56 protein-coding genes (2 of these 56 running past the window's edge) are annotated in these 55,374 nt (G+C 72.6%); 28 read left to right on the top strand and 28 right to left on the bottom strand.

Annotated elements, in window-relative coordinates; translation table 11 throughout:
- The 4 genes from AB0B01_RS02720 to AB0B01_RS02705 all read left to right on the top strand — a co-directional run.
- Nucleotides 1–1,042, top strand: partial view of an ABC transporter permease gene (locus AB0B01_RS02720; protein WP_361712161.1) — the 3' portion only. Its footprint begins 224 nt before the window's first position; the window shows 1,042 of its 1,266 coding nt (coding positions 225–1,266); the start codon falls outside the window, past its left edge; its stop codon occupies nt 1,040–1,042.
- Complete coding sequence (locus AB0B01_RS02715) at nt 1,039–1,428, top strand: cytidine deaminase (RefSeq protein WP_361712160.1); 390 nt, start codon at nt 1,039–1,041, stop codon at nt 1,426–1,428. Before AB0B01_RS02720 ends, AB0B01_RS02715 begins: the two co-directional genes overlap by 4 nt.
- Before the next feature lie 89 nt (nt 1,429–1,517).
- Nucleotides 1,518–2,795, top strand: a complete 1,278-nt coding sequence (locus tag AB0B01_RS02710) for a thymidine phosphorylase (RefSeq protein ID WP_361712159.1) — start codon at nt 1,518–1,520, stop codon at nt 2,793–2,795.
- A gap of 179 nt (nt 2,796–2,974) precedes the next feature.
- Nucleotides 2,975–3,316, top strand: a complete 342-nt coding sequence (locus AB0B01_RS02705; protein WP_361712158.1) for an STAS domain-containing protein — start codon at nt 2,975–2,977, stop codon at nt 3,314–3,316.
- Here AB0B01_RS02705 and AB0B01_RS02700 read toward each other — a convergent pair.
- The 3 genes from AB0B01_RS02700 to AB0B01_RS02690 all read right to left on the bottom strand — a co-directional run bounded on the left by AB0B01_RS02700 (nt 3,212) and on the right by AB0B01_RS02690 (nt 6,423).
- A complete protein-coding gene (locus AB0B01_RS02700) occupies nt 3,212–4,219 on the bottom strand; it encodes a sigma-70 family RNA polymerase sigma factor (protein WP_361712157.1) in 1,008 nt (335 codons plus the stop codon). The genes AB0B01_RS02705 and AB0B01_RS02700 overlap by 105 nt on opposite strands.
- Before the next feature lie 74 nt (nt 4,220–4,293).
- Nucleotides 4,294–4,992, bottom strand: a complete 699-nt coding sequence (locus AB0B01_RS02695) for a L,D-transpeptidase family protein (RefSeq protein ID WP_361712267.1) — start codon at nt 4,990–4,992, stop codon at nt 4,294–4,296.
- Between the two features lie 138 nt (nt 4,993–5,130).
- The gene (locus AB0B01_RS02690) at nt 5,131–6,423 is read right to left on the bottom strand and encodes an MFS transporter (RefSeq protein WP_361712156.1); all 1,293 of its coding nucleotides are present in this window, start codon (nt 6,421–6,423) and stop codon (nt 5,131–5,133) included.
- Between the two features lie 63 nt (nt 6,424–6,486).
- Between AB0B01_RS02690 and AB0B01_RS02685 the strand changes: the two genes are divergently transcribed.
- Nucleotides 6,487–7,518, top strand: a complete 1,032-nt coding sequence (locus tag AB0B01_RS02685) for a LysR family transcriptional regulator (RefSeq protein WP_361712265.1) — start codon at nt 6,487–6,489, stop codon at nt 7,516–7,518.
- Here the strand turns inward: AB0B01_RS02685 and AB0B01_RS02680 are convergent.
- The 3 genes from AB0B01_RS02680 to AB0B01_RS02670 all read right to left on the bottom strand — a co-directional run bounded on the left by AB0B01_RS02680 (nt 7,461) and on the right by AB0B01_RS02670 (nt 9,996).
- Nucleotides 7,461–8,495, bottom strand: coding sequence for a helix-turn-helix transcriptional regulator (locus AB0B01_RS02680; protein WP_361712155.1), 1,035 nt, complete (start codon nt 8,493–8,495; stop codon nt 7,461–7,463). The two genes, AB0B01_RS02685 and AB0B01_RS02680, sit on opposite strands and share 58 nt — an antisense overlap.
- Before the next feature lie 330 nt (nt 8,496–8,825).
- The gene (locus AB0B01_RS02675; protein ID WP_361712154.1) at nt 8,826–9,197 is read right to left on the bottom strand and encodes a cupin domain-containing protein; all 372 of its coding nucleotides are present in this window, start codon (nt 9,195–9,197) and stop codon (nt 8,826–8,828) included.
- A 67-nt stretch (nt 9,198–9,264) separates the two neighbouring features.
- Nucleotides 9,265–9,996, bottom strand: coding sequence for an alpha/beta hydrolase (locus AB0B01_RS02670; protein ID WP_361712153.1), 732 nt, complete (start codon nt 9,994–9,996; stop codon nt 9,265–9,267).
- A gap of 114 nt (nt 9,997–10,110) precedes the next feature.
- On the opposite strand from AB0B01_RS02670, the gene AB0B01_RS02665 reads away from it, so the two are divergent.
- From AB0B01_RS02665 to AB0B01_RS02655, 3 genes are all read left to right on the top strand, one after another.
- Nucleotides 10,111–11,259 (top strand): adenosine deaminase, encoded by a 1,149-nt coding sequence (locus AB0B01_RS02665; protein ID WP_361712152.1) that lies wholly within the window; start codon nt 10,111–10,113, stop codon nt 11,257–11,259.
- A 139-nt stretch (nt 11,260–11,398) separates the two neighbouring features.
- Entirely contained in the window at nt 11,399–11,677 is a 279-nt protein-coding gene (locus AB0B01_RS02660) for a hypothetical protein (RefSeq protein WP_361712151.1), read from the top strand.
- A 127-nt stretch (nt 11,678–11,804) separates the two neighbouring features.
- Nucleotides 11,805–12,557 carry a hypothetical protein gene (locus tag AB0B01_RS02655; protein ID WP_361712150.1) on the top strand — a complete coding sequence of 251 codons (753 nt, stop codon included), beginning with the start codon at nt 11,805–11,807 and terminating at the stop codon, nt 12,555–12,557.
- Here AB0B01_RS02655 and AB0B01_RS02650 read toward each other — a convergent pair whose 3' ends face one another.
- The 5 genes from AB0B01_RS02650 to AB0B01_RS02630 form a co-directional block, all read right to left on the bottom strand.
- Complete coding sequence (locus AB0B01_RS02650; protein ID WP_361712149.1) at nt 12,558–12,758, bottom strand: PspC domain-containing protein; 201 nt, start codon at nt 12,756–12,758, stop codon at nt 12,558–12,560.
- A 44-nt stretch (nt 12,759–12,802) separates the two neighbouring features.
- Complete coding sequence (locus tag AB0B01_RS02645; protein WP_361712263.1) at nt 12,803–13,342, bottom strand: VanZ family protein; 540 nt, start codon at nt 13,340–13,342, stop codon at nt 12,803–12,805.
- 169 nt (nt 13,343–13,511) lie between these two features.
- Nucleotides 13,512–14,147, bottom strand: a complete 636-nt coding sequence (locus AB0B01_RS02640; protein ID WP_361712148.1) for a PH domain-containing protein — start codon at nt 14,145–14,147, stop codon at nt 13,512–13,514.
- Nucleotides 14,148–14,172: 25 nt separating this feature from the next.
- Complete coding sequence (locus AB0B01_RS02635) at nt 14,173–14,811, bottom strand: class F sortase (RefSeq protein ID WP_361712147.1); 639 nt, start codon at nt 14,809–14,811, stop codon at nt 14,173–14,175.
- Nucleotides 14,812–14,901: 90 nt separating this feature from the next.
- Nucleotides 14,902–15,627 (bottom strand): hypothetical protein, encoded by a 726-nt coding sequence (locus AB0B01_RS02630; RefSeq protein WP_361712146.1) that lies wholly within the window; start codon nt 15,625–15,627, stop codon nt 14,902–14,904.
- A gap of 295 nt (nt 15,628–15,922) precedes the next feature.
- Here AB0B01_RS02630 and deoC point away from each other — a divergent pair, with 295 nt between their 5' ends.
- Genes deoC through AB0B01_RS02615 form a run of 3 tightly spaced genes read left to right on the top strand, consistent with a single transcriptional unit; the run spans nt 15,923 to nt 19,227 of the window.
- Nucleotides 15,923–16,885, top strand: coding sequence for a deoxyribose-phosphate aldolase (gene deoC / locus AB0B01_RS02625; RefSeq protein WP_361712261.1), 963 nt, complete (start codon nt 15,923–15,925; stop codon nt 16,883–16,885).
- 7 nt (nt 16,886–16,892) lie between these two features.
- Nucleotides 16,893–18,335 carry an aldehyde dehydrogenase family protein gene (locus AB0B01_RS02620; protein WP_361712145.1) on the top strand — a complete coding sequence of 481 codons (1,443 nt, stop codon included), beginning with the start codon at nt 16,893–16,895 and terminating at the stop codon, nt 18,333–18,335.
- Nucleotides 18,328–19,227: an aldehyde dehydrogenase family protein gene (locus AB0B01_RS02615; RefSeq protein ID WP_361712144.1), complete on the top strand. Its 900-nt coding sequence runs from the start codon at nt 18,328–18,330 to the stop codon at nt 19,225–19,227. Before AB0B01_RS02620 ends, AB0B01_RS02615 begins: the two co-directional genes overlap by 8 nt.
- A gap of 105 nt (nt 19,228–19,332) precedes the next feature.
- Here the strand turns inward: AB0B01_RS02615 and AB0B01_RS02610 are convergent, their stop codons facing one another.
- Nucleotides 19,333–19,692: a hypothetical protein gene (locus AB0B01_RS02610; protein WP_361712143.1), complete on the bottom strand. Its 360-nt coding sequence runs from the start codon at nt 19,690–19,692 to the stop codon at nt 19,333–19,335.
- A gap of 53 nt (nt 19,693–19,745) precedes the next feature.
- On the opposite strand from AB0B01_RS02610, the gene AB0B01_RS02605 reads away from it, so the two are divergent.
- On the top strand, nt 19,746–20,441 hold the full coding sequence (locus AB0B01_RS02605; RefSeq protein ID WP_361712259.1) for a uridine kinase: 696 nt from the start codon (nt 19,746–19,748) through the stop codon (nt 20,439–20,441).
- A gap of 198 nt (nt 20,442–20,639) precedes the next feature.
- Here AB0B01_RS02605 and AB0B01_RS02600 read toward each other — a convergent pair whose 3' ends face one another.
- On the bottom strand, nt 20,640–21,341 hold the full coding sequence (locus tag AB0B01_RS02600; protein WP_361712142.1) for a SigE family RNA polymerase sigma factor: 702 nt from the start codon (nt 21,339–21,341) through the stop codon (nt 20,640–20,642).
- Between the two features lie 184 nt (nt 21,342–21,525).
- On the opposite strand from AB0B01_RS02600, the gene afsQ1 reads away from it, so the two are divergent.
- The 3 genes from afsQ1 to AB0B01_RS02585 are packed head-to-tail and all read left to right on the top strand — an operon-like array spanning nt 21,526 to nt 24,315.
- Entirely contained in the window at nt 21,526–22,203 is a 678-nt protein-coding gene (gene afsQ1 / locus AB0B01_RS02595; RefSeq protein WP_361712141.1) for a two-component system response regulator AfsQ1, read from the top strand.
- Entirely contained in the window at nt 22,200–23,693 is a 1,494-nt protein-coding gene (locus tag AB0B01_RS02590; protein ID WP_361712140.1) for a HAMP domain-containing sensor histidine kinase, read from the top strand. Before afsQ1 ends, AB0B01_RS02590 begins: the two co-directional genes overlap by 4 nt.
- Nucleotides 23,671–24,315, top strand: a complete 645-nt coding sequence (locus tag AB0B01_RS02585; protein WP_361712139.1) for a hypothetical protein — start codon at nt 23,671–23,673, stop codon at nt 24,313–24,315. The genes AB0B01_RS02590 and AB0B01_RS02585 overlap by 23 nt, the downstream gene beginning before the upstream one ends.
- 547 nt (nt 24,316–24,862) lie before the next feature.
- Here AB0B01_RS02585 and AB0B01_RS02580 read toward each other — a convergent pair.
- From AB0B01_RS02580 to AB0B01_RS02570, 3 genes are all read right to left on the bottom strand, one after another.
- Nucleotides 24,863–26,512: a phospho-sugar mutase gene (locus AB0B01_RS02580; RefSeq protein ID WP_361712257.1), complete on the bottom strand. Its 1,650-nt coding sequence runs from the start codon at nt 26,510–26,512 to the stop codon at nt 24,863–24,865.
- Between the two features lie 38 nt (nt 26,513–26,550).
- Nucleotides 26,551–27,357 (bottom strand): purine-nucleoside phosphorylase, encoded by an 807-nt coding sequence (locus tag AB0B01_RS02575; protein WP_361712138.1) that lies wholly within the window; start codon nt 27,355–27,357, stop codon nt 26,551–26,553.
- Between the two features lie 122 nt (nt 27,358–27,479).
- Entirely contained in the window at nt 27,480–27,917 is a 438-nt protein-coding gene (locus AB0B01_RS02570) for a gamma-glutamylcyclotransferase (RefSeq protein ID WP_053786320.1), read from the bottom strand.
- A gap of 174 nt (nt 27,918–28,091) precedes the next feature.
- On the opposite strand from AB0B01_RS02570, the gene AB0B01_RS02565 reads away from it, so the two are divergent.
- Both AB0B01_RS02565 and AB0B01_RS02560 read left to right on the top strand, forming a co-directional pair.
- Nucleotides 28,092–29,531, top strand: coding sequence for an NAD(P)H-quinone dehydrogenase (locus AB0B01_RS02565; RefSeq protein ID WP_361712137.1), 1,440 nt, complete (start codon nt 28,092–28,094; stop codon nt 29,529–29,531).
- 175 nt (nt 29,532–29,706) lie between these two features.
- Nucleotides 29,707–30,657, top strand: a complete 951-nt coding sequence (locus tag AB0B01_RS02560) for a DeoR/GlpR family DNA-binding transcription regulator (protein WP_361712136.1) — start codon at nt 29,707–29,709, stop codon at nt 30,655–30,657.
- A 998-nt stretch (nt 30,658–31,655) separates the two neighbouring features.
- Here AB0B01_RS02560 and AB0B01_RS02555 read toward each other — a convergent pair.
- Nucleotides 31,656–33,419 (bottom strand): biotin carboxylase N-terminal domain-containing protein, encoded by a 1,764-nt coding sequence (locus tag AB0B01_RS02555; protein ID WP_361712135.1) that lies wholly within the window; start codon nt 33,417–33,419, stop codon nt 31,656–31,658.
- A gap of 390 nt (nt 33,420–33,809) precedes the next feature.
- On the opposite strand from AB0B01_RS02555, the gene AB0B01_RS02550 reads away from it, so the two are divergent.
- On the top strand, nt 33,810–34,247 hold the full coding sequence (locus AB0B01_RS02550; RefSeq protein ID WP_361712134.1) for a hypothetical protein: 438 nt from the start codon (nt 33,810–33,812) through the stop codon (nt 34,245–34,247).
- On the opposite strand, the gene AB0B01_RS02545 is transcribed toward AB0B01_RS02550, so the two are convergent.
- From AB0B01_RS02545 to AB0B01_RS02530, 4 genes are all read right to left on the bottom strand, one after another.
- The gene (locus tag AB0B01_RS02545; protein WP_361712133.1) at nt 34,228–34,839 is read right to left on the bottom strand and encodes a nucleoside triphosphate pyrophosphatase; all 612 of its coding nucleotides are present in this window, start codon (nt 34,837–34,839) and stop codon (nt 34,228–34,230) included. The genes AB0B01_RS02550 and AB0B01_RS02545 overlap by 20 nt on opposite strands.
- Nucleotides 34,840–34,990: 151 nt before the next feature.
- Nucleotides 34,991–35,122 (bottom strand): hypothetical protein, encoded by a 132-nt coding sequence (locus AB0B01_RS02540; protein ID WP_361712132.1) that lies wholly within the window; start codon nt 35,120–35,122, stop codon nt 34,991–34,993.
- A gap of 92 nt (nt 35,123–35,214) precedes the next feature.
- Nucleotides 35,215–35,424, bottom strand: coding sequence for an acyl-CoA carboxylase epsilon subunit (locus AB0B01_RS02535; protein WP_361712131.1), 210 nt, complete (start codon nt 35,422–35,424; stop codon nt 35,215–35,217).
- 12 nt (nt 35,425–35,436) lie between these two features.
- Nucleotides 35,437–37,032 carry an acyl-CoA carboxylase subunit beta gene (locus tag AB0B01_RS02530; RefSeq protein WP_361712130.1) on the bottom strand — a complete coding sequence of 532 codons (1,596 nt, stop codon included), beginning with the start codon at nt 37,030–37,032 and terminating at the stop codon, nt 35,437–35,439.
- Nucleotides 37,033–37,163: 131 nt separating this feature from the next.
- Between AB0B01_RS02530 and AB0B01_RS02525 the strand changes: the two genes are divergently transcribed.
- From AB0B01_RS02525 to hutH, 5 genes are all read left to right on the top strand, one after another.
- Entirely contained in the window at nt 37,164–38,042 is an 879-nt protein-coding gene (locus AB0B01_RS02525) for a biotin--[acetyl-CoA-carboxylase] ligase (protein WP_361712129.1), read from the top strand.
- Between the two features lie 215 nt (nt 38,043–38,257).
- Complete coding sequence (locus AB0B01_RS02520) at nt 38,258–39,349, top strand: adenylate/guanylate cyclase domain-containing protein (RefSeq protein WP_361712255.1); 1,092 nt, start codon at nt 38,258–38,260, stop codon at nt 39,347–39,349.
- A gap of 24 nt (nt 39,350–39,373) precedes the next feature.
- Nucleotides 39,374–40,168: an enoyl-CoA hydratase-related protein gene (locus AB0B01_RS02515; protein WP_361712128.1), complete on the top strand. Its 795-nt coding sequence runs from the start codon at nt 39,374–39,376 to the stop codon at nt 40,166–40,168.
- Between the two features lie 187 nt (nt 40,169–40,355).
- Entirely contained in the window at nt 40,356–41,471 is a 1,116-nt protein-coding gene (locus tag AB0B01_RS02510) for a GGDEF domain-containing protein (protein ID WP_361712127.1), read from the top strand.
- Nucleotides 41,472–41,607: 136 nt separating this feature from the next.
- Nucleotides 41,608–43,149: a histidine ammonia-lyase gene (gene hutH, locus AB0B01_RS02505; RefSeq protein ID WP_361712253.1), complete on the top strand. Its 1,542-nt coding sequence runs from the start codon at nt 41,608–41,610 to the stop codon at nt 43,147–43,149.
- Between the two features lie 88 nt (nt 43,150–43,237).
- On the opposite strand, the gene AB0B01_RS02500 is transcribed toward hutH, so the two are convergent.
- On the bottom strand, nt 43,238–43,612 hold the full coding sequence (locus AB0B01_RS02500; RefSeq protein ID WP_361712126.1) for a hypothetical protein: 375 nt from the start codon (nt 43,610–43,612) through the stop codon (nt 43,238–43,240).
- Nucleotides 43,613–43,767: 155 nt separating this feature from the next.
- Between AB0B01_RS02500 and AB0B01_RS02495 the strand changes: the two genes are divergently transcribed.
- The 3 genes from AB0B01_RS02495 to AB0B01_RS02485 all read left to right on the top strand — a co-directional run bounded on the left by AB0B01_RS02495 (nt 43,768) and on the right by AB0B01_RS02485 (nt 46,646).
- Nucleotides 43,768–44,064, top strand: coding sequence for a hypothetical protein (locus tag AB0B01_RS02495; protein ID WP_361712125.1), 297 nt, complete (start codon nt 43,768–43,770; stop codon nt 44,062–44,064).
- 118 nt (nt 44,065–44,182) lie between these two features.
- On the top strand, nt 44,183–45,457 hold the full coding sequence (locus AB0B01_RS02490) for an Ig-like domain-containing protein (protein WP_361712124.1): 1,275 nt from the start codon (nt 44,183–44,185) through the stop codon (nt 45,455–45,457).
- 205 nt (nt 45,458–45,662) lie between these two features.
- Nucleotides 45,663–46,646, top strand: a complete 984-nt coding sequence (locus tag AB0B01_RS02485) for a GNAT family N-acetyltransferase (RefSeq protein WP_361712123.1) — start codon at nt 45,663–45,665, stop codon at nt 46,644–46,646.
- On the opposite strand, the gene AB0B01_RS02480 is transcribed toward AB0B01_RS02485, so the two are convergent.
- Nucleotides 46,636–47,517: a helix-turn-helix transcriptional regulator gene (locus tag AB0B01_RS02480; RefSeq protein WP_361712122.1), complete on the bottom strand. Its 882-nt coding sequence runs from the start codon at nt 47,515–47,517 to the stop codon at nt 46,636–46,638. The genes AB0B01_RS02485 and AB0B01_RS02480 overlap by 11 nt on opposite strands.
- A gap of 168 nt (nt 47,518–47,685) precedes the next feature.
- On the opposite strand from AB0B01_RS02480, the gene AB0B01_RS02475 reads away from it, so the two are divergent.
- Nucleotides 47,686–48,774, top strand: a complete 1,089-nt coding sequence (locus AB0B01_RS02475) for an NAD(P)-dependent alcohol dehydrogenase (protein ID WP_361712121.1) — start codon at nt 47,686–47,688, stop codon at nt 48,772–48,774.
- Nucleotides 48,775–48,873: 99 nt separating this feature from the next.
- Here AB0B01_RS02475 and AB0B01_RS02470 read toward each other — a convergent pair whose 3' ends face one another.
- The 5 genes from AB0B01_RS02470 to AB0B01_RS02450 form a co-directional block, all read right to left on the bottom strand.
- The gene (locus AB0B01_RS02470) at nt 48,874–50,082 is read right to left on the bottom strand and encodes a Shedu anti-phage system protein SduA domain-containing protein (protein WP_361712120.1); all 1,209 of its coding nucleotides are present in this window, start codon (nt 50,080–50,082) and stop codon (nt 48,874–48,876) included.
- A 112-nt stretch (nt 50,083–50,194) separates the two neighbouring features.
- The gene (msrA, locus tag AB0B01_RS02465; RefSeq protein ID WP_361712119.1) at nt 50,195–50,860 is read right to left on the bottom strand and encodes a peptide-methionine (S)-S-oxide reductase MsrA; all 666 of its coding nucleotides are present in this window, start codon (nt 50,858–50,860) and stop codon (nt 50,195–50,197) included.
- 112 nt (nt 50,861–50,972) lie between these two features.
- Nucleotides 50,973–52,103 carry a hypothetical protein gene (locus AB0B01_RS02460; RefSeq protein ID WP_361712118.1) on the bottom strand — a complete coding sequence of 377 codons (1,131 nt, stop codon included), beginning with the start codon at nt 52,101–52,103 and terminating at the stop codon, nt 50,973–50,975.
- The gene (locus tag AB0B01_RS02455) at nt 52,103–53,698 is read right to left on the bottom strand and encodes a M48 family metalloprotease (RefSeq protein WP_361712117.1); all 1,596 of its coding nucleotides are present in this window, start codon (nt 53,696–53,698) and stop codon (nt 52,103–52,105) included. The genes AB0B01_RS02460 and AB0B01_RS02455 overlap by 1 nt, the downstream gene beginning before the upstream one ends.
- A gap of 185 nt (nt 53,699–53,883) precedes the next feature.
- Nucleotides 53,884–54,987, bottom strand: coding sequence for a hypothetical protein (locus AB0B01_RS02450; protein WP_361712116.1), 1,104 nt, complete (start codon nt 54,985–54,987; stop codon nt 53,884–53,886).
- An 82-nt stretch (nt 54,988–55,069) separates the two neighbouring features.
- Here AB0B01_RS02450 and AB0B01_RS02445 point away from each other — a divergent pair, with 82 nt between their 5' ends.
- Nucleotides 55,070–55,374 carry the start of a cystathionine gamma-synthase gene (locus tag AB0B01_RS02445; RefSeq protein WP_361712115.1) on the top strand. 853 nt of this gene lie beyond the right edge of the window, so only the first 305 of its 1,158 coding nucleotides appear in the window; its start codon is at nt 55,070–55,072; the stop codon falls past the right edge of the window.

Raw genomic sequence — 55,374 nt, 5'->3', positions numbered from 1 at the left:
GGCCGAGCGTGCGGGCGTGGTCAACATCGGCCTTGAGGGCATGATGATCCTCGGCACCTGGTTCGGTGCCTGGGCCGGCTACCAGTGGGGCCCGTGGACCGGTGTCGCGATGGGCATCGCCGGCGGCGCCATCGGCGGCCTGCTGCACGCGATCATCACCGTCACGTTCAACGTCAACCACATCGTCTCCGGTGTGGCCGTGAACATCCTGGCGCTGGGCTTCACCCAGTACCTGTCGAACTTCACCTTCGCCGAGGCGCCCGGCGGCTCCTCCAAGCAGTCGCCGCGCATCGAGCCGATCTACAAGATCACCATCCCTGGACTGTCGGACTGGATGTCCGACCTCCAGGCCAAGCACTGGTTCTTCGTCTCCGACCTCGCCGGCGTCATCGGCGGCCTGGTCACCGAGCTGTCCCTGCTGACCGTCGTCGCGCTGCTGCTCATCCCGGGCACCTGGTGGGTGCTGTGGCGGACCACCTTCGGCCTGCGCCTGCGCTCCTGCGGGGAGAACCCGATCGCCGCGGAGTCGCTGGGCGTCAACGTCTACAAGTACAAGTACATCGCCGTGATCGTCTCGGGCGCCCTGGCGGGCCTCGGCGGCGTGTTCCTCTCCGAGGTCGCCAGTCCGATCTACCAGGAGGGCCAGACGGGCGGCCGCGGCTACATCGGTCTCGCCGCGATGATCTTCGGTAACTGGATGCCGGGCGGTATGGCACTGGGCGCCGGCCTCTTCGGCTTCACCGACAGTCTCAAGCTGCGCGGTGGCGCCCAGAACGTCCACGCGATGCTGCTGCTCCTCGCGATCCTCCTCGTACTGGTTGTCGCCTGGCAGCTGTACAAGAAGAAGTACCTCCAGGCCGGCATCTCGGCGGCTTGCTCGGCCGGCCTGTTCCTCTGGTACGCGCTGACGGATGCCGTGCCCAGCCAGTTCGTGGACGCGGCCCCGTACCTGACGACGCTGCTCGTGCTCGCCCTGTCGGCGCAGCGGCTGCGGATGCCCAAGGCCGACGGTCTGCCCTACCGCAAGGGCCAGGGCAAGTGACCAGCGTGGACTGGGAGGCCCTGCGGGCCGCCGCCCGGGAGGCCATGTCCCGGGCGTACGCCCCGTACTCGGGCTTCCCGGTCGGTGTCGCCGCCCTCGTGGACGACGGCCGCACCGTGGTCGGCTGCAACGTCGAGAACGCGAGTTACGGGCTCGGCCTGTGCGCCGAGTGCGGACTGGTCTCCGCCCTCCAGGCCACCGGCGGCGGCCGCCTGACGCACTTCACGTGCGTGGACGGCAAGGGCGAGATCCTCGTCCCGTGCGGGCGCTGCCGCCAGCTGCTCTTCGAGTTCGGCGGCCCCGAACTCCAGGTGGAGACACCGGAGGGCGTCATGCCGCTCTCGGCGATGCTGCCGCAGGCCTTCGGGCCGGACCACCTGAGATAGCCGTACCGACGGCCCTTCGCCCCCGCGGGCGGAGGGCCGTCGCCCTTCCTCTTTCCCCTCATCTCTATGCGCGTAGAAGGAAGCACCACATGGACGTCATCTCCGTCATCCGTACCAAGCGGGACCGCGGCGAGCTGAGCCCCGAGCAGATCGACTGGGTCATCGACGCATACACCCGCGGTGTCGTGGCCGACGAGCAGATGTCGGCCCTGGCGATGGCCATCCTGCTCAACGGCATGAACCGGGCCGAGATCGCGCGGTGGACCGCCGCGATGATCGCCTCGGGCGAGCGGATGAACTTCGACTCCCTGTCCCGCCCCACTGCCGACAAGCACTCCACCGGCGGTGTCGGCGACAAGATCACCCTGCCGCTGGCCCCGCTCGTCGCCGCCTGCGGCGCGGCCGTGCCGCAGCTGTCCGGCCGGGGCCTGGGCCACACCGGCGGCACCCTCGACAAGCTGGAGTCCATCCCGGGCTGGCGCGCACTGCTGTCCAACGAGGAGATGCTGCACGTCCTGGAGACCACGGGCGCGGTCATCTGCGCGGCCGGCGACGGCCTCGCGCCCGCCGACAAGAAGCTGTACGCCCTGCGCGACGTGACGGGCACGGTGGAGGCCATTCCGCTGATCGCCTCCTCGATCATGTCGAAGAAGATCGCCGAGGGCACGGGCTCGCTCGTCCTGGACGTCAAGGTCGGCAGCGGCGCCTTCATGAAGAACATCGAGGACGCGCGCGAGCTCGCGCGGACCATGGTCGGCCTGGGCACCGACTCGGGCGTCAAGACCGTGGCCCTGCTCACCGACATGTCCACGCCGCTCGGCCTCACCGCGGGCAATGCGCTGGAGGTCCGCGAGTCGGTGGAGGTCCTGGCGGGCGGCGGCCCGGCCGACGTGGTCGAGCTGACCATCGCGCTGGCCAAGGAGATGCTGGAGGCGGCGGGCATCAAGGACGCCGACCCGGCCAAGGCCCTGGCCGACGGCTCCGCGATGGACCACTGGCGCCGGATGATCGCGGCCCAGGGCGGCGACCCCGACGCGGCCCTCCCGGTGGCCCGCGAGCAGCACGTCGTCACCGCCGCGGCTTCGGGCGTCCTGACCCGGCTCGACGCGTACGCCGTGGGCGTCGGCGCCTGGCGCCTGGGCGCGGGCCGCGCCCGCAAGGAGGACCCGGTGCAGGCGGGCGCCGGCATCGAACTGCACGCGAAGCCGGGCGACACGGTGACCGCGGGCCAGCCGCTGATGACCCTGCACACGGACACCCCGGAGAAGTTCGAGTACGCCCTGGCCGCGCTGGAGGGCTCGCACGACATCGCCCCGGCGGGCACGCCGTTCACGCCGACCCCGATCGTCCTGGACCGCATCGCCTGACCTGCACCCACTCCTGCGGCTGAACGGGACCGGTGGACCACCACCGGTCCCGTTCGCATGCCGGGATGACAGCTGTGACGGCGCGGTCCGCCTCCTCACCCTCGACGCCTCCGACTTCCCCCGCCCGTAGGCGCCGCGGGCCACCGATGAGTTCCGGCGGCCCGGGCAGTCACCCTCTCGTGGAGATCACCCGAGTCGTGCTGCCCGGACCCAGCCCGACCGCGCGCGACGCCGTTCTGCTGTGCGCCTTCCTGGCCAGGCTGTACGACGCCGGGGCGCCGGACGTGGTGTGCGATGCCACCGCCGTCACCGCGCCCGGGCTCGGCGCCGTCGAGGTCCTGGCCAGGCTCCGGCTGACCGCCGAGGGGTACGGGCGGGGTCTCGCCGTGCACGGGGCCGTGCCCCGGCTACGGGCCCTACTGGAGCTCGTCGGACTCGTCGAGCTCCTCGGGGAGGCCGAAGAGAGGGAACCAGCGGGCGGTGTCCAGGAAGGCGTTGAGCCCGACGATCCTGCCCTCTGAGACCTCCAGCACCTGGAGCGCCCACGGGACGTGTCCCGGCGTCCCGTCCTCCCGCGGCCGGTACTGGCCGAAGGCCGGCAGGCCGTTGGCCGTGGTCGGGACGAGGCGCGAGCCCTTGCAGCCGATGCCCTGGTCGAGGTGCCAGGCCGCGATGTCGGCACGCCCCTGGAGCCACAGGTCGAACGGCGGCATCGACAGCACCGCGTCCTCGTGCAGCAGCGTGGTCAGGCGCGAGATGTCGTACGCCTCGAAGGCGGACAGGTACTGCTCCAGCAGCTTCGCCTGGTCCGCGTCCAGCGGGTCCGCCGGCTCGCTCTCCCGGATGTGCCGGCCGGCCAGCGTGGCCCGGGCCCGCTGGAGGGCGCTGTTCACCGAGGCCACCGTCGTGTCCAGCAGCGTCGCGACCTCGTCCGCCTTCCAGGCCAGCACCTCGCGCAGGATCAGCACCGCCCGCTGCTTCGCCGGCAGGTGCTGGAGGGCCGCGACGAACGCCAGCCGCACGGATTCCTTCGCCAGCGCCATCTCCGCCGGGTCCGCGGTCTGCGGGACCACCCGCGCGTCGGGCACCGGCTCCAGCCAGGTCACCTCGGGCCGCTCGTTCAGCACGGCGGAAGCCTGGTGCTGCGGGGCGCTCAGATCCATCGGGCGGGCCCGCTTCTTCCCGGCACTCAGCAGGTCCAGGCAGACGTTCGTGGCGATCCGGTACAGCCACGACCGCAGCGAGGAGCGGCCCTCGAACTTCTCGTGGCTGCGCCAGGCGCGGACATACGTGTCCTGCACCGCGTCCTCGGCGTCGAAGGACGAGCCGAGCATGCGGTAGCAGTAGCCGGTGAGCTCGACCCGGTAGCGGTCCATCGCCGCATCCAGGTCCAGCTCCGGTGGCGTCGTGGCGAGGTCGCTCATGGCTGTCGTTCCCCCAGGTCGGTCCGATACCTCGGAAACTACCCGAGGGGTCCGACAACGGCAGCCGGAAGCGCCTACGTGCCCGGCTTGCGACCGTACACGTACACGTCGTCACCGTTCCCGAGCAGGTTCCAGTACGCCTTGGCGTCGGCGGCCCGCATGTTCACGCAGCCGCCCGAGCCCGGCGGGTTCCACATGCTCTTCGTGGTGGAGTGGAAGGCGATGCCCCCGTCGAAGAACTGCGCGTAGGGCATCGCCACGTCGTAGAGCGTCGACCAGTGGTCGATGCTGCGGTAGTAGATCTTCTTCAGGCCCGTCCGGGTCTCGGTGCCGTCCTTGCCGGTGCGCACCGGGACCGGGCCGTAGCGGAGAGCGGCGCCGTCCTGGACCCAGCTGAGCTGGCGGGTCAGGTCCACGCAGGCGATCCGCCCGAGGTTCACCGGACAGCTGCCGTCCCGGTTGGGGGTGCTGCCCGCCGCCCGCTGGGCCAGCATCGTGCTCATCGTCTGCCAGGTCAGCGGTCCGGCGTAGCCCGCGGTCGGGGTGATGCCGTGTGCGGCCTGGAACGACCGGACGGCACTGCAGTCCGCCGCCGACTGCCTCCCGTCGACCGGCCGCCCCAGGAACTGCTCGACCTGCCGCTGGTACGGCCCGGTGGTCAGGTTGCAGGAGGCGGCCTGAGCCGTCCCGCCCCCGACGGCCACCAGCGGCGCCGCCAGTGCCACCGCCGCGCAGACCAGTGCCGCCCCGTGTCGCTTCGTACGCACCCACATGGATGTCATGTCGGCCTCCCGCCCCACTTCTTCCCGGCGGGAAGGCGCAACGCGCCGGAGCCCGGGGCGGGTTGGCCTCCGGGCTCCGTAAATCACCTCGTACTCCTGCCGTACGGGCGGATACGCGCGCGGTCGTATTCAGCGCGCGGCGGCCAGCGAGGTGTGGCGCCGCTCGGCGCGGGCCGCGCGGGAGCCGTACAAGGTGATCGACACGACGCCGAGGACCGCCAGCAGGGCGATGCCCACCGTGGCCGCCCAGCCCGCCCCGTGGTAGGCGAGCGCGCCGAGCGTGCCGCCCGCGCTGGAGCCGAGGTAGTACGCCGACTGGTACAGCGCCGAGGCCTGCGCGCGGGCCGTCTTCGCCGTCCGGCTGACCGCCGCCGACGCCACCGCGTGCCCCGCGAAGAAGCCCGCGGTGATCAGGACCAGTCCGAGCAGGATCGCGGGCAGCCGGTCCGACAGCGAGAACAGCAGCCCCAGGGCCGTCGTGGTCACCGCCAGGTACAGCGCGCCGCGCCGCCCGGCGCGGGCCACCAGCCGCCCGGCCGCCGCCGAGGAGACCGTACCCACCAGGTAGATCAGGAAGATCGACCCCACCACGCCCTGTCCGAGCGAGAACGGCTCCTCCACCAGCCGGTAGCCGATCACCGTGTAGACGGCGCCGAACACCGTCATGAACAGCGCGCCGATCCCGTACAGCCGCAGCAGCAGCGGATCGCGCAGATGGCCGGCGACCGCGGCGGCGACCGCGCGCGGCGCCGCCCCGGCCGGGCGGAAGAACCGCGCCCGGGGCAGCAGGACCAGGAAGGCCACCGCGCAGAGCAGCGCCATGGCGCCGACGGCCGCGAGCCCGCCCCGCCAGCCCCACGCCTGCGCGGCCCAGCCGGTGACCAGGCGGCCGCTCATGCCGCCGATGGAATTGCCCGCCACGAACAGGCCGATCGCGCCCACCAGCGCCTTCGCCTCGACCTCCTCCGCCAGGTACGCCATCGCGGAGGCCGGGATGCCGGCGATCGCCGCGCCCTGCACGGCGCGCAGCGCCACCAGCCACTCCAGGCCAGGGGCGAACGGCACGAGCACTCCGACGCCCACGGCCACGACCATGGACACCGTCATCATCCGGGTCCGGCCGAACCGCTCGGACAGCGCGCTCAGCGGCAGGACGAACAGGGCGAGCGCCCCGGTGGCCGCGGACACCGTCCAGCTGGCCTGACCCGCCGTCACGCCGAAGCCGTCCGAGATCGCGGGCAGCAGCGCCTGGGTCGAGTAGAGGAGGGCGAAGGTGGCCAGTCCGGCGGCGAAGAGCGCGAGGCTCATCCGGCGGTAGCCGGGGCGGCCGGGGGCGCGGGGCGCGGGGTTTGCGGCGGGGTGCGGGGACAGCGAGGTGGAGGCGCCCGGGATGACGGGCGCCCCGGTATGAGCGGGAGGCATGCAACGACCGTAGACCCGGCCCGTTTCATGCGTCCAATGCACAGATTGGCGATAATCGATCCACTGACGCATCAGCACAGCTCAGAGGGGCGCATGTCAACGAACCGTTACGAAGAAGACATGGCGGTGACAACTCTGCTGGCCCCGCGCCTCGCCTACTTCGCCGCCGTCGCCCGCCACGAGCACGTCACCCGTGCCGCGCAGGAGCTGGGCGTCCCGCAGTCCACCCTGTCGCGGGCCATGGTCCGGCTCGAAGAGGACCTCGGCATCACGCTGTTCGCCCGCAAGGGCCGCACGGTGGCGCTCACCACCGCGGGCCGGACCTTCCTGGCCTCGGCCGAGCAGGCCCTCGCCGAGATCGCCCGCGCCGCCGGATCCGTCCAGCAGGACGCCGATCCCGCCTACGGCAAAGTGGCGTTCGGCTTCCTGCACACCCTCGGCCCCGAGACCGTACCCGGCCTGATCCGGGCCTTCCGGGCCGACCACCCGCGGGTGCGCTTCTCCCTGGTGCAGAACTACGGCGAGGCCATGCTGGAGCGGCTGCGCACCGGCGAGCTCGACCTCTGCCTGACCTCACCCCTGCCCGATGCGCCCGACCTGGTGGCCCGCCGCCTCGACGAGCAGCGGCTGCGCCTGGTCGTTCCCGACGACCACCGCCTCGCCACCCGCAAGCGGATCCGCCTCGCGGAGGCCGCCGAGGAAACCTTCGTCACCCTGGAGCCCGGCTACGGCCTGCGCCGCATCACCGACGACCTGTGCGCCGAAGCCGGGTTCACCCCCCGGGTGGCCTTCGAGGGCGAGGAGGCCGAGACCCTGCGCGGGCTGGTCGCGGCCGGCCTCGGCGTGGCCCTGCTGCCACCGCCCGCCGTGCCCCGCCCCGGCGTGGTCGAGCTGACGGTGACCGCCCCGCGCGCGGTCCGCGAGATCGGCGTGGCCTGGCTCGACGGACACCCCGACACCCCGCCCGTCGCCGAGTTCAAGCGCTTCCTGCTGTCCCGGCGCGGCCGGCTGATCCCCGAACTGGCCGGCGGCCCCGGTCAGGACCCGGCCTTGCCGTCCGGGACCGGTGCGGGGGCCGCGGCGGAGAGCAAGTAGCCCGCCTGGAAGCGGGACTTGGCGCCCACCGCCCGCATGATCTCCGCGATGTGGCGCTGGCAGGTGCGCTCCGACATGCCGAGTCGGCGGGCGATCACCTTGTCCTCCAGCCCCTCCGACAACAACCGTACGATCGTCTGGCGCAGCTCGTCGGAGAGCGAGCGCGCCGCGTCCGGGCTCACCGTCGTGGGGAAGGGCTCCGCACCCGGCCAGGACCGCTCGAAGGCGGACGTCATGAAGTGCACGACGCTCGGCTCGCGCACCACCAGGGCCGCTCCGCTGCGGTCCGGCACCTCCATCAGACCCGTGTGCGCATCGAAGATCAGCATCCGCATCAGGCCGTCGCCCAGGGTGCGCACCTGCGCGCCGAGCGCGGTCACCCGTTCCACGTAGGCCGCCGTCGGCCGCGAATAGCGCGCCGTGTGCTGGTAGATCGTGCGCATCCGCACCCCGCGGGCCAGCAGCGACTCGTCCCGCCCGATCGCCTCCTGGAGCGATTCCAGCGGCCGGCCCCCGCCCGGCTGCGAGGTCAGCAGCTCCCGCTCGCACGCCGCCGCGAGCTCCGCGATCAGCCCGCGCACCGCCCCCAGGTCGGTGACCAACTCCAGCTGCTCCGCGCTGCTGCGCTGCCGGTGCGCCGCCCCGGCCTCGTACGCCGGGACCAGCGCCTCCAGCCGTCCGCGCAGCCGGTCCATCTCGTCGTGGGTCTCCCGGACCAGCAGCGCCAGGGGGGCCAGCGCACGGGCAGCCGCCGCCCGCGGCGCCACCGCGCACCACCGCTCCGGCCCGCTGCCGGGGGTCCGCTGGAGCAGATGGGCGGCGGCCAGCTCGGTGATCGCCGCGCCCGCGCGGGCACCCAGGGCCGCGGTGGCCTCCGCCGCGGCGAAGGAGTGGCGCTCGACGGCGTACGCGTACAGCCGCCGGGCGGCGGGGCTCAGATCGCCTCCGTTTGCGGGGTCGACTGCGTCGGCTGGCATGGGCGTATTCGTCCCGGCTTGCGGATGTTTATAAACCCCTCGGGTTCCCGCAAGGCGGCAAGACGACGCCCGAACCGGCGGTTACGGCATATGCCGGACCGGCACAGTGGAGGCACCGGTGAACGGGGAGCGCCGGTACCGGGGGAGCGCCCGGCCGGGCAGGCGCACGCCGTGGTGGTCACGCCGATCCATCGGTGCCGTCCGACCGTGAGGGGGCGGAGCGGCAGGCACGGACGGACCGGCGCGACCACCGCCGCGCCCGGCACGGCGCCGTACCCGGCACTCCGCGGGGCCCGGGAGGGCACGCCCCGCCCGGGCGGCGGTACTTGCCTAGGCGCCCGCGGCCTTCGCGTAGTCCCCGAAGCCGGTCCAGTCCACGGCGACGCACGGCTCGTCCCCCACGACCCACGCGTCGTGCCCGGGCGAGACCTGCATGAAGTCACCGGGGCCGTAGTCCTCGGCCGCCCCGTCGTCCATGACGACGTGCATCCGCCCGCTCACCACGTAGCCGGTGTGGGCGGACTGGCAGCTGTCCGTCCCGGCCAGCGGCTTGATGTGCTCCGACCAGCGCCAGCCCGGCTCGAACACGGCGCGGCCCACGGGTCCGCCGTCCGCCTGGATCAGGTCCAGCCGACCCTTGCCGTCGGTGAACGGACGGGTCTCGTCGGCGCTGTCGAAGCTCCTGCGCACCATCGGCGCCATGGCGGTACCTCCCGGAAAGAGCACGCCCCGAGTCCACTCCTCACCTTACGCTCGGGGCCCCCATCCCTCATCCCCTCAGCGAACGCCCGAAACCGGAGGCCAGCGGCATCCGCAGACCCAGCGGGGGAGGAGCCGCCAGCGCATCGGTGACCGGTCGCGAGTACCGCCCCGTCACCATCGCACCGAGCACGAAGTCCACGGCCAGCGCCACGACTTCCGCCTGGTGCTCCCGTAACCGGTGCCCGTCGGAGTGCACCTCGAACCGGCACGTCGCCCGGTTCGCCTTCTTCGCCTGCGCCGCCAGCCGAAACGATGCCTCGGGGTCGCTGTGCGCGTCGTTCGTCCCGTGCACGATCAGCACCTGCCGTCCCGAGAGCTGCTTGACCGGTTCGGGCGAGCCGTCCCCCGGCGCCCCGTCCAGCGAAGGGGCGAGCGCCAGAACCGAGTTGACGGCGTCGTGGCCCGCCGCCCGCAGCGCCGCCCGGCCGCCCGCGTCGTAGCCGGCGAGGCACACCGGTACGTCCCCGTACCTGCGCACCACCTCGTCCGCCGCCCACCGGGCGTCCTCCACGCGGTCGGCCCCGCGGCCGTGGAGGACGGAGTGCGTGACCAGGCCCTGGGCCCGGCCCGCCCGGGCCAGGGCCCGCGCGAGCCCGCGCAGCGGGCCGGGGGGCCATCTGGACGCGCCGGGGAGCAGCAGGACCGCCCCGTTGACCGTGCTGTCCGTCGAGACCGAGCCGTTCACGCGGGCCGCCCGCCCCAGGCGGGCTCCGCGCGCCGGCGGCGCATGCTGTGCCATGGCGGAACAGTCTCAGACTGACAGGTGTACGCCACCCGTCCGTACGGTCTCTGTTACATATCGACCCCCGCCGCCGACGCGGTGCTCTACGCGCGTAGGAGTTAGAGTGCGCAGATGACGAGCGAGACCCCCAACCTGCCCACCCCGGATCAGATCCGCCGCTCCCCGAAGGTGCTGCTCCACGACCACCTCGACGGTGGACTGCGCCCCGGGACCATCATCGAGCTGGCCCGCGAAGCCGGCTACGAGAACCTGCCCGAGACCGACGCCGACAAGCTCGGCATCTGGTTCCGCGAGGCCGCCGACTCCGGCTCCCTCCCGCGCTACCTGGAGACGTTCGCGCACACCTGCGCCGTCATGCAGACGAAGGCCGCGCTGTTCCGCGTCGCCGCCGAGTGCGCCGAGGACCTGGCCGAGGACGGCGTGGTGTACGCGGAGATCCGCTACGCCCCCGAGCAGCACCTCGAAGCCGGTCTGACCCTCGAAGAGGTCGTCGAGGCCGTGAACGAGGGCTTCCGCGAGGGCGAGCGCCGCGCGAAGGCCAACGGCCACCGGATCCGCGTCGGCGCCCTCCTCACCGCGATGCGCCATGCCGCCCGCGCCCTGGAGATCGCGGAGCTCGCCAACCGCTACCGCGACAACGGCGTGGTCGGCTTCGACATCGCCGGCGCCGAGGCCGGCTTCCCTCCCACCCGCCACCTGGACGCGTTCGAGTACCTCAAGCGCGAGAACAACCACTTCACCATCCACGCGGGCGAGGCCTTCGGCCTGCCGTCGATCTGGCAGGCCCTCCAGTGGTGCGGCGCCGACCGCCTGGGCCACGGTGTGAAGATCATCGACGACATCGAGGTCGCCGCGGACGGCTCCGTGACGCTGGGCCGCCTGGCCTCGTACGTCCGGGACAAGCGCATCCCCCTGGAGATGTGCCCCACCTCGAACCTGCAGACCGGAGCGGCCGTCTCCTACGCGGAGCACCCCATCGGCCTGCTGCGCAAGCTGCACTTCCGGCTGACGGTCAACACCGACAACCGCCTGATGAGCGGCACCAGCATGAGCCGCGAGTTCGAGCACCTGGTCAGTACCTTCGGCTACACGCTCGACGACATGCAGTGGTTCACCGTCAATGCGATGAAATCCGCGTTCATTCCTTTCGATGAACGACTGGCCATGATCAACGACGTGATCAAGCCGGGCTATGCCGAGCTGAAGTCGGAGTGGCTGTTCCGGCAGACCGCTTCGACCAGCGGTTCCGTATCGGCCTAGGCCACGGCATGACAGACGGAAAGCGTCCGGGAAGCGCAATTCCCGGACGCTTTCTCGTATTTACAGATGTTTGCGGGCGGGGGTTTGAAGTGACTAGTTTGCGGAGCCGCTCAGTTCCCCTTCGCAAGGACTAATCTTCATGAAGAAGTCAGCTGCCAAGACTCTCGGTGTCGCCGCCCTCGGCGCCGCCTTCGCCGCCGTCGCCGCCGGCACCGCATCCGCCGCTGTTCCCGCCATCGGGCTCTCCGACGCGCTGGGTACGGTCACCGGTGCCGCGCAGGGGCTCACGAGCCAGCAGCAGGTGAGCTCCGGGGAAGGCCAGCAGTCCAGCGACCCGGCTGCTCCGATCGGTGAGCTCGCCAACGCGATCGGCCCCACCCTCGGCGGCCTGCCCATCGGTGGTGCCCTCGGCGGCTGATCCGCACCGGATTCGCGCACGGGCACGCGTGGCGCACGCCGGTTCGATCGGGTGTGTGCCACGTCGTGCCATGTGCCACGATCGCCGTCAACCGCCCGCCGACGGCGGGGGAGAGAGGTCATCGGTCATGCGCCTGAAGGCACGCGCCACGGTCACGGCGGCCGCCGCACTGCTGCCCGCCCTCCTCCTGGGGGCCGTGGGCTGCGGCAAGGGCGCCACTGCGCCCGACAAGGCACCGGACCCCAAGGACTCCGCCCCCGTGAGCTCCCCGCCGGCCTCCCCCGCGGGTTCGGCCGTGCCCCAGGCCGCCGCGAGCAAGCTGGAGCGGTCCGCGCTGGAGCAGGGCGACGTGCCCGGCTACCAGATCTCGGCGCAGGGCAAGAACCCCAACGCCCCCGACGGCCAGCCGCAGGCCGACCGCAAGGCCTGTCAGCCGCTGGCCGACATCATGGGCGACAAGCCGGACCCGGCCGCGCAGGAGACCGTCAACCGGGGCGTCGGCTCGCAGAAGCAGGTCGGACTCGCCGTCTCCGCCTCCGTCAGCTCCTACGCCGAGCGCGACGCCAGGACGCTGATCGCCCGCCTCAAGGACGCGGTCGCCGCGTGCGGTACGGGCTTCACCGCCACCGTCGAGAAACAGAGCGGCAGCTACCGCGAGGTGCGGCCCGCCGAGTACCGGACGTCCGGCGACGAGAGCGTCAGCTGGACCACGACCGCGGCCGCCCAGGGCGTCTCCGCGGAGGTCCACCTGGTCGTCGTGCGCCAGGGCTCCACCATCGTGCGGCTGATGGCCCTCAACGTGGCCGCCGGCCGGCAGAAGGCGCAGGTTCCGCACGAGGTGGCGGACAAGCAGCTGGAAAAGGTGCGCGCCGCGCGCTGATCACCACCCGGTGGAAGCGGACTTCTCGTTCGGCAGCAGGACCCACAGCGCCAGGTAGATCAGGAACTGAGGGCCGGGCAGTAGACACGAGACGACGAAGATGAGCCTCATCGTGTTCGCGGAAATACCGAATCGCCGCGCCAGTCCGGCGCAGACGCCGCCGATCCAGCGGCCGTCACGGGGGCGAACAAGGGCGCTCATGGATTCTCCTAAGGGGCCATCGCGGGACCTTTTCCCGCGATGCCTCAATACTCCCGTGGAACCGCGGACAGTACCTCGGTCCAAGGGCCGAGCCCGACCCTGGTAATCCTCGGGGTGGACCCCTGAGACTTCCGTGCGTGCAGCGACCGCCGCAGCCGCGCCCGCAGGACCGGTACGACGGCCACGTGCGCCAGCACCACCCCGACCGTGTTCAGCAGCACCGAGTCAACGTCGACGACCTGGCCGCCCACGCCGCTCTGCATCATCTCGATGCTGAGCGAGACCAGCACGCCCGCGGCGGCGGTCCGCCCCAGCGAGGACCACGCGGCCAGCGGCGAGGGCGCCAGCGTTCCGCTGACCAGGGGCAGGAGCACCCCGAGCGGGGCGAGCAGAGCGAGCGCCTCCCCGATCCGCCGGGCGGCCTCCAGCGGCCCGTAGGCGAGGTCCGCCCTGATCCCCTCCAGCGGGGTCAGATTGGCGGCTGCCGCCCAGGGTACGTCGAGCGGACGCAGAGTGAGCCAGCCGACGAGGAGGAGATGAGCGACCAGCAGGGCCCCGCCCAGGAGCCGGAGCCGGAGGTGTATGGCGGTGGCGGCTCGGTGGCCGACCTCTTGACGCTGCACACCTGCGAGGACGCAGCTCCCGGTGGCCGCGGTTCCGGTCGGTTCGGGTGACCGCCCGAAAAAACGGCGGGCGGCGCCGCACCCCCGCACCCGTACCCGTGCTCTCACGCACGGTGACCGCGCTGCGGGCTCAGCGGGTCGCATAGAGCACGATCAGCAGCACCGCGCCCGCCACGGCGGGCGCAATGATCTCGTACGACCAGTGCACGCTCACGCTGCCCTGCGCTCCCGCGCGGGAGGCGCCGCGCTCGGCCAGCTCGCGCAGCTCGTCCACCACCCGGTCGGCGTGGGCGCGCTGCGGCTCGGCAGCCGCGCCGGGCTGCTCCGGCGCGGCCAGCCCCTTGCCGGTGAGCCCGCCGCGGCGGCTGAACTGCTGCCTGCCGGCCTTCTTGCGCTCGCGCAGCGAGACGGGAACCGACCAGAGCTGGTACTTCGACCCCTCGGCCAGCACTTCCGCGGAGTACCCGGCGCGCACGGCGTCCACCGCGGCCCAGGGCAGCTCGATCACCCGGAACGGGTTCCGTACGCGCATCCGGTCGTCGTTGGCGAAGACCGCCGGGCGGATGGTGAACGCCACCGTCAGCGGGACCAGGAACAGCGCGATGGCCAGGGCGAACCACGGGGTGTTGCCCGACCCCCGTACCACCGCGTCCCCGCACAGCCACGCGATCAGGGCGAGCAGCAGCGCTCCGGTGACGATGGCCATGGGAGAGCGGTAGACCCGGTCGTCGTACACCGGCTCGTCGGTGGGCTGCTGGCTGCTCATGCGCCCGATTGTGCCTCACGCCGTCTCAGCCCACGAGATCGGCGTACACGATGATGTTGTCGGGACGGTGGCCCTCGGTGAGCTCCCCGCCGCACGTGATCAGCCTCAGCTCCGGGCGGGCGGTGTTCCCGTACACCTTGGCGGTCGGGAAGCTCTTCTTGTCGACCTGTTCCAGCTCGCGCACCCGGAAGACCGCGACGCGCCCGTCCGCCCGGCTGACGGTGATCTCGTCACCGGCGTGGATCTTCGAGACGTTGCGCAGGACGGCCGGGCCGCGCACGGTGTCGAAGTGCCCGATCAGCACGGCCGGCCCGGTCTCGCCCGGCGTGACGGCCCGGGTGTACCAGCCGATCCGGTCCCCGTCCGCGACGGAGGGCACCTCGACGGTGCCGTCGGCGGCCAGGCCCAGCTTCAGCAGCGGGCCCGTGTCCACCCCGGCCACGGGGATCCGTACCCGTACCGGCTCCGAGGCGGGCAGTGGGGCGACCGGCGCGGCCGGCGTCGGGGCGGGCGGGGCGGCGGCCTGTGCGGGAGCAGCGGCGGGGTCGGCGATGTGAGGCGGGGGTGTGGGCGCGGCAGGGGCGCCGCCGCAGCCGGTCAGGGCGGCGAGGGTGAGCGGACCGAGCAGGGCGGCGGCGAGCAGGGGGCGGACGGGACGGGCCATGGGGCGCTCCGGGAAACGGGCCCGGCGGGCCGCCGTGGAGGCGGCCCGCCGGAAGGGGGAACGGGAGTCGTGCGCAGGGGCAGGTGTGGCTCAGGCGCCGTTGCGGGCGCGGCGGGAGCGGACCATCAGGGCCGCACCCAGCGCGGCGAGGATCGCGACGAGACCGGCGCCGGCGGCCAGGGTGGTGCTGTTGTCGGTGTCCTCGGCGGCGAAGTCCGCACCGGCGGCGACCGCGCCCTGGGGGACGACCACGGTCTGCGCGCCCGTCTGCGGCTTCACGTCGGCGGCCGGCTTGACGGGGGTCTTGGCGGTCGGCTGCGCGGAGGGCTTGGCGGAGGGCTCGGTCGAGGGCTTGGCCGACGGCTTGGTGGTCGGCGCGGTGGTCGCCGTGGCCTCCGGCAGCAGGTAGAAGTCCGAAGCGCCCTCGCCCTTCCGGTGGACGTTGAGCCCGTAGCGGCCCGCGTCGGTGAGCGTGTACTCGGTGCCCTCGATCACCGCGCTGCGGTGGGAAAGGTCCAGCTTCGCCAGCACGCGGCCCGCCCAGCCGTCGGCCGGCTTCCAGTCCTCGGAGGAGGCGCGGAGCCAGACCTCGGGGCCCTCGGACTCGTTGCGCAGCACCGCGAGCACGTGCTTGTCGACGAGGTGGAGCTCGCCGTCGTAGCGGCCCTTGTCCGCCGCGCCCGCGGAGACGGTGGTCACCGTCGACACCGGGGTGGCGGCCTGCGGGGCGGGCGCGGCGAGCGCGGTCGCAGCCGGCGTGAGCAGGGCCCCGGCGAGGGCGGCGGTGACGATCGAGGTGCGGAGGGCGGAACGCATAACGACTCCTGAAGCTGTGTCGCGGAGAGGTGGGAGAGTCGCATGCCGCGTTTTCTCTGTCGGGCTTTCATCCGGTGAGGTCTGGCGGGCTGCTGAAGAGAAATTTACGGATCTTGTTCGACTGGATCATGGGGTTCCTGTCTTCGCCGTGTAACAGGAAAAGCGGAGGTCAGCGGTCCGCAGGCAAGGCCGCAGCGGGACCCTTGCCCCGCCCGGATGTCGCCCGCCCCGCACAGATGTGCACGTGCGGGGGGTGACAGGTCGCTACGCGCGTAGATATGCTCATCTGGTGACCATGCCCACCACCCTCACCGCATTCGCTGACGTGACGACGTCCGACAGTGCGCTGCGCCGCTTCCTGCACGGGCTGCCCGGCGTAGACGCCGTCGGCCTGGAGGCCCGCGCGGCCGCGCTCGGTACCCGTTCGATCAAGACCACGGCCAAGGCGTACGCCATCGACCTGGCCATCTCGATGATCGACCTGACCACGCTTGAGGGTGCGGACACCCCGGGCAAGGTACGGGCCCTCGCCGCCAAGGCCGTCATCCCCGACCCGACCGACCGTACGACCCCCATGACCGCCGCGGTCTGCGTCTACCCGGACATGGTGGCCACCGCCAAGGCCGCCCTGAACGGCGCCGACGTGAAGGTGGCGTCCGTCGCGACCGCCTTCCCGGCCGGCCGCGCCGCGCTGGCCGTCAAGCTCGCGGACACCCGGGACGCCGTCGCCGCAGGCGCCGACGAGATCGACATGGTCATCGACCGTGGCGCCTTCCTCGCCGGCCGCTACCTGGAGACGTACGAGCTGATCAAGGCCATCAAGGAGGCGTGCGTCCGCGAGGACGGCAGCGCCGCCCGGCTGAAGGTCATCTTCGAGACCGGCGAACTGTCGACCTACGACAACATCCGCCGCGCCTCCTGGATCGGCATGCTCGCGGGTGCCGACTTCATCAAGACCTCCACCGGCAAGGTCGGGGTCAACGCCACCCCCGCCAACACCCTGCTGATGCTCGAAGCCGTCCGCGACTTCAAGGAGCAGACTGGAATCCAGATCGGCGTGAAGCCGGCCGGCGGCATCCGGACCACCAAGGACGCCATCAAGTTCCTGGTCCTGGTCAACGAGACCGTGGGCGCGGACTGGCTGACCAACGAGTGGTTCCGCTTCGGAGCCTCCAGCCTGCTGAACGACCTGCTCATGCAGCGCCAGAAGCTGAGCACCGGGCGTTACTCCGGTCCCGACTACGTGACGGTGGACTGAGACCATCATGAACAAGCCTTCCCCCTTCGAGTACGCGCCGGCTCCCGAGTCCCGCTCGGTCGTCGACATCGCCCCCTCCTACGGCCTCTTCATCGACGGTGAGTTCACCGACTCCGCCGACGGCAGGGTCTTCAAGACCGTCTCGCCGTCGTCCGAGGAAGTCCTCTCCGAGGTCGCCCAGGCCGGCGCCGCCGACGTGGACCGCGCCGTCAGGGCCGCCCGCAAGGCCTTCGAGAAGTGGTCCGCGCTGCCGGGCTCCGAGCGCGCCAAGTACCTCTTCCGCATCGCCCGGATCATCCAGGAGCGCAGCCGCGAGCTGGCCGTCCTGGAGACCCTGGACAACGGCAAGCCGATCAAGGAGACCCGCGACGCGGACCTCCCGCTCGTCGCCGCGCACTTCTTCTACTACGCGGGCTGGGCCGACAAGCTCGACCACGCGGGCTACGGTGCGAACCCGCGTCCGCTCGGCGTCGCCGGCCAGGTCATCCCGTGGAACTTCCCGCTGCTGATGCTGGCGTGGAAGATCGCCCCGGCGCTCGCGACCGGCAACACCGTCGTCCTCAAGCCCGCGGAGACCACCCCGCTGTCCGCCCTGTTCTTCGCGGACATCTGCCGCCAGGCCGGCCTGCCCAGGGGTGTCGTCAACATCCTCACGGGCTACGGGGACGCGGGCGCGGCCCTCGTCGAGCACCCCGACGTCAACAAGGTCGCCTTCACCGGCTCGACCGCGGTCGGCAAGGCCATCGCCCGCCAGATCGCCGGCACCGACAAGAAGGTCACCCTGGAGCTGGGCGGCAAGGGCGCCAACATCGTCTTCGACGACGCCCCCATCGACCAGGCCGTCGAGGGCATCGTCAACGGCATCTTCTTCAACCAGGGCCAGGTCTGCTGCGCGGGCTCGCGCCTGCTGGTCCAGGAGTCGATCCACGACGAGCTGCTCGACTCCCTCAAGCGGCGCCTGTCCACGCTGCGCCTCGGCGACCCGCTGGACAAGAACACCGACATCGGCGCGATCAACTCCGCCGAGCAGCTGGCCCGGATCACCGCGCTCGCCGACACCGGTGAGGCCGAGGGAGCCGAGCGCTGGTCCCCGGCGTGCGAGCTGCCGTCCGCCGGTTACTGGTTCGCCCCGACGCTCTTCACGAACGTCACCCAGGCGCACACCGTCGCCCGCGACGAGATCTTCGGCCCGGTGCTGTCCGTGCTGACCTTCCGTACGCCCGACGAGGCCGTCGCCAAGGCCAACAACAGCCAGTACGGCCTGTCCGCCGGCATCTGGACCGAGAAGGGCTCGCGCATCCTCGCGGTCGCGAACAAGCTCCGCGCCGGCGTGGTGTGGGCCAACACGTTCAACAAGTTCGACCCGACCTCGCCCTTCGGCGGCTACAAGGAGTCCGGCTTCGGCCGTGAGGGCGGGCGCCACGGCCTGGAGGCTTACCTCGATGTCTGAGTCGACGACCACGCGTCTTTCCGTCTTCAAGACCTACAAGCTGTACGTGGGCGGGAAGTTCCCGCGTTCCGAGAGCGGCCGGGTGTACGAGGTGAGCGACTCCAAGGGCAGGTGGCTGGCCAACGCCCCCCTCGCCTCCCGCAAGGACGCCCGTGACGCGGTCGTCGCGGCCCGCAAGGCCTTCGGCGGCTGGGCGGGCGCGACCGCCTACAACCGCGGGCAGATCCTCTACCGCATCGCCGAGATGCTGGAGGGCCGCCGGGACCAGTTCGTCCGCGAGGTGGGCGAGGCCGAGGGCCTGTCCAAGTCCAAGGCGGCGGCGGTCGTCGACGCGGCCATCGACCGCTGGGTCTGGTACGCGGGCTGGACCGACAAGATCGCCCAGATCGCGGGCGGGACCAACCCGGTCGCGGGCCCCTTCTTCAACCTGTCCACCCCGGAGCCCACCGGTGTCGTCGCGGTCGTCGCTCCGCAGGACTCGTCCTTCCTTGGTCTGATCTCCGTGATCGCCCCGGTGATCGCCACCGGCAACACCGCGGTCGTCATCGCCGGCGAGAAGGCGCCCCTGCCGGCCCTCTCCCTCGGTGAGGTGCTGGCCACGTCCGACCTGCCGGGCGGCGTGGTCAACATCCTGTCCGGCAAGGCCGCCGAAATGGGTCCGCACCTGGCGGCCCACCAGGACGTCAATGCGATCGACCTGGCGGGTGCCGACCCGGCGCTCGCGAAGGAGCTGGAGATCGCGGCGGCGGACAACCTCAAGCGCGTCCTGCGTCCACAGCCTGTGGACGACTGGAGCGCCGACCCGGGCACGGCGCGGATGACGGCCTTCCTGGAGACCAAGACCGTCTGGCACCCCACGGGTTCGCTGGGCGCGTCGGGCTCGTCGTACTAGACGGGCCGCGCGAAGAACCGGCCCCGGCAGCGTCCAGCGCTGCCGGGGCCGTTCGCTTGTTCCCCGTCCTCCGCTTTACGTTCTCCGTTTTCCCCTTTCCGCCGGCTACTTCGCGCCGGGGAGCAGCGGCCCGAGCAGCGAGGACGCGGCGGCCTGGGGCAGCTCGCCGACCGAGGGGCCCTGGGTCAGGGTGCCCGTGACCATGCCGGTGCCGAGCGCGGGGAAGTCCGCGACCTTGGCGCCGATGCCGTTGTCCAGGGGATCCACTCCGGTGTGGGCCAGCGGGTTCACCTTGAGGTTCGCGATCGGGTCGGTGACCCCGGCGAGGGCCGCCGGCACCGAGAGCTCGCCCGCCTGGGCGCCGCTCGCGGCCATCGCGAGGGCCGCGCCGGCCATCGAGAGGGTGAGGCCTGCGGTGCGCAGCGTGGTGCCGGTGGAGCGCTGGGGGGCTGCGTGACGTGCCATGGTTTCCCGCCTGTGGTCGTAGTCGCGTGCGCACGCAGCGTAGTTGAGGTGTGATCCTGGATACCAACCGGTCACCCGGAGGATCCCCTACGCGGGGTAATGCTTCACACTGGTGTCCCGTGAGCTCTCCTCTGCCTACGCGTGTCGTGCTGCTGACCGGACCCTCGGGATCCGGCAAGTCCTCGCTCGCGGCCCGGTCCGGGCTTCCGGTGCTGCGCCTGGACGACTTCTACAAGGAGGGCGACGACCCGACCCTGCCGGTGGTCGAGGGAAGCTCCGACATCGACTGGGACTCCCCGCTGTCCTGGGACGCGGACGTCGCCGTGGCGGCGGTCGCGGAGCTGTGCCGGACGGGCCGTACCGAGGTGCCGGTGTACGACATCGCCACCTCCGCGCGCACGGGCACCGAGACGCTGGACATCGCCCGCACCCCCCTGTTCATCGCGGAGGGCATCTTCGCGGCCGACATCGCGGCGCGCTGCCGGGAACTCGGGCTGCTGGCCGATGCGATCTGCCTGCGGGGCCGCCCGTCGACCACCTTCCGGCGCCGCCTCGCCCGCGATCTGCGCGAGGGCCGCAAGTCGGTGCTCTTCCTGCTGCGCAGGGGCTACCGGCTGATGCGGGCCGAGCGGAGCATCGTGGCCCGCCACATCGCCCTCGGCGCGTACGCCTGCGGCAGTGACGAGGCCCTGGGCCGTCTGGCGGCAGCCGCAGCCGGCCGCCACCGGACCGCCGCCGCGGCCGTGTGACCGCCGCGCCGCGCACCCCGGCACCTGCGTCTGCGGCCTGCGCCTGCGCCTGGGCATGACGAAAAGGCGGGACCGTGCGGACCCCCGGCCGCTCGATCCCGCCTTCTCCCCCCGTGGCCCCCGCCCCACCCCCGAAGGGCGGCCCCCCTGGCCGGTGGTCTGTGTGGGCCCTGCGGCCCGTGGTCCCCTGTGGCTCCGTCAGGCGACGAGCTCCTCGAAGGATTCCGCCTCGTCGCGGCCGAAGCTCAGCACCTCGTCGTCCCGCAGGCGCCGCAGCGAGCGCCAGATGCTGGACTTCACGGTGCCGACGCTGATGCCGAGGATCTCCGCGATCTCCGGGTCCGTACGGCCCTCGTAGTAGCGCAGGACCAGCATCGTGCGCTGCGGCTCCGGGATGCGGGCCAGCGCCTGCCACAGCACCGCGCGCAGTTCCGTACCCCGCATCGCGTCCGTGTCGGTGGCCGTCTCCGGCAGCTCCTCCGTCGGGTACTCGTTCAGCTTGCGGCGGCGCCACGCGCTGATGTGCAGGTTCGTCATCGTCCGCCGCAGGTATCCGCCGACGGCCGCCTTGTCGCTGATCCGGTCCCACGCCCGGTACGTCGAGAACAGCGCGCTCTGCAGCAGGTCCTCGGCCTCGTAGCGGTCACCGGTCAGGTGGAAGGCCGTCGCGTAGAGGGCCGCCCGGCGCTCCTGGACGTAGGCCGTGAACTCCGCCTCCGAGGTGGAGGACGGCGACTGGGCCGGAGCCGAGGAGGGCGTGCGGTACGTGTTCGCGTCGATGGCCACCGTGTGCGCCGGCCGCGGACGGGCGACCGTCGCCGTACGGACACCCGCCCGGCGGTTCACATCGTGCAGCCGCGTGACAACCGCGCTGGTGGTGGTGCTGTGCAGCGTGTTCATCTCGCGCCCCCCGTCGTGGAGTCTGCTTCGGATCCTGCTGGGTCCCTGTTTCGTTGACAGAAGCCTGCCCGGCCGACTTAACCGGGGTGTCCGCCGACTGTCACAGGCCTGTCACAGCGGCCGCGCCGAGATCCGCCGCGCCCGACGGTCGAACTCCCAACCGCCGATGGGACAGAATGAGCCCGTGCCTTTCCTGTTGCTGATCGAGGACGACGACGCCATCCGCACGGCCCTCGAACTCTCCCTGTCCCGCCAGGGCCACCGTGTGGCCACCGCGGCGACGGGCGAGGACGGTCTGAAGCTGCTGCGCGAGCAGCGGCCGGACCTGATCGTGCTCGACGTCATGCTGCCCGGGATCGACGGCTTCGAGGTGTGCCGGCGGATCCGCCGAACCGACCAGTTGCCGATCATCCTGCTCACCGCCCGCAGTGACGACATCGATGTCGTCGTCGGACTGGAGTCCGGCGCCGACGACTACGTCGTCAAGCCCGTCCAGGGCCGGGTGCTCGACGCACGCATCCGTGCCGTGCTGCGCCGCGGCGAGCGGGAGGCCAGCGACTCCGCCACCTTCGGCTCCCTGGTCATCGACCGGGCGGCGATGACCGTGACGAAGAACGGCGAGGACCTCCAGCTCACTCCGACGGAGCTGCGGCTGCTGCTGGAGCTCAGCCGCCGGCCCGGACAGGCGCTCTCCCGTCAGCAGCTGCTGCGGCTCGTGTGGGAGCACGACTACCTCGGCGACTCCCGGCTCGTGGACGCCTGCGTGCAGCGGCTGCGCGCCAAGGTGGAGGAAGTGCCCTCCTCGCCGACCCTGATCCGGACCGTCCGCGGAGTCGGCTACCGCCTGGACTCACCGCAGTGACCGCACCCCCGTTCGCGGGCCGGCGCTGGACCAGCCTGCGGCTGCGCCTCCTCGTCGTGTTCGCGCTCGTCGCCCTGACGGCCGCGGTCTCCGCCTCGGGCATCGCGTACTGGCTCAACCGCGAGGCGGTGCTGACCCGTACCCAGGACGCGGCCCTCGGCGACTTCCGGCAGGAGATGCAGAACCGGGCCGCGGCGCTGCCCGCCGACCCGACGGCCGAGGAACTGCAGCGCACCGCCGAACTGATGGCCGGCAGCAGCCCCGGGTACAGCGTGCTGCTGGTGCACGAGCGCAAGGACCACCGCAAGGTGTTCGGTGCGGCCGGACCCGACTCCTTCGGGCTGGACGACGTACCCGCGTCCCTCCAGCACGCGGTGAACGACCGGCAGAAGACCACGGCGGCGAACGACGCCGAGTACCACATGTACTGGCAGCGCACGAAGCCGCGCGGCAATCCGTACCTGGTGGGCGGCACGCGCATCGTGGGCGGCGGGCCGACCGGCTACATGTACAAGTCCCTCGCCCAGGAACGGGACGACCTCAACGCGCTGGGCTGGTCGCTGACCATCGCCACCGGGCTCGCCCTGCTCGGCTCGGCGCTGCTGGCACAGGCCGCCGCACGGACCGTACTCAAGCCCGTACAGCGGCTGGGGGACGCGGCGCGCCGGCTCGGCGAGGGGGAGCTGGACCACCGGCTGGACGTGTCGGGGACGGACGAACTCGCGGACCTGTCACGTACGTTCAACAAGACGGCCGAGGCGCTGGAGAAGAAGGTCGCCGACATGAGTGCGCGCGAGGAGGCGAGCCGGCGCTTCGTCGCCGACATGTCGCACGAGCTGCGCACGCCGCTGACGGCGCTGACGGCGGTCGCCGAGGTGCTGGAGGAGGAGGTCGAGGACCTCGACCCGATGATCGCACCGGCGGTCGCTCTGGTGGTCAGCGAGACCCGGCGGCTCAACGACCTGGTGGAGAACCTGATGGAGGTCACCCGCTTCGACGCGGGGACGGCACGGCTGGTGCTGGACGACGTGGACGTCGCCGACCAGGTCACGGCGTGCATCGACGCGCGGGCCTGGCTCGACGCGGTCGAACTGGACGCCGACCGGGGCATCGTGGCGCGGCTGGACCCGCGGCGGCTCGACGTCATCCTCGCCAACCTGATCGGGAACGCCCTCAAGCACGGCGGTTCGCCGGTGCGGGTGTCGGTGCGGGTGGAGGACGAGTGGCTGGTGATCGCGGTCAAGGACAACGGGCCGGGCATCCCGCAGGAGGTGCTGCCGCACGTCTTCGACCGGTTCTACAAGGCCAGCGCCTCCCGGCCGAAGTCGGACGGCAGCGGGCTCGGCCTGTCGATCGCCATGGAGAACGCGCACATCCACGGCGGGGACATCACCGCCGCCAATGCTGCGGAGGGCGGCGCGCTGTTCACGCTGCGGCTGCCGGTGGACGTGGGGAAGGTGATCGCCGGTGACGCGGGCACGGACGCGTAGGGCCCTGCCGGGCGCGGTGTTGGTGGTGCTGCTGACGGCGGCGGCGACGTCGGCCTGCGGGATCCGGGCGACGACGGTGCCGGTGGACGTCGGGGCGGCGCCGTCACGGGTGTCGTGCGACGTCCCGGTCGAGCAGAACGGCGTCCAGGGCTTCCGGGCGACGATCGAGCTGGTGTGCGGCTCGCAGCTGGTGGGCGTGGAGCGGGTGGTGCCGATACCGGAGAAGAAGCCCACCAAGGACCCGGCGTCGCTGGCGGCCGAGGCGCTGCTGGAGGCGCTGGAACGGGAGCCGTCGGCGGAGGAGCGGGACGCGGGCTTCTCGACCGGGGTCCCGGACGGCTTGGCGGTCGCCCCGGCGCGGACCGGTGACCCGGCGGGCACCATCCGGCTCAGCCGCAAGCCGGAGGACCTGCCGCCGGTGGCGTTGTCGCAGATCGTGTGCACGCTGGCGGAGAGCGAGGCCGTCTCGGCGGGGCCGGGGCCGATCGTGCTGGGCGGCCCGGACGCGGATCCGCCGCGGGCGTGGGAGTGCACCGAGGCGGTCCGCTCCCGCCCGGAATCGGTCGCCACGCTGGGCGACGTGGTCCGCCCGGGCACCTCCCCGTCGGCGTCCCCGTCCTGAGGGCCGTCTTTTCAAGGCCGCCGGGGTGCCCCCTCTTCTCGCAGGTTCCTACCGCCGACCGGGCCGCTCCCGCTCCTGGGGCCGGTCCGGACCGGGGAGCCTGTAGGCGCCAGCCCCGGCGCGACCCGGTCGCTTGCCGGGGACCGGCCCCGAAGGCGGGAGCGTGAAGGCGAAGGGGGACGGGGGCACCAGCCGGTGACCCGGACCGGCCCCGGCAGCGGGACAGGGGCCGGTCGGGGGTCGGAACCTGCGAGGAGAGGGGGCCCGTGGGCGGGTGCGGGTTTGTGGGGGCCGCTGCTGTTCAACGCCGCCGTGGTGCCCCTCTTCTCGCAGGTTCCTACCGCCGCCCGGCCGGTTCCTGCTCCCGGGGTCGGTCCGGACCGGGGGTCTGTACGCGGCAGCCGTGGGCGGAGACGGCAGCGGCCCCCCGAGACGGGTCTCGGGGGGCCGGGTGGCAGCGGGGCCCGTCGGACGGGACGGGCCCCGCTGCCGCCGCACCGGCGGACGGAGTCCGGTGCGGCGGCGCGGAGCCGTGACGCGCGGAGCGTCAGATGCCCGCTGCTGCCGCGAGGTCCTTCTTGATCGCGTCCAGGACCTCCTGGCCGCGGGTGCGGGCCGCCGTCAGGTCCTGGGCGTCCGCGACCGGCACCACGACCTCCAGGTAGCACTTCAGCTTCGGCTCCGTACCCGACGGCCGCACGATCACCCGGGCCTTGTAGTCGCCGTCCAGGTAGTAGCGCAGGCCGTCCGTCGCCGGCAGGGACGGCGTCCCCCGCGTCAGGTCCTCCGCCGAGGACACCCGCAGGCCCGCCAGGGACACCGGCGGCTGCGCCCGCAGCTGCGCCATCGCCGAGGCGATGACCGACAGGTCCGAGACGCGCACCGACAGCTGGTCCGTGGCGTGCAGGCCGTGCTCGACCGCCAGGTCGTCCAGCAGGTCGGTCAGGGTCCGGCCCTGCTCCTTGAGCTCCGAAGCCAGCTCCGCCACCAGCAGGGCCGCGGTGATGCCGTCCTTGTCCCGGACGCCCTCCGGGTCCACGCAGTAGCCGAGCGCTTCCTCGTACCCGTAGCGCAGGCCCTCCACCCGGGCGATCCACTTGAAGCCGGTGAGGGTCTCCTCGTACCCGAGGCCCGCGGCCTGCGCGATCCGGCCCAGGAGGGAGGACGAGACGATGGACTCGGCGAAGACGCCCCGGACGCCTTTGTGCACGAGGTGGGCGGCCAGCAGCGCGCCGACCTCGTCGCCCCGCAGCATCCGCCAGCCACCCGGCGCCGCTTCGTCGGGGACGGCCACCGCGCAGCGGTCCGCGTCCGGGTCGTTCGCGATCACGACGTCCGGACCCACCTCGGCGGCCTTGGCGAAGGCCAGGTCCATCGCACCCGGCTCCTCCGGGTTCGGGAAGGCCACCGTCGGGAAGGCCGGGTCGGGCTCGGCCTGCTCGGCGACCAGCACCGGCTCCGGGAAGCCGTGCCGGGCGAAGGCCGCCAGGACGACGTCCTTGCCCACGCCGTGCATGGCCGTGTAGACGGTCCGCACGCCCCGGGCGGAGCCGGGGGTCAGCACGGCGTCCGTACGGGCCAGGTAGGCCTCCAGGACCTCGTCGCCGAGCTGCTCCCAGCCGGACTCCGGCCGCGGGACCGACGCGAGGGTCGTCACGCGGGCGATCTCGGCCGCGATCTCCACGTCCGCGGGGGACACGATCTGCGAGCCGTCGCCGAGGTAGACCTTGTAGCCGTTGTCCCGGGGCGGGTTGTGGCTCGCGGTCACCTCGACGCCGGCGACGGCGCCCAGGTGCCGTATGGCATACGCGAGGACGGGCGTCGGCAGGGGCCGGGGCAGGACGGCCGCACGGAGCCCGGCGCCGGTCATCACGGCGGCGGTGTCGCGGGCGAAGTCCGCCGACTTGTACCGCGCGTCGTAGCCGACGACGACCAGGCCGCCGGCGTGGCCCTGGGTCTTCAGGTAGGCCGCGAGGCCCGCCGCCGCCCGGATGACCACCGAGCGGTTCATCCGCATCGGACCCGCACCGATCTCGCCGCGCAGTCCGGCGGTGCCGAACTGGAGGGTTCCGGAGAAGCGGTCCGCGAGGGCGGCCGTGTCACCGGCCTCGATGAGCGCGGCCAGCTCCTGTGCCGTCTCCGGGTCCGGGTCCTCGGCCAGCCAGGCCTGGGCCCGTGCGATCAGGTCGTCCTGCACTTCCTGCACTACTTCCGCCTTACCTCTCGTACGGTCGCTCAGATACGGGCGAGAACCTGGGTCAGCAGCGTGCCCATGCGGGCGGCCGAGTCACGGCCGGCCTGCAGCACCTCTTCGTGGTTCAGCGGCTCGCCGGACAGACCGGCCGCGAGGTTGGTGACCAGGGAGATGCCGAGCACCTCGGCGCCGGCCTCGCGGGCGGCGATGGCCTCCAGCACGGTGGACATGCCGACCAGGTCGGCGCCCATGACGCGGATCATGTTGATCTCGGCCGGGGTCTCGTAGTGCGGGCCGGGGAACTGGACGTAGACGCCCTCTTCGAGGGTGGGGTCGATCTCCTTGCACATGGCGCGGAGCTTCGGCGAGTACAGGTCGGTCAGGTCCACGAAGTTCGCGCCGACGATCGGCGAGGCGGCCGTCAGGTTCAGGTGGTCGCTGATCAGGACCGGCTGGCCGGGCTTCATGCCCTCGCGCAGACCGCCGCAGCCGTTGGTCAGCACGACGGTCTTGCAGCCGGCGGCGACGGCGGTACGCACACCGTGGGCGACGGCGGCGACGCCGCGGCCCTCGTAGTAGTGGGTCCGGCCGAGGAAGAGCAGCGCGCGCTTGTCGCCGATCTTGTACGAGCGGATCTTGCCGCCGTGGCCCTCGACGGCGGGGGGCGGGAAGCCGGGCAGCTCGGTGACGGGGAACTCGGCCTCGGGGGCGCCGAGCGCCTCCGCGGCGGGGGCCCAGCCGGAGCCCATGACGAGGGCGACATCGTGGGTCTCGGCGCCGGTCAGCTCACGCAGGCGGGCGGCCGCGGCGGCGGCGTCGGCGAAGGGGTCGGTAACAGATGCGTTCACGCTGACGAGCGTAACCGCTCTGAGCCTACGCGCGTAGATGGCGCAGCTCACGGTGTTCGGATCGTTGCCTTGTCGTTTCCGCCGAAACGTCCCGGCCGGGCCGGGTGGGGGTCGGGCAGGCCTCAGCAGGGGCGCTTGCGGAGCTCCATGACGTAGTCGTGCGGCGCGCCCGCCGACTCGGCCGCGTCCGCGATCTCGCCGAGGTAGCGGGCCGAGGGCAGGCCGCCCTCGTAGCCGTTCAGCACGTAGCACCACGCGGCCTCTTCGCCGTCGAGGGTGTGGACGCGGATCCGCATCCGGCGGTAGATGTCGAGGCCGACGCCCTCCCAGCGGTCCATCGAGTCCTCGTCCAGCGGCGCGATGTCGTACAGGGCGACGAAGACCTGGTGGCGCGGGGCCTCGACGATCGTCGCGAGGGCCCCCTCCCAGCCCATCTGCTCGCCGCCGAAGGTCAGCCGCCAGTCGTTGATCCAGCCCGTGCCGCGCAGCGGCGAATGCGGGGCGCGGCGCGTCATCAGCCGCGGGTCGAGGTTGCCGGCGTACGCGGCGTAGAGCGACATGAGGTCGAGGGTACGGGAGGGGTGGCGATGACGGCGTGCCCGGATGGCCGGACCGGGGGAGAAGCACCTTGAAGCGTGCGGGACAATGGAGCACGGAATGCATCCCCCGGGGACACCCCCCGGAAGCCCCGGCCGGGGCGGCAGCCGGCCGGGTAGACGTGAGGCGGAGTTTTCGTGACCCGGATCGTGATCATCGGCGGCGGACCCGGCGGGTATGAGGCGGCCCTGGTAGGGGCCCAGCTCGGCGCGGAGGTGACCCTCGTCGACTGCGACGGCCTCGGCGGCGCCTCGGTCCTCACCGACTGCGTACCCTCCAAGACACTCATCGCGACCGCCGAGGTCATGACGACCTTCGACTCGTCGTACGAGGAGCTCGGCATCGTCGTCGCCGACGACACCCCGCCCCTGGAGCAGGCCGCGCGGGTCGTGGGCGTCGACCTCGGCAAGGTGAACCGGCGCGTCAAGCGCCTCGCCCTCGCCCAGTCGCACGACATCACCGCCTCCGTCACCCGGGCCGGCGCACGGGTCATCCGCGGCCGCGGCAAGCTCGGCGGCCCGCAGGGCATCGACGGCACGCGCGACGTCATCGTCACCGCCGCCGACGGCACCGAGACCATCCTCACCGCCGACGCCGTGCTGATCGCGACCGGCGGCCACCCGCGCGAGATCCCGGACGCGATGCCCGACGGGGAGCGCATCCTTAACTGGACGCAGGTCTACGACCTGGAGGAGCTCCCCGAGGAGCTGATCGTGGTCGGCTCCGGTGTCACCGGTGCCGAGTTCGCCGGCGCCTACCAGGCGCTCGGGTCCCGGGTCACGCTGGTGTCCTCCCGCGACCGCGTGCTGCCCGGCGAGGACCCGGACGCCGCCGCCGTCCTGGAGGACGTCTTCCGCCGCCGCGGCATGAACGTGATCGGACGCTCCCGGGCCGAGTCCGCCAAGCGGGTGGGCGACCGCGTCGAGGTCACCCTCTCCGACGGCCGGGTCATCGGCGGTACGCACTGCCTGATGGCGGTCGGGGCGGTGCCCAACACCCAGGGCATGAACCTGGAGGAGTCCGGGGTCCGCCTCAAGGACTCCGGCCACATCTGGACCGACAAGGTCTCCCGTACGTCGGCGCCGGGCGTGTACGCGGCCGGCGACGTCACCGGGGTGTTCGCGCTCGCGTCCGTCGCCGCCATGCAGGGGCGCATCGCGATGTACCACTTCCTCGGCGACGCGGTGGCCCCGTTGAACCTGAAGACGGTCTCGTCGAACGTCTTCACCGACCCCGAGATCGCCACCGTCGGCTACACGCAGGCCGACGTGGACGCGGGCAAGATCGACGCCCGGGTGGTGAAGCTCCCGCTGCTGCGCAACCCGCGCGCCAAGATGCAGGGCATCCGGGACGGCTTCGTGAAGATGTTCTGCCGCCCGGGAACGGGCATCGTGGTGGGCGGCGTGGTCGTGTCGCCGCGCGCCAGCGAGCTCATCCACCCCATCTCGATCGCCGTCGACAACAACCTGACGGTCGAGCAGATCGCAAACGCGTTCACCGTGTACCCCTCGCTGTCCGGATCGATCGCCGAGGTGGCGCGGCAGTTGCACACGCGGAAGGCGGGCGGCGAGGCGTAGGGGCGGCAACACCCGCCTCCCACAAGGGGAGTTGGGGCGGGGTGCGGGGTGCGCAGGCCGGTGTTCACCGGCCGACCGGCCGCGTATACCACTACTCACCCCGCCTTATGGACAACTTCGGTATTCCGGTGCAAGGAGCTGAAAGCAGACGGTCGCCCGGGTTACTGTCAGTTTCGTGTTCGCTGCAGAACGTCGCCAATTGATTCTCGAAATGGTGCGGGCCAACGGAGCGGTATCGCTCCGGGAGCTCGCCCGCGTCGTCCAGACCTCCGAAGTGACCGTACGGCGGGACGTGCGGGCACTGGAGGCAGAAGGACTCCTCGACCGCCGACACGGCGGTGCGGTCTTGCCGGGCGGTTTCACGCGGGAGTCCGGGTTTCCGCAAAAGTCCCATCTCGCGACGGCGGAGAAGACCGCCATCGCCGATGTCGCGGCCGGCCTCGTCGAAGAAGGCGAGGCCGTCGTCGTCGGCGCGGGCACCACGACCCAGGAGCTGGCCCGCCGGCTCGCCCGGGTGCCCGGACTGACCGTCGTCACGAACTCCCTCCTGGTCGCGCAGGCGCTGGCCCACGCCAACCGGGTGGAGGTCGTCATGACGGGCGGAACCCTGCGGGGCTCCAACTACGCGCTGGTCGGCAGCGGGGCCGAGCAGTCCCTGCAGGGGCTGCGGGTCTCGCGGGCCTTCCTCTCCGGGAGCGGTCTGACCGCCGAGCGCGGGCTGTCCACGTCCAACATGCTCAGCGCGAGCGTGGACCGGGCGCTGGTGCAGGCCGCCGCGGAGGTGGTGGTGCTGGCCGACCACACGAAGCTCGGCACCGACACCATGTTCCAGACCGTGCCGACGGACGTAATGACGCGGCTGGTCACGGACGAGCCGCCGACCCACGACGACCGGGCGGCGACGGAGCTCCAGGCGCTGGCGGACCAGGGCGTGCAGATCACGGTGGCGGGGGCGGTGGCCTCCGGCGGTGGCGACGGCATGGTCGGGCGCCGCCCGCGCCGCGAGTCGCCCCTGCCGGTGCAACGCCGCGGCGGCCCGACGGCGCAACTCCGCAGCGCGCCCGCCCCCCTGCTGGACCCACCCCCCACGGACCGCCCCCGCCTGGCCGACCTCCGCCGCCGCTGAACCGGGGGGCCGGCCCCGGGCGGTGGTGCTTGGCTGGGCCGCTGCTGCGGGGCATGCCGGGCGCGGCCGGCGCGGCCGGTCCGCCTGATGGCCCGCGTGCCCGATCGGCTGATCGGTGGCCCGGTGTATTTTGACCGGCCGCCTGTTGCGCCCGGCTGCCCCGCCCGGCGGCCGGCCGGTACGGCCTGTCCGGCCCGGCTCGGACAGCCCTGACGGTCCGACCCGGTGTGCTCACCGGTCCTGTCCGGACCCGGCGCCCGTTGTGCCCGGCCCGGCAGTGTCCGGCGTGTCCTGTCCAGCCGCCTGACGGCCCGACGGGTCCGGCTGCCCGACGGCCTGCCGGCCGTCCCGCCCTGCCCGACTCGGCCGGTACGCCCGACGGCTCGGCTTTCCCGCCTGGCGGCTGCTTGCCCGTTGTGCTCGGTGGTCCGGCGTGTCTTGCCCGGCTGCTGTGCCCTCGGACCGTACCCGTACCCGTACCAGTACCCGTGCCTGGGCCGCTGGCTGCGCGGTGTGCCGGGACGGCGCCCGTGGGCGGTGCTTCGTGGGTGCGGGCACCCGCCCTTCGCCCGTTCCCTGGGGCTCCGCCCCAGACCCCTTGCCACGCGGCGCGTGCTCCCGGGCTCCGCCCGGGGGGCGTCGGCCGCTGTACGCATCCAAGCCCGGGCCGCCCGTTTCCCGGCGTTGCGCCCCATACCGTTTGCCGCCTGCGGCGTGCCCGGGCTCCGCCCGTGGGCCGGGCGCCCTGCCCCGCTTCCCGAGGCTTCGCCGCGCATGGCGGATGCTGACCGGCGGCGGGCCGGCGCGCGCCCCCGCCCGTACCGGCGTGCTTTCCAACTCCGCCGGTAAGGCGACGGGCCAGTGTCCCCCGGACCGCCGGCCTCGTCTTCCGGGCTCCGCCCGCACCGTTTGCCGTGTGGCGGCGTGGCCCCGGCTCGGGAACGGGGGAGGCCCGGGAACCCCCGTGGGGGTTTCCGGGCCTCGGTGGTGGGAGGGGATCAGTCCTTGATCTCACAGATCGTCGCGCCCGACGTGAGGCTCGCGCCGACCTCCGCCGTCAGGCCCACGATCGTGCCCGTGCGGTGGGCGTTCAGGGGCTGTTCCATCTTCATGGCCTCCAGGACGACGACCAGGTCGCCCTCGTTGACCTGCTGGCCCTCCTCGACCGCGACCTTGACGATCGTGCCCTGCATCGGGGACGCCAGGGTGTCGCCCGAGGCGGCCGGGCCGGACTTCTTCGCCGCGCGGCGCTTCGGCTTCGCGCCGCCCGCCGCCGCCGTGCGGGCCAGGGTCATGCCCAGCGAGGACGGGAGCGAGACCTCCAGGCGCTTGCCGCCGACCTCGACGACCACCGTCTCGCGGCCCGGCTCCTCGTCCGCGTCCTCGGCGGCGGGGGCCGAGAAGGCGGGGATCTCGTTGACGAACTCCGTCTCGATCCAGCGGGTGTGGATCGTGAACGGGGTGCCGTCGGTCGGGGCGAAGGCGGGGTCGGCCACCACCGCGCGGTGGAACGGGATGGCCGTGGCCATGCCCTCGACCTCGAACTCGGCGAGCGCGCGGGCGGCGCGCTGCAGCGCCTGCTCGCGGGTGGCGCCGGTGACGACGAGCTTGGCCAGCAGCGAGTCCCAGGCCGGGCCGATGACCGAGCCCGACTCGACGCCCGCGTCCAGGCGGACGCCGGGACCCGACGGCGGGGCGAACTTCGTGACCGTGCCGGGGGCCGGGAGGAAGTTGCGGCCCGGGTCCTCGCCGTTGATGCGGAACTCGAAGGAGTGACCCCGCAGCACCGGGTCCCCGTAGCCGAGCTCCTCGCCGTCGGCGATGCGGAACATCTCGCGCACCAGGTCGATGCCGGTGACCTCTTCGGTGACCGGGTGCTCGACCTGCAGACGGGTGTTGACCTCCAGGAAGGAGATCGTGCCGTCGGTGCCGACCAGGAACTCGACCGTGCCGGCGCCGACGTAGCCGGCCTCCTTCAAGATCGCCTTCGAGGCGGCGTACAGCTCCGCGTTCTGCGCCTCGGAGAGGAACGGCGCGGGCGCCTCCTCCACGAGCTTCTGGTGGCGGCGCTGCAGCGAGCAGTCACGCGTGGAGACGACGACCACGTTGCCGTGCTTGTCGGCCAGGCACTGAGTCTCGACGTGGCGCGGCTTGTCGAGGTAGCGCTCGACGAAGCACTCGCCGCGCCCGAAGGCGGCGACGGCCTCGCGCACGGCGGAGTCGTAGAGCTCCGGCACCTCTTCCAGGGTGCGGGCGACCTTCAGGCCGCGGCCGCCGCCGCCGAAGGCGGCCTTGATCGCGATCGGCAGGCCGTGCTCCTTGGCGAAGGCGACGACCTCCTCGGCCCCGGAGACCGGGTCCGGCGTACCGGCGACCAGCGGCGCGCCGGCGCGCTGCGCGATGTGCCGGGCGGCGACCTTGTCGCCGAGGTCCCGGATGGCCTGCGGGGGCGGGCCGATCCAGGTCAGGCCCGCGTCGATGACGGCCTGCGCGAATTCGGCGTTCTCGGAGAGGAAGCCGTATCCGGGGTGGATGGCGTCCGCGCCGGAGTCGGCGGCGGCCTGCAGGACCTTGGAGATGTCCAGGTAGCTCGCGGCCGGGGTGTCACCGCCCAACGCGAAAGCTTCGTCGGCCGCGCGGACATGCAGAGCGTCCCGGTCCGGATCGGCGTAGACGGCTACGCTTGCGATTCCGGCATCCCGGCAGGCCCGAGCAACGCGGACAGCGATTTCGCCACGGTTGGCGATGAGCACCTTGCGCACGATGGCTCCCTCCTTGAAACAAGCTGAGTTTAGGGACAGCCCACACGGCCTTTCGACCCTTATCCAGAGGTGACCTTGCCCACACGGAGTGTGATTCGAGTCCACCTTGAGCCGGAAAGGCCTTGTGGTGCCCCAGGTCAGGGGGATCCCCGACTGCACAGTAACCCCGTGAGACATACGAGGTCTCTGTCCGCCGGGTCAGCGGCCCCGGGTGATTCTTTGTCGAGTCCCTACGAACGGCCCATGCTTTCTTTGCTTGATCGCCTTCCGTTCGGCGTGTTCCCGTAACGATGCGGCCCGACCCCTTGTCCGCACGTTTACCCGTTAGTAGCCTCCAGGCGTCGAACAGGCTTGTGCTTGTGAGGGGTGGTGTGTGGGGTGGGGGCTGCCGTGCTGCGCAGACTCGTGGCCGCCGCGGCGGCGCTCGTGATCGCGGCGGAGGCCGTGCTGCTCGTCTTCGTCCACATCGTCCTCGGCCGGACCACGCAGAACCAGTCGATGTCCGTCGCGGGCATGGATCCGGATGTCATGTCCGCAGCAACCTACGCGATGGGGGCGGGCATCGGAGCCTTCCTCCTGCTGTGCTCCGCGCTACTGGTCTACGCCGCCCTGCGCGACCGGGCTCCGGGCCGCTTCGCCCGCATCGTCCTCATCACCGCCGCCGTCACCCACGGGCTGCTCGGCGCCCTCGCCGTCGGACTGGTCGGCTGGGGCGCCTTCGCGGCGATGATGCTGATCCTGTGCCTGCTCGTGCTGGCCCTGACGCTCTACGCGGCCCCCAGCCGCCCTGAGGCGGACCTCCAGGAGCTCAGGCCCACAAGTCCGTGATGGACACGCCGAGTTCGCCCAGCAGGGAGCGCAGCAGCGGCATGGAGAGCCCGATGACGTTCCCGTGATCGCCGTCGATGCCCTCGATGAAGGGCGCCGACAGCCCGTCCAGGGTGAACGCCCCCGCCACGTGCAGCGGCTCGCCGCTCGCCACGTACGCGGCCACCTCCGCGTCCGTCGGCTCGCCGAAGTGGACCGTCGTGGAGGCCGTGGCCGAGACCTGGCGCCCGGTCGCGGTGTCGATCACGCAGTGCCCGGTGCGCAGCACCCCGGAGCGCCCGCGCATCGCCTTCCAGCGGGCGGTGGCCTCCTCGGCGTCCGCCGGCTTGCCCAGCGCCTCTCCGTCCAGCTCCAGCACCGAGTCGCAGCCGATCACCAGGGCGCCCGCCGCCTCGTCCTGGGCCGCCACCACGCCGGCCTTCGCCTCGGCCAGGGCCAGGGCCAGATCGGCGGGGGTCTCGGCGCTGAGCGCGTCCTCGTCGAAGTGGCTGACGATCACGTGCGGGGCGAGCCCGGCCTGCCGCAGCAGGTTCAGCCGGGCGGGGGAGGCGGAGGCGAGCACCAGGGCGCGGGCGCGGGGTTCGGCAGTCATGCCCGCCATCGTAGGCGCGGCCCCGGGGCCCGCGGCACGGCCGGTGGGGCCGCGCTGCGGCCCGGCGCCGCGGCCGGGCGCCGTACCGCGGTACGGCCGGGGCGGCGCCCTGCGGCCCGGCCCGGCCCGCACCGCCGCCCCGGAGGCCCCGTCAGAAGCCCACGCCCAGGACGTACACGACCACGAGCATCGCGAGGGCGACCACCACGGTCAACCGCCGGAGCATCGCCTGCGCGTCGCGCATGTCCTCGGGCGGCTCGTTCTTCGGGTCTGACCAGAGCATGCCCCGATCCTGGCCCCGGGCAGCGCAGTGGCGCCTGAGTACGGGTACTCAGGCGCCACCCTCCGTTCACCCCATCTTCCGCCCGGGCCGTCCTAGCCCGGCCAGTACGTACGCGCCCACGCGCGCGGTCCCGGCTGCGGCAGCGTGCGCCGCGCGACCCGGGACGGCGCCGCCCACGCGTCCGCCACCCGCTGCGCGTCCGGCGGCACCGAGGCCAGTGCCGCCGCGCGCGCTTGGACCACCGCCAGTGCGGCGGCCAGCTCCTCCGGGGTCGGGTTCCCCTTGACGACCTTGATCACCACAGGACTGACCTCCTAGAGGGGGATGTTGCCGTGCTTCTTCGGGGGCAGGGACTCCCGCTTGGTGCGCAGCTGACGCAGCCCCTTGACCACGTGCGCCCGGGTCTCGGACGGCATGGCCACCGCGTCGATGTAACCGCGCTCGGCGGCCGTGTACGGGTTGAGGAGGGTGTCCTCGTACTCGGCGATGAGCCGCGCCCGGGTCTCCTCGGCGTTGCCCGCCTCCTCCGCCTCCGCGATGGCGCGGCGGTGCAGGATGTTGACCGCGCCCTGTGCGCCCATGACGGCGATCTGCGCGGTCGGCCAGGCCAGGTTCAGGTCCGCGCCGAGGTGCTTGGAGCCCATGACGTCGTACGCGCCGCCGAAGGCCTTGCGGGTGATGACGGTGATCAGGGGGACGGTGGCCTCGGCGTAGGCGTAGATCAGCTTCGCGCCGCGCCGGATGATTCCGTTGTACTCCTGGTCGGTGCCCGGCAGGAAGCCCGGTACGTCCACGAACGTGAGCACCGGGATGTTGAAGGCGTCGCAGGTCCGCACGAAGCGCGCCGCCTTCTCCGAGGCGTCGATGTCCAGGCAGCCGGCGAACTGCATCGGCTGGTTGGCGACGATGCCCACCGGGTGGCCCTCGACCCGGCCGAAGCCGGTGAGGATGTTCGGCGCGAACAGCGACTGCGTCTCCAGGAACTCCCCGTCGTCGAGCACGTGCTCGATCACGGTGTGCATGTCGTACGGCTGGTTGGCGCTGTCCGGGATCAGGACGTCGAGCTCGCGGTCGGCGTCGGAGACCTCGGTGTCCGCCTCCTCCGGGAAGGCGGGCGGCTCCGAGAGGTTGTTCGACGGCAGGTACGCGAGCAGGGACTTGACGTACTCGATGGCGTCCTTCTCGTCCCCGGCCATGTGGTGGGCCACGCCCGAGGTGGAGTTGTGGGTGCGGGCGCCGCCCAGCTCCTCGAAGCCCACGTCCTCGCCGGTGACCGTCTTGATGACGTCCGGACCGGTGATGAACATGTGCGAGGTCTGGTCGACCATCACGGTGAAGTCGGTGATGGCGGGGGAGTACACGGCGCCGCCGGCGCAGGGGCCGACGATCAGGCTGATCTGCGGGATCACCCCGGAGGCGTGCACGTTCCGGCGGAAGATCTCGCCGTACATGCCGAGGGCGCTGACGCCCTCCTGGATGCGGGCGCCGCCGGAGTCGTTGATGCCGACGAGCGGGCAGCCCGTCTTCAGCGCGAAGTCCATGACCTTCATGATCTTCTGGCCGTAGACCTCGCCGAGGGCTCCGCCGAAGACGGTGAAGTCCTGCGAGAACACGGCCACCGGGCGGCCGTCCACCGTGCCGTAACCGGTGACGACGCCGTCGCCGTAGGGGCGGGTCTTCTCCAGCCCGAAGTTGGTCGACCGGTGCCGGGCGAACTCGTCGAGCTCGACGAACGAGCCCTCGTCCAACAGCAGGGCGACCCGCTCACGAGCCGTCAGCTTCCCCTTGGCGTGCTGCTTCTCCACCGCCCGCGCGGACCCGGCGTGGGTGGCTTCGTCGATGCGGCGCTGCAGGTCCGCGATCTTGCCCGCGGTCGTGTGCATGTCGATCGGCTCTGAGGGTTGTGACATCGGGGTCGCGGCTCCCTGTGTGGTGTCAACTGCCAGGTCAATTGATTGACTACTGCTGGCTACTGGTGCGTAGCGTATCGGCGGGCATGGCGCTCGGCAGTGCGGCGTTTGACACACCTACTGTGGGTTGCATGACGCCATCAGATGCATCAGGAGCAGCTACCCCAGGACCCTCCGAGGACCGCTGGTCGAACCTGGAACGGCCGCCGCTGAACGCCGCCGCCCTGCAGCGGGCCCTGGTCACCGGGGAAGGGTTGTGGTCCTCCGTGGAGGTGGTCACCGCCACCGGGTCCACGAACACCGATCTCGCCGCCCGGGCCGGGGAGCTGCCCGAGGGGGCCGTGCTCGTCGCCGAGGAGCAGACCGCCGGCCGCGGCCGCCTCGACCGCAGCTGGGTCGCCCCGGCGCGGTCCGGGCTGTTCTTCTCCGTGCTGCTGAAGCCGGGAGGGGCCGTCCCGCAGGAGCGGTGGGGGTGGCTGACCCTGCTGGCCGGGGTGGCCGTCACCACCGGGCTGTCCCGGGGCGCCGGGGTGGACACCGCCCTCAAGTGGCCCAACGACCTGCTGGTCAACGTCGGGGGCTCGGAGCGCAAGACGGGCGGCATCCTCGCCGAGCGGGTGGCCGACGGCGTGGTCCTCGGGATCGGGCTGAACGTGTCCCTGACCGCGGAGGAGCTGCCGGTGCCGGAGGCCGGGTCCCTGCTGCTGGCGAAGGCCGCGGTGACGGACCGGGAGCCGCTGCTGAAGGCCGTGCTGCGCTCCCTGGAGCAGTGGTACGGGGACTGGCGGGCGGCGGGCGGCGATCCGGCCGCCAGCGGCCTGCAGGAGGCGTACGCGACGCACTGCGCCACCCTCGGCCGGCACGTGCGGGCCGAGCTGCCCGGGGGCCGCACCCTCACCGGGACGGCCGAAGCGGTCGACACGGACGGGCGGCTGGTGGTCCGGACCGCGGAGGACGCCCACGAGGCGGTGGGCGCGGGCGACGTGGTCCACCTGCGGTCGGTGCACTAGCCGTCGGCAGCAGGAGCGCCCCGTGGTGAGGGAGCCCCCGACTGAAGGAGTGAGCTACGGCACACCTGCCGTATGGTTTAGGCGATCCCGGTGCTCGCGGTGATCACCCGGTTCGGCAGGGCAGTGCGCACGGAATGGACAGGAGGCGGCCCTTGACCGTCGACGACCCTACGTCCGGCGCGTCCGCCCCCGGGTCCCCCGGCCCGGGCACTCCCATCGGGCGCGACCAGCACACCCCTCACCACGAGGTCGACCACACCGTCCAGCCGACGGCGGACCCGCTCGCGATCCGGCTGGAACAGCTGATCCTGGGTGCCGAGCGCCGGTACACCCCGTTCCAGGCGGCCCGCAGCGCCGGGGTGTCGATGGAGCTCGCCTCGCGCTTCTGGCGCGCGATGGGCTTCGCGGACATCGGCCAGGCCAAGGCCCTCACGGAGGCGGACGTACTGGCGCTGCGCCGGCTCGCCGGCCTGGTGGAGGCGGGGCTGCTGAGCGAGCCGATGGCCGTGCAGGTGGCGCGCTCCACGGGGCAGACCACCGCCCGGCTGGCCGAATGGCAGATCGACTCCTTCCTGGAGGGGCTGACGGAGCCGCCGGAACCGGGGATGACCCGTACGGAGGTCACGTACCCGCTGGTCGAGCTGCTGCTGCCGGAGCTGGAGGAGTTCCTCGTCTACGTGTGGCGCCGCCAGCTGGCGGCCGCCACCGGGCGGGTGGTGCAGGTCGCCGACGACGAGGAGATGGTCGACCGGCGGCTCGCGGTGGGCTTCGCGGACCTGGTGGGCTTCACCCGGCTGACGCGGCGGCTGGAGGAGGAGGAGCTCGGCGAGCTCGTCGAGTCCTTCGAGACCACCTCAGCCGACCTGGTGGCAGCCCACGGCGGCCGGCTGATCAAGACGCTCGGCGACGAGGTCCTCTACGCCGCCGACGACGCGGCGACGGCGGCGGAGATCGCGCTGCGGCTGATCGAGACGATGGAGGCCGATCCGCAGATGCCGGAGCTGCGGGTCGGGATCGCCTTCGGGACGGTGACGACCCGGATGGGCGACGTCTTCGGGACCACGGTGAACCTGGCGAGCCGGCTGACGTCGATAGCGCCGAAGGACGCGGTGCTGGTGGACGGGGCGATGGCGGAGGAACTCGGCCGTACGGGCGCCGCGCCGGTCTCGGAGAAGGAGGCCGAGGCGGAGGAGGGCGGCGGTGCGTACCGCTTCGCGCTCCAGCCGATGTGGCAGCGGCCGGTGCGTGGTCTGGGGGTCGTGGAGCCCTGGTCGCTGACGCGGCGGAAGCCTAAGATCCCGGGATAACGTTCGTTAACCGGGAGGGTTCCAGTGTCGGTGGAGTCGGAGTTCGTCAGCGTACGTCGGCATGGCGGCGACGGGGTCGTGGAGCTGGTCCTGGACCGGCCGAAGGCCATGAACGCGGTGTCGACGGACATGGCGCGGGCCATCGGCGCGGCCTGCGCGGAGCTGTCGGCGGACCCGTCGGTACGGGTGGTGGTGCTGTCGTCCACCGCCGAGCGGGCCTTCTGCGTCGGGGCAGACCTCAAGGAGCGCAACTCCCTCTCGGACGCCGAGCTGGTGCGCCAGCGGCCGACGACGCGGGGTGCGTACGGGGGCGTCCTGGAGCTGCCCGTGCCGACGATCGCGGCGGTGCACGGCTTCGCGCTGGGCGGCGGCTTCGAGCTGGCGCTGGCCTGTGACGTGATCGTGGCCGACGAGACGGCGGTGGTGGGCCTGCCCGAGGTGTCGGTGGGCGTGATCCCGGGCGGGGGCGGTACGCAGCTGCTGCCGCGGCGGGTGGGCGCGGCCCGCGCGGCCGAGCTGATCTTCACGGCCCGGCGGGTGGAGGCGGCGGAGGCCCTGTCCCTGGGCCTGGTCGATGCCGTGGTGCCGGCCGGGCAGGACCGCGACGAGGCGCTGGCGCTGGCCGGGCGGATGGCGGCCAATTCGCCGGTCGGGCTGCGGGCCGCCAAGCGGGCGCTACGGCTGGGGCACGGGATGGACCTGGCGGCCGGCCTGGAGATCGAGGACGCGGCCTGGCGGACGGTGGCCTTCTCGGGGGACCGGGCGGAGGGCGTGGCCGCCTTCAACGAGAAGCGCAAGCCGAACTGGCCCGGGGTGTAGCACGGATCCGCGGCGCCCCGGCGGCTCCGCCGGGACGCAGGCGCGGCGACCCGTCGGCCCAGGGCCTCCCGGCGCCGGCCGGGGCGGCCGCCGCCCGGCGAGCGGGCCCCGGGCGGCCGCCGCCGGGCATCCTCGGATGCCGCAGCCGAGCGTCACCGAATCGGACATGTATCCCTAGGCTGGGGTGATGGGAGTCGACGGGCGGCTGCGAGCCGTCGTGGGCCTTGCGCAGGCCATGGCCGCCGCGTGCGCGCCGCGGGACAGCGTGCGGGCGGCCGCCCGGGGTGCGCGCCTGGCGATGGACGGGTCGTTCGCCGCGATCTCCGCCTGGGAGCGGGAGCGGGGCCGGCTGCGGGTCCTCGTCAACGAGGGCGAGCTGCGGCCGGGGGAGGAGGAGTTCCCCGAGGACGAGTCGTACCCCGTCCACGACTTCCCCGAGATCGCCGAGTTCCTGCACGAGCGGTGGGCCGGCGGCGGCGGTCCCCACGCCTGGGTCGAGAGCGCCGGCGGCGGCCGCCCGGGCCGGCGCGGGGAGGCCCTGCGCCGGCGGGGCCGCGGCACCTGCGTGGTCGCGCCGATCGTGCTCAGCGGGCGCGCCTGGGGCGAGCTGTACGTCGCCCGGGACGAGGGGCTGCCCGACTTCGACGAGGACGACGCCGAGTTCGCGACCGTCCTCGCCGCGGTCGTCGCCGCCGGGCTCGCGCAGAGCGACCGGCTGGAAGAGGCCCGGCGGCTCGCCTTCACCGACCCGCTGACCGGGCTCGCCAACCGCCGGGCGGTGGACATGCGGCTCGACGAGGCCCTGGAGGAGCACCGGCGCACCGGGATCGCGGTGAGCCTCGTGGTCTGCGACCTGAACGGGCTCAAGAAGGTCAACGACACCCTCGGGCACGCCATGGGCGACCGGCTGCTGGAGCGGTTCGGATCGGTGCTCAGCGTCTGCGGGGCCATGCTCCCGGGCGCGCTCGTCGCCCGGCTCGGCGGTGACGAGTTCTGCCTGGTGAGCGCCGGACCCCCGGCCGACGAGGTGGTCCGGGTGACCGAGGAGCTGTGCCGGCGCGCCGCCGAGCTGGAGCTCGGGGAGGGCGTGGCCTGCGGGGTGGCCTCGACGGGGGACCCGATCGGGCAGGTGACCTCCTCGCGGCGGCTGTTCCGGCTGGCGGACGCCGCCCAGTACAAGGCGAAGGCGGCCCGCTCGCCCGAGCCCGTCGTCGCCGGGCGGGACACCGCCGTGGTCCTGCTGGCCGACGCCGCCCAGCAGGAGGCGCGCGGCGAACGGCGGCGCTTCCGGGGCCGGGCGTAAGGAGGGGGTGTGGCAGAGGGGACGTGGCAGAGGGAGTGGGTACGTTCCCCGGGCCCGCTCGCGAAGGCGTAAGGGGCCCTCGTGAAAGTCGCTAGTGACATGAAGCGATTCAGTCCGTAGGGTGCTGAATATGGATATGCACACTGTCGTGGTGGGGACGTCCGGGACCACTGCCGAGGACGTCATCGCCGTAGCCCGCGGCAACGCGCGCGTCGAGCTGTCCGGGGAGGCGCTCGACGCCCTCGCCCGCGCCCGCGAGATCGTCGATGCCCTCGCCGCCAAGCCCGAACCCGTCTACGGGGTGTCCACCGGGTTCGGCGCCCTCGCCTCCCGGCACATCAGCCCCGAGCTGCGCGCGCAGCTCCAGCGCAACATCGTCCGTTCGCACGCCGCCGGCATGGGCCCGCGCGTCGAGCGGGAGGTCGTGCGCGCCCTGATGTTCCTGCGGCTGAAGACCGTCGCCTCCGGCCACACCGGCGTCCGCCCGTCCGTCGCCCGGACGATGGCCGACGTGCTGAACGCGGGCATCACCCCCGTCGTGCACGAGTACGGCTCCCTCGGCTGCTCCGGCGACCTGGCGCCGCTCTCCCACTGCGCCCTCGCCCTGATGGGCGAAGGCGACGCCGAGGGCCCCGACGGGGTCGTCCGGCCCGCCGGCGAGCTGCTCGCCGAAGCGGGGATCGAGCCGGTCGAGCTCCGCGAGAAGGAGGGCCTCGCCCTCCTCAACGGCACCGACGGCATGCTCGGCATGCTGATCATGGCCCTCGCCGACCTCGGCAAGCTCTACACCTCCGCCGACATCACCGCGGCGCTGACGCTGGAGGCCCTGCTCGGCACCGAGAAGGTGCTCGCGCCCGAGCTGCACGCCATCCGCCCGCACCCCGGCCAGGGTGCCTCCGCCGCGAACATGGCCGCCGTCCTGGAGGGCTCCGGGCTGGTCCGCCACTACCAGGAGGAAACCGCCCCGCGCGTCCAGGACGCCTACTCGGTGCGGTGCGCCCCGCAGGTCGCCGGAGCGGGCCGCGACACCATGGCGCACGCCGCGCTGGTCGCCTCGCGGGAGCTGGCCTCGGCCGTCGACAACCCGGTGGTGCTGCCCGACGGGCGGGTGGAGTCCAACGGGAACTTCCACGGCGCGCCGGTCGCGTACGTCCTGGACTTCCTGGCCATCGCCGCCGCCGACCTCGGCTCGATCGCCGAGCGCCGCACGGACCGCCTCCTCGACAAGAACCGCTCGCACGGCCTGCCGCCCTTCCTCGCCGAGGACGCGGGCGTCGACTCCGGGCTGATGATCGCCCAGTACACGCAGGCCGCCCTGGTCAGCGAGATGAAGCGGCTGGCCGTCCCGGCCTCCGCCGACTCGATCCCCTCCTCCGCCATGCAGGAGGACCACGTCTCGATGGGGTGGTCGGCCGCGCGCAAGCTCCGTACCGCCATCGACAACCTGACCCGGATCATCGCGATCGAGCTGTACGCGGCCACCCGGGCCATAGAGCTGCGCCACGGCCTCACCCCGGCCCCGGCCAGCCGGGCCGCCATCGCGGCGGCGCGCGCCGCCGGTGTGGCGGGTCCCGGGCCGGATCGTTTCCTCGCCCCCGACCTGGCCGCCGCCGACGCGTTCGTCCGTACGGGCGGGCTGGTCGCCGCGGTGGAGCCGGTGACGGGTCCGCTCGCCTAGGACCCGCCGGCCCCGGACGGGGTACGCGCGAAGGGCCGCCCCCGGGAGTCGATCCCGGGGGCGGCCCTTGCCGTGTGCGCGGGCGCCGCTAGACGGCGCGTGAGCGGCGTACGGAGAAGGTGACGAAGCCGGCCCCGACGCCCAGGCAGAGCGTGCCGCCCAGCAGGTACGGGGTGGTGTCGATCCCACCGGTGTCCGCGAGGGCCAGGGAGGCCTGCCCGGCGGTCTGCGGGGCGGCGCCCCGGCCCGAGCCGGGGCCGGCCTGGGGGTCCGCCTGCGCGTCCGTACGGGCGATGGCGGTCACCGTCCCGGGCGCGGGCGCGGGCGCGGTCGCCGGCTCGGGCGCGCCGGAAGCGGGCCCCGCCGCACCGGGCGCGGTGGCGTTCGCCGACGGGACGAACCAGAGGGCGGCGAGGAGGGTGGTCGCTCCGAGAGCGGTGAGCAGCGGTCTGCGTGCGGACACGGGGCGATCCCCCTTGCGGAAGCAGCGAATTGGCCGTGTGCGGTGATGCTACGGACAAGGGCGGGTCGTGGGAAAGTCGGGGCCTGCGCGGGCTTACGCTCCGTCGTATGAACCCTTCTGACACATCACGGTACGTAAGGCTTCGGGTGGATTTGGTGCTGGAAGTGCCGGATCCCGAGGCGCTCACCGCAGCCGCGCTCGCCCACATCGACGCCGACGAGTTCATGCCGGACGAGGAGCGCGGCCACGCCGAGTCGGCCGTCCGCGAGGACGAGTCGGAGGCCCTCGCGTACCTCGTCGACCCCACCGACCTGGTCGTAGAGATCCCCGGCGTGGAGCTGGCCCAGGCCTCCTGGAGCAGCGAGCCCGTCGAATACGACCCCGAGTCCATGGAGTGGGACCTCGACGAGGAAGATGGGGACTTCGAGGAAGAGACAGCCGACAACGCCTGACCGTGGGGTTGCCCACATCCGAACGGATGTGGAACCGATCCGGGCCTTCAACGCGTTGACTGGTATGCGAGGCAGGGGGCACGTCCCCCTGCCCCCAGGCTCGGGGGTTCAGGCAACGATGGAGTGGCGTGTGAGGACGGACAGCAAGCGGCGGAGGAGGTCCCTGGTGGCCATATCCGCCGTTCTCGGTGGCGTACTGGTGCTCTCGGCGTGCAACGGCGGAGGGGACGACAAGCCCAAGGGCGGCGGGGACGCGACCGGCAAGTCCCAGTCGGACGTGGACGCGGCGGCGGCCAAGGACGCCTCCAAGGCCAAGATCACGATCACGCCCAAGGACGGCGCCACCAACGTCGGGTTGAACGACGCCACGAACGTCGCCGTCAGTGACGGCACCCTCACCTCGGTGGAGCTGAAGACCTCCGAGGGCACCGCGGTGCCCGGCAAGATAGCCGCCGACGGCAAGAGCTGGAAGCCGGAGGGCGCCCTCAAGCGCTCCACGAAGTACGCCCTGGCGGCGACGGCGAAGGACGCGGAGGGCAAGGAGGCGCACGAGAACGCCTCGTTCACCACCGTCTCCCCCGAGAACAGCTTCGTCGGCTCGTTCATACCCGACGACGGCCAGACCGTCGGCGTGGGCATGCCGGTCTCGATCACCTTCAACAAGCCGATCAAGGACCAGAAGGCGGTCCAGTCGGCGATCAGCGTGAGCTCCACCAGCGGCCAGGAGGTCGTCGGCCACTGGTTCAACGCGCAGCGGCTGGACTTCCGCCCCGAGCAGTACTGGAAGGCGGGCTCCACCGTCACCCTGAAGCTGGCGCTGGACGGGGTGCAGGGCGCCCCCGGCGTGCAGGGCGTGCAGAACAAGACCGTCACCTTCAAGATCGGCCGGAGCCAGGTCTCCACGGTCGACACGAAGACGAAGAAGATGACGGTCACCCGGGACGGCGCGGTCCTCAAGACCATCCCGATCTCGGCGGGCTCCCCGGACAACCCGACCTACAACGGCCAGATGGTGATCTCCGAGAAGTTCAAGGAGACCCGGATGGACGGCTCCACCGTCGGCTTCAAGAACGACGAGGGCAAGGGCGAGTACGACATCAAGGACGTCCCGCACGCGATGCGGCTGTCCACCTCCGGGACCTTCATCCACGGCAACTACTGGGGATCCGACTCGATCTTCGGCAGCGTGAACACCAGTCACGGCTGCGTCGGCCTGAACGACGCCAAGGGCGCCGATGACCCGAACCAGCCCGCTGCCTGGTTCTTCGACAACTCGCTCATCGGCGACGTCGTCACGGTGGTCAACTCCCCGGACAAGACGATCAAGCCGGACAACGGGCTCAACGGCTGGAACATGAGCTGGGCGGACTGGAAGGCCGGCTCGGCCGTCTGACCCCTCCTGATCCCATGTGACGAGATCCGATGTCACGGCCGACCCGACACTCGGCCGGATGGCGGGGAGCCCCCGGGCTCCCCGCCATCCGCGTCTCCCGGCCCGTCCGCCGAACGGAAGCCGCCCACCGGGAGACGCCCACCGGAAGACCGCGCCCGCCGGAAATCCCGGGCGGCGTCGCAGGCCCCCGGCTAGGGTCCCGATCATGACTTCCGCCGTGATCCGCGCCCTGATCCCGCCCCTTTCCGAAGCCGACGCGCGGGCCTGGTCCGCCGTCGTGGCCGGTGCCCACGCCGCCGACCTGCCGGGTGTACCCGCGCCGACCCCGGTGGAGATCGCCGGGCGGCTGCGGATCCCGTCCGTGAACAGCCGCTTCGCCCTGTGGGCCGCCGAGGAGGGAGTCGCCGCGCTCCAGCTGTTCACGGACGCGGGCAACGCGCACACCGCCCACCTCGACGCGCTGGTGGTACGGCCCGGTGCCCGGCGCAGGGGCCTGGGCACGGTCCTGTGGGAGCGGGTCCGGGCCGAGCTGGTGGCGCAGGGCCGCAGCTCGGTCAGCACCGTCCTGGACCTCGGCGGCCCGGGCGAGGCCTTCGCGAGCTCGCTGGGCTTCCGCAACGTCCTGCCCCTGGCCTGGTACGTCCAGCAGGTGCCCGGCCGCGCGACCGACCAGGTGCCCGGTCGCCGGGGGGAGGCCGCCCGGACGCCCGGCTACGAGCTGGTGCTCTGGGACGGGCTCGTACCCGACGCCTGGGCGGCCGCCGCGGCGACGGCCCACGGGGCGATGGAGGACGCGCCGAGCGGGGACATGGACGCCCGCCCGCCGGTCTGGACGCCCGAGCGCCTGCACACCGTGCAGCAGGTGGTGCTGGACCGGGGCGGCCGGATGCTGATGGCGGCGGCCGTCACCCCGGACGGCGAAGTGGCCGCGTACACCTCGCTGGTCCTCCTCGACCCGGTCGGCCCGCGCGCCCTCCAGTACGACACCGTCGTCGTCCCCGCCCACCGCGGCCGGGGCCTCGGCCGCGCCGTCAAACTGCACATGCTGGCCCAGGCCCCCGCCCGCTGGCCCTCCCTGCGGGAGATCGGCACCTCGGTCGCGGACGAGAACACGCCCATGCGCGCGGTGAACGAGGCCCTGGGCTACCGCCGCGAACGCGCGGCGGGCGTCTTCCAGCTCAGCCTCTAGCCGCCCGGTCCTCCGCCGGCACCGGGGCGGCCGCCCACGAGGACAGCAGGCGCAGGGCGTCCGCCGACGGGGAGCCGGGGGCGGCATGGAAGGCGACCAGGGACTGCTCGGGGTCGTCCGGCAGCGTCAGCGTCTCGAAGGACAGCTCCAGCTCGCCGACCAGCGGATGCCTCAGCTGCTTCACGCCGTGCGACTTGTCCGCCACCGTGTGCGCCGCCCACAGCCGGCGGAACTCCTCGTTCTTCACCGACAGCTCGCCGACCAGCGCGGGCAGCTGCTCGTCCTCGGGGTGCCGGCCGGCGTACATGCGCAGGTTGCTCACCACCTCGCAGGCCCGGCACTCCCACTCCGCGTACAGGGCCGAGGTCGCCGGATCCAGGAACACCAGCCGCACGAGATTGCGCTCCTGCGGCGGCAGCGCCCCGAAGTCGCCGAACACCGCCACCGCCAGCCGGTTCCAGCCGATCACGTCCTGCCGCCGCCCCACCAGGTACGCCGGTACGCCCTCCATCGCCTCCAGCAGCGTGCGCAGCTGCGGGCGCACCTGCTGCGGGCGGTGCGGCCGGTTGCGCTGCCTGCGGGGGCGGGGCCGGGCCAGGTGGGTCAGGTGGGCCGTCTCCGTGCCGTCCAGGCGCAGCGCCCGGGCGATCGCGTCCAGCACGTCCGCCGACACGTTCTGCCCGTGGCCCTGCTCCAGCCGCGTGTAGTAGGCCACCGACACCCCCGCCAGCTGCGCCAGCTCCTCGCGGCGCAGGCCCGGCACCCGCCGGTGGCGGCCGTGGTCGGGCAGGCCGACGTCCTCGGGGCGCAGCCGGGCGCGGCGGGTGCGCAGGAACTCGCCCAGTTCGGTGCGCTGATCAAGCTGGTCCATACGGCCAGTATCCCGGGACGGCCCGTGGCGGCGGCGGGTGCGTGCCTGACCCCGTCAAGGGTAGGACTGCCAGTCCTAGGCAGGGCAGGGGGCTGGGTGGCAGGGCCGGTGTCCGGCATCGTGGGGTCCATCCCCAGGATCTTTCCGCCGTGTGAGGAGCGCACCCCCATGTCCGACACCCAGGACACCCGGACCACGACCACGCAGACCACGCCGCTCACCGAGGTCGCCGCCTACGCCGCACCCGCCGCCAAGGCCCCGCTGGAGCGCACCACCGTCCCGCGCCGCCCCGTGGGCGCGCACGACGTCCTCATCGAGATCAAGTACGCCGGCATCTGCCACTCCGACATCCACCAGGCCCGCGACGGCTGGGGCGAGGGCATCTACCCGATGGTCCCGGGCCACGAGATCGCCGGCGTCGTCACCGAGATCGGCCCGGAGGTCACCGGATTCGCGGTGGGCGACCAGGTCGGCGTCGGCTGCTTCGTGGACTCCTGCCGGGAGTGCGAGTACTGCCTGCGCGGCCAGGAGCAGTACTGCGTCCGGGGCATGACCGGCACCTACAACGCCCGTGACAAGCAGGGCGAGCCCACGTACGGCGGTTACTCCACGCACATCGTCGTCGACGAGAACTACACCGTCCGCATCCCCGACGGCCTCGCCCTCGACGCCGCCGCGCCGCTGCTGTGCGCGGGGATCACCTTGTACTCCCCGCTCAAGCACTGGCAGGCGGGCCCCGGCAAGAAGGTCGCGATCGTCGGGCTCGGCGGCCTCGGCCACATGGGCGTGAAGATCGCGAACGCGCTGGGCGCCGAGGTCACCGTCCTGTCGCAGTCGCTGCGCAAGAAGGAGGACGGCCTGCGGCTGGGCGCCTCCCACTACTACGCCACCAGCGACAGGACGACCTTCGAGGAGCTGTCCGGCACCTTCGACCTGGTCATCTCGACCGTCTCGGCCCCGATCGGCCTCGACGCCTACCTCGACCTGCTGAAGGTCGACGGCGCGCTGGTCAACGTCGGCGCCCCGGAGGAGCCGGTCGAGCTCAACCTGTTCTCCGTCATCGGCGGCCGCAAGACCCTGGCCGGCTCGATGATCGGTGGCATCGCCGAGACCCAGGAGATGCTGGACTTCTGCGCCGAGCACGGACTCGGCTCGGAGATCGAGCTGATCCGCGCCGACCAGATCAACGAAGCGTACGAGCGGGTCCTGGCGAGCGACGTCCGCTACCGCTTCGTCATCGACGCGGCGACGATCTGAGCCCGCCGGCGGCCATGTCCCGGGGCCACGCCCCGGGACCACGGCGCCCGGTGGCACCGCGCAGGGCCGGACGACCGCACGGCGCGGGGCCGACGGGCCTTATTCCCAGCCGCTCAGTGCGCGCTCTGCGTTGTCGGCCAACTCCTTGTAGGTCACGACGTCGACGCGACTCATGTGAGTGTTGAGTGTGCGCAGCGCTTCATTGATGTCCTCCTCGGCCACGTCCGGCTGTACGGAGGGGTGGCCGATCAATACGAGAGCGCTCGCCCGGCGCGTTTCGATGCCCAGTTCATCCCTGATCCGGAGGCGGTGTTCGTCCAAGCCGACCAGGTAGTTGACTGCCTGGCTCACTGCGTCGTGCACTTCAGCCGTCGGCACCCAGCATCCCCGGTGTCTCTTGACCAGGGAGCCACGAAGGCTCATGGAGCGCTTCAACTCCACGATGTGGAGGGAGCCGTCCCCGCGGATCAGCGGGATGTCGACCTCGTCTCCGGGCACGAGTCTGCGCTGCACCGCTTGGCTTGCGAACTGTCCACCGAAGATCCAGTACTGCCCATCCAGCGCGCGTTGCAGGTCTCCCTCGCTCGCTCCGGGATCTTCGACCGTCTTGCGCAGTTTCTTGAGGCCCTGCCGGTGCCGCTGGACTTCTGCCGCCTGCAGGAGCAGTTGGCCCTCCTTGTCCGCTGCCAGGATCGCCAGAGCGTCAGGGGACATCACGATGCGGCGGGCAGCCTGCTCCGGGTCTTCCACATCCACCCGCCCGTGGAAGACCTGCTCAAGCCACGCGGCCACCTCGCTGCTGCCGCGAAGGATCCGATACCGCCCGGGGCGCTCCTGCGACTGCTGCATGTACCGTGCGTCCCGACCGACGGCCTTGACATGGGCGAGCACCTCGCTCGGGTTCGCCTCAGGGTGCTGACCGAGGTAGTCGTCAGCCAGTTGCGCGAAGAATTCCAACGTCGCAGAGAGCGTCCGCGCCAAGTAGTCCTGGTGAGAGCTCAACGGCTGTGTCGATCGCTGGAACAGCCGGTACCGCTCTTCGAAGTCGGGCCGGAGAATGCGGCCTTCGGCGTAGTCCAAAGAGTCTTGGATCAGCCGCACGACCTGCCACTCATCCGTCGTAGCTGCCGCCCGGCGCACCTCTTCCAGCAGTGTGATGAGTGCTCTGCCGCCTCTGCGACTGCGGCTCCGGCCTCCAGTCATGTGCGTGAAGACGGCTTCGAGCGCATCCTTGACCAGGGGATCCAGGGCAAGCTCGGCGACGTGCTGCAGCTGAAGCTGCAGCGCAAAATCAGACCTCACATCCACGCGGACGAGTGTGGGGCCTGGCACTGACAGCGGGTGCATGAGCGGTGGGCGGGAGCAACGGCAGTCGGTCCCGCCCCCGGTGCTTCCGGTGGCATCGGCGTGACGCCGGTGCTCAGCCGTCGGCGGCGGCCACGCCGATCGGGCAGGAGACACCGGTGCCGCCGATGCCGCAGTAGCCGCCGGGGTTCTTGTCGAGGTACTGCTGGTGGTAGGGCTCCGCCGGCCAGAAGGGGCGGTCCGCGGACGGGAGGACCGCCGTGGTGATCGGGCCGTAGCCCGAGCCCGTCAGGACCTGCTGGTAGGCCTCCCGGGAGGCCTCCGCCGTGGCCTGCTGGGCGGGGGAGTGGGTGTAGACCGCGGAGCGGTACTGGGTGCCGACGTCATTGCCCTGGCGGAAGCCCTGGGTGGGGTCGTGGGACTCCCAGAACAGCTTGAGGAGGGCGGCATACGAGACCTGCGACGGGTCGAAGACCACGCGGACGACCTCGGTGTGGCCGGTCAGGCCCGAGCACACCTCCTCGTACGTCGGGTTCTCGGTGAAGCCGCCCTGGTAGCCGGCCAGGGTGGTCCACACCCCCGGCGTCTGCCAGAACTTGCGCTCCGCGCCCCAGAAGCAGCCCAGCCCGAAGTCGGCCACCTCCAGGTGGTCCGGGTAGGGGCCGGCCAGCGGGTTGCCGAGCACCGTGTGCTTCTCGGGCAGGCCGAAGGCGGGCTCCGCGCGGCCGGTCAGGGCCTCCTCGCGGGTGGGGAGCTCGGGCGTACGGCGGTACGAAAACATGGGTTCCTCCTCGTGGTCTTCCTTCAACGGGAAAGGGCGGGCCGGGATTCCTCCCGGCCCGCCCCTGCCCGCGGCGTCGGACTCACGTCATGTCCTCACCGCCCGCCGCCGCTCACAGGCCCGGAGTGACCTCGCGTACGCACCAGTCGCGGGCCGTCACGTACCGGTTCCGCGGCGAGGCCGCATAATTCCACGGAAGCGCGCCGACGTACCCGTCGATGTGCCGGAACTGCGCGACCGCCTCCTCGTCGCGGTCCTGCATCCACAGCATCCACGCCAGAAGGTGGCGCAGCCGCACCGCCCGCCGGTCGTCCGCGGAGGCGGCCGCCAGGTCGGCGAGCGCGGCGTCGACGGCGGCGAGGATCTCCGGTTCCTTGAGGAACACGTCCGCCTTGAGGTCCTTCTCGTAGGTCTGCTGCTCGAAGTACGCGATCAGCGGCAGCAGGGAGAGCAGCTCACCGGGTGCACCGGCGGCCGCCGACGTGCGGGCGAAGGCCAGTGCCAGCTCGTGGGAGCCGCGCCACTTCCGGCACCAGTACTGCAGGGCCGTGGTGTGCGCGCTGAGGATCTTCGGGTCGCGCCGGGTGATCTGCGCCCACAGCTCCTCGTACTGCTCGTGCGGGTAGCCGAGGCCCTGCGCGATCGGCTGCTCCACCATGTACGGGACCGGGTCGGCCGGGTCGGCCAGCCGCTGGGCCGCGTGCGCGGACTCCTGCGCCCTGAGCAGCAGCTCCCGGAAGAGCCGGAACTGCTCCTGCGTCGTGCGGCTGCCGGCCTGGCTGCCGCGCACGTTCCAGGCGACGTTCACGGCGGCGTCGGCGTCGACCAGGGCCGCAGTCGGGTCGGACGGGTGCTCCGCCCGCCAGGCCAGCAGGAACGCGTCGTCCTCCGCCGCGACCTCCGCCAGGGCGCGGACGCGCTGCCAGCGCTCCTCCCAGTCCGAGCCGGCCGCCGCGACGTAGGCGGCGCCGGCCGCCCAGTCGCCGGCGCGGACGGCCGCGACGGCCGCCGTCCGCTCCGGGGGCACCGGCTGGGCGTTCTCGGTGTCGAGGTCGGCCTCGGCGACGAAGCCCAGAGCGACGACCGCGGCCGCCTCCCGCGCCTTCTTCTCGGCCTTCTCCGCGTCGGTGGCCGCCGCCTTCTCCGCACCGGTCCCGGCCGGGCGGGTCTTCGTACGGGCGGTGATGAAGCGGTACGCGGCCCCGCCGAGCAGGAGGAGACCGAAGATGATCAGGCCGAGCATCAGACGAGCACCAGCTTTCGCAGCGGTTCGGTGTCGGGCAGGTCCGCCACGAACGCGTCCAAGGCGAGCTCCAGCCGGTCCTCGAACCCCTCGGCCGTGTACTGCAGGGCGGCCGAGTCGGACCAGGACAGCTGCCAGCGGGCCGCTCCGCGGGCCGTCAGCTCGGCGGTGACCAGCTGCTTCACGGCGCGTCGCAGGACGGGCCGGGCGAACTCGCGGGCGGCGCGGCCGGTGGCGGCCGCCGCCTCCTCGGACTTCGGGAAACGGTCGGCGATCCGCCAGCGCAGCGCCGGGTCGGCGTCGACCGCGTCCAGGAGGGCGGCCGGTTCCGGGGACGCGCCCTCGGCGACGACGGCCTCGCGGATGTCCTGCGCGCCCTGGCCGACGTAGCGGGTCATGCTCTCGTGGACGAGGTCCGCCCAGTCCACCCGGGTGAGCGCGAGTGCCTCGGGGGTCAGGACCGCCTGCTCCAGCGCGGCCAGCGCGGCCTCGGGGTCGGCCAGCAGCGCGAGCGCGGGACCGGCCTGCCCACCGCCGCGGCCGTCGTCCGGCAGGGCCTCGATGCGGGCGACCCGCTCGGCGAGCGCGGGGTGGGAGTCGTACGGGGAGGCCGGCTCCTGCGGCAGCTCGCTGCGCAGGCCGTCCAGCTCCTCCGTACGGGCGTCGAGCAGCTGCCGCAGGCCGCCGAAGACCTGGCCGGGGCGCGGCAGCAGGCCGGCGCCGACGCCCAGGGTGGCGTAGGAGTCCATGTAGAACTGGTGCGCGGGTGCCAGGACGTTCAGCTCGCGCAGGGCGGAGGCTGCGGAGTCGCGGCCGGCGACGCGGACGGAGGCCAGGTCGGCGGCGAGCTCCTGGCGGCGGCTTCCGGAGAGGGTGGCGCGCATGTAGAAGTGCGCGTACCCCGTGTAGATCTTCGCCATGGCGCGGTACATGGCGCCCTGGCCGGCCGTGTCGACCTCCTTGGCCTTCTTGCCCTTGGCGAGGCGCTTCTCGGCGGCCTTCTCCTGGCGGACCCGCTCCTTGGCGACCTTGGTGTCGGCGCGGTCGTGGAAGTGCCCGATGGTGCGGATCAGCTGGGCGCGGCCGCGGGCGATCAGCGGGGTGAGGCGGGTGTCGAGGTTGGCGTAGTGGCCCATCTCGTGGGCGAGCACGGCGCGCAGCTGCATCTCGTCCAGGCCCGTCATCAGCGGCAGGCCCAGGTAGAGGCGCCGGGTGCCGGGCAGCAGGCCCAGCAGTCGGGCGTCCTCGCCGACGGCCGCGTTGACCTCGTCGATCAGCAGGATCTCGTCGGGGGCGCGGGTGCCGACCTGGGCGGCGATCTCGCGGACGGTCCGCCACAGGACGGGCTCCTGCTGCTCGGTGACGAGGACGCCGGGCTGCGGCTCGCCCTTCGGGGTGCGCAGCATGAACATGCCGCGCACGATCGGGACCGCGAGGACCACCGAGACGATGAGGATCTTGCCGGCGATGCCGCCGTGCAGCCAGGTGACGGTGGCCCAGTCGACGGCCGCGAGGACGGCGAGCAGGACGAGGCTCAGCAGGTAGAAGCCGGCGAGCAGAACGAGGGCGCGCAGCGCGCGCAGTGAAGCGCCCATATGGACGGGGTCCCCCCACGGGATGAAGTGGTGCAGGTGTCGGGCACGGCACGCGGTGCGCCGCGGTGCACGGCTCGGGCCGTGCTCGGCGCATCATGCGCGGTACCGGTCACTTACAGCAACCTTATGGCCGAGGGGGTCGGCGGCGGGGCCGCCGGGCTGCGGCCGGGCCCTGTCCTGCCGGCTCAGTGCGGCAGGGTCGCCGGGGAGCCGCCGTTCGCCTCGTAGCCCGCCACCGCCAGCGCGCGGTAGACCGCGTACTGCGCCGCCGGATCCGCCGAGACCGACCACGGCAGGGCGCCCACGTACCCGTCCACGTGCCGGACCTGCTCCATCGCCTCCGCCCAGCGCTCCATCGGCACCAGGAACGACAGCAGCATGTGCCGTACGTGCGCCAGCATCGGGTCGTCCGGGCGCGCCGTGTGCACCGCGTACAGCGCACCCTCCACCGCCCGCGCCACGACGGCGCCCCGCCAGAAGTTGGTCAGGACGACCTCGGGGATGTGCTCGTACACCGCGAACAGCGGCAGCGCCGCCAGCAGCGAGCCCTGCGGGGCCCGGGCCGCCGCGGCGTGCGCGAAGGCGTCGGCCTGCTCCCGCGAGCCGTGCCACTTCTCGCACCAGTAGTGCAGGGCCGCCAGATGCGCGCCCATGTGCGCCGGAGCCACGTCGATGATCTTCGCCCAGAGCGCGTCGAACTCCGCCTCCGAATACCCCAGCGCCCGCGCGACCGCCAGCTCCGTGATGTGCGGGACCGGGTCGCCCGGGGCCAGCAGCGCCGCCTTGCGGCACGCCTCCCGGGCCTCCTCCAGGATGATCCGGTGGTCCGCCGAGCCCACCCCGCCCGAATGCCGCCACGCCTGCTGCACCAGCAGCTCGGCGTGAACCTGGGCCCCGCCCGCGTCCTTCTCGGCCTCCAGCCGCCACGCCTTCAGCCACTGCGCGCCGCTGCCCGGCTGCCGGACGAGCTCCAGCGCCGCCGCCCCGCCGAAGGCCTGGACCCGCTGCCAGCGCAGCTCCCCCTCCTTCGGGGTCCCGGCCAGCAGCTGCGACGCCGCCTGCCACCGCCCGGTGCGCTGCACCGCCTCCAGCGCGTCCATCAGGTCCTCGTCGGGCCCCGGGACGCGGACGTCCAGCTGCTCCTGGCGGGCGAAGCCGTAGTTCTCGGGGTCCGCCGCGTCGGGGCTGCCGGGCTCGACGAGCCGCAGGCCGCCCCGCCTGCGCCGCAGGTACGGGCTGAAAGCGGCCAGCAGCAGGCCCACCGCGAGCAGGAACCAGAGAATCTCCATGGCCCCCAGCGAACCAGACCACCGGGGTCAAACGCCAATGCGAAAGAGGCCCGCGGCGCAAGCGGGGCATAGCATCTGCCTCATGAGCGACGACAGCCACGAGCACCAGAGCTTCGAGACCCGCGCGATCCACGCGGGCAACACGGCGGACCCCCTGACGGGTGCGGTCGTACCCCCGATCTACCAGGTGTCCACGTACAAGCAGGACGGGGTCGGCGGACTGCGCGGCGGTTACGAGTACAGCCGCAGCGCCAACCCCACCCGGACCGCGCTGGAGGAGAACCTCGCGGCGCTGGAAGGCGGCCGGCGCGGCCTCGCCTTCGCGTCCGGGCTCGCCGCCGAGGACTGCCTGCTGCGTACGCTGCTCACCCCGGGCGACCACGTGGT

Origin of the sequence: Streptomyces sp. NPDC044571, assembly GCF_040647115.1 — a bacterium.
Taxonomy (GTDB): Bacteria; Actinomycetota; Actinomycetes; order Streptomycetales; family Streptomycetaceae; genus Streptomyces.
Note: the sequence above shows the minus strand (reverse complement) of the source record. Positions and strands in the feature narration are given on the sequence as shown.

Excerpts from the sequence above, each read along its gene's own strand:
- AB0B01_RS02540 (WP_361712132.1), bottom strand. The coding sequence starts at position 35,122 with ATGCTCTGGTCAGACCCGAAGAACGAGCCGCCCGAGGACATGCGCGAC.
- AB0B01_RS02675 (WP_361712154.1), bottom strand. The coding sequence starts at position 9,197 with ATGGCGCCGATGGTGCGCAGGAGCTTCGACAGCGCCGACGAGACCCGT.
- AB0B01_RS02655 (WP_361712150.1), top strand. The coding sequence starts at position 11,805 with ATGCGCCTGAAGGCACGCGCCACGGTCACGGCGGCCGCCGCACTGCTG.
- AB0B01_RS02570 (WP_053786320.1), bottom strand. The coding sequence starts at position 27,917 with ATGTCGCTCTACGCCGCGTACGCCGGCAACCTCGACCCGCGGCTGATG.
- AB0B01_RS02530 (WP_361712130.1), bottom strand. The coding sequence starts at position 37,032 with ATGTCACAACCCTCAGAGCCGATCGACATGCACACGACCGCGGGCAAG.
- AB0B01_RS02485 (WP_361712123.1), top strand. The coding sequence starts at position 45,663 with ATGACTTCCGCCGTGATCCGCGCCCTGATCCCGCCCCTTTCCGAAGCC.
- AB0B01_RS02450 (WP_361712116.1), bottom strand. The coding sequence starts at position 54,987 with ATGGAGATTCTCTGGTTCCTGCTCGCGGTGGGCCTGCTGCTGGCCGCT.
- msrA (WP_361712119.1), bottom strand. The coding sequence starts at position 50,860 with ATGTTTTCGTACCGCCGTACGCCCGAGCTCCCCACCCGCGAGGAGGCC.
- AB0B01_RS02620 (WP_361712145.1), top strand. The coding sequence starts at position 16,893 with ATGAACAAGCCTTCCCCCTTCGAGTACGCGCCGGCTCCCGAGTCCCGC.
- AB0B01_RS02680 (WP_361712155.1), bottom strand. The coding sequence starts at position 8,495 with ATGCCAGCCGACGCAGTCGACCCCGCAAACGGAGGCGATCTGAGCCCC.
- AB0B01_RS02510 (WP_361712127.1), top strand. The coding sequence starts at position 40,356 with ATGGGAGTCGACGGGCGGCTGCGAGCCGTCGTGGGCCTTGCGCAGGCC.
- AB0B01_RS02650 (WP_361712149.1), bottom strand. The coding sequence starts at position 12,758 with ATGAGCGCCCTTGTTCGCCCCCGTGACGGCCGCTGGATCGGCGGCGTC.
- AB0B01_RS02600 (WP_361712142.1), bottom strand. The coding sequence starts at position 21,341 with ATGAACACGCTGCACAGCACCACCACCAGCGCGGTTGTCACGCGGCTG.
- AB0B01_RS02615 (WP_361712144.1), top strand. The coding sequence starts at position 18,328 with ATGTCTGAGTCGACGACCACGCGTCTTTCCGTCTTCAAGACCTACAAG.
- AB0B01_RS02525 (WP_361712129.1), top strand. The coding sequence starts at position 37,164 with ATGACGCCATCAGATGCATCAGGAGCAGCTACCCCAGGACCCTCCGAG.
- deoC (WP_361712261.1), top strand. The coding sequence starts at position 15,923 with ATGCCCACCACCCTCACCGCATTCGCTGACGTGACGACGTCCGACAGT.
- AB0B01_RS02695 (WP_361712267.1), bottom strand. The coding sequence starts at position 4,992 with ATGTGGGTGCGTACGAAGCGACACGGGGCGGCACTGGTCTGCGCGGCG.
- AB0B01_RS02670 (WP_361712153.1), bottom strand. The coding sequence starts at position 9,996 with ATGGCACAGCATGCGCCGCCGGCGCGCGGAGCCCGCCTGGGGCGGGCG.
- AB0B01_RS02460 (WP_361712118.1), bottom strand. The coding sequence starts at position 52,103 with ATGCTCGGCCTGATCATCTTCGGTCTCCTCCTGCTCGGCGGGGCCGCG.
- AB0B01_RS02475 (WP_361712121.1), top strand. The coding sequence starts at position 47,686 with ATGTCCGACACCCAGGACACCCGGACCACGACCACGCAGACCACGCCG.
- AB0B01_RS02635 (WP_361712147.1), bottom strand. The coding sequence starts at position 14,811 with ATGGCCCGTCCCGTCCGCCCCCTGCTCGCCGCCGCCCTGCTCGGTCCG.
- AB0B01_RS02455 (WP_361712117.1), bottom strand. The coding sequence starts at position 53,698 with ATGGGCGCTTCACTGCGCGCGCTGCGCGCCCTCGTTCTGCTCGCCGGC.
- AB0B01_RS02700 (WP_361712157.1), bottom strand. The coding sequence starts at position 4,219 with ATGAGCGACCTCGCCACGACGCCACCGGAGCTGGACCTGGATGCGGCG.
- AB0B01_RS02630 (WP_361712146.1), bottom strand. The coding sequence starts at position 15,627 with ATGCGTTCCGCCCTCCGCACCTCGATCGTCACCGCCGCCCTCGCCGGG.
- AB0B01_RS02610 (WP_361712143.1), bottom strand. The coding sequence starts at position 19,692 with ATGGCACGTCACGCAGCCCCCCAGCGCTCCACCGGCACCACGCTGCGC.
- AB0B01_RS02660 (WP_361712151.1), top strand. The coding sequence starts at position 11,399 with ATGAAGAAGTCAGCTGCCAAGACTCTCGGTGTCGCCGCCCTCGGCGCC.
- AB0B01_RS02710 (WP_361712159.1), top strand. The coding sequence starts at position 1,518 with ATGGACGTCATCTCCGTCATCCGTACCAAGCGGGACCGCGGCGAGCTG.
- AB0B01_RS02545 (WP_361712133.1), bottom strand. The coding sequence starts at position 34,839 with ATGACTGCCGAACCCCGCGCCCGCGCCCTGGTGCTCGCCTCCGCCTCC.
- AB0B01_RS02480 (WP_361712122.1), bottom strand. The coding sequence starts at position 47,517 with ATGGACCAGCTTGATCAGCGCACCGAACTGGGCGAGTTCCTGCGCACC.
- AB0B01_RS02665 (WP_361712152.1), top strand. The coding sequence starts at position 10,111 with ATGACGAGCGAGACCCCCAACCTGCCCACCCCGGATCAGATCCGCCGC.
- hutH (WP_361712253.1), top strand. The coding sequence starts at position 41,608 with ATGCACACTGTCGTGGTGGGGACGTCCGGGACCACTGCCGAGGACGTC.
- AB0B01_RS02640 (WP_361712148.1), bottom strand. The coding sequence starts at position 14,147 with ATGAGCAGCCAGCAGCCCACCGACGAGCCGGTGTACGACGACCGGGTC.
- AB0B01_RS02690 (WP_361712156.1), bottom strand. The coding sequence starts at position 6,423 with ATGCCTCCCGCTCATACCGGGGCGCCCGTCATCCCGGGCGCCTCCACC.
- AB0B01_RS02490 (WP_361712124.1), top strand. The coding sequence starts at position 44,183 with ATGGAGTGGCGTGTGAGGACGGACAGCAAGCGGCGGAGGAGGTCCCTG.